Raw genomic sequence first — 57671 nt, 5'->3', positions numbered from 1 at the left:
TGAAAACTTCACACGGCTCATCCCATTGAGCATTGCGGGGCATTCCCGGAGCCGAATTCGTCCTTGACCAACCCCCGAAAAGGGGCGCCAAGGGCGACGGGATCAAAATAAAGGGGGGACGTATAGATGAACGTCACTGATTTGTTAACAAAGGAAACGATTATTCTTGAACTTCGGGCAAAGACAAAAGAGGAAGTGATTGAAGAGTTGGCCGCGAAACTCGCCGAGGCGGGAGCGGTCAGCGATGTTGAGGCGTTCAAACGGGCGATTTGGGCGCGTGAAAAACAAAGCACGACCGGCGTTGGAGATGGCATCGCCATTCCGCATGCGAAAACGGCGGCGGTCAAGCGCCCGGCGGTGGCGTTTGGCCGTTCGGCTGCCGGCATTGATTACGAGTCGCTGGATGGCAAGCCAAGCCATTTGTTTTTCATGATCGCGGCCCCGGAAGGCGGGGAACAGACGCATTTGCAGGCATTGGCGAAACTATCGTCGCTGTTGATGGATGCCTCGTTCCGCGCCCGGTTGGAAAATGCTTCGGACGAAGAGGAGATCCTCCGTTTGTTCAAAGAGAAAGAGGACAAAGAGGAAGCGCCGTCGCCGCAAGGCGCGTCATCCGGCGGCGGACGGAAAGTGCTGGCGGTGACCGCTTGTCCGACAGGAATCGCTCATACGTATATGGCCGCTGATGCGCTGAAAGCGAAAGCGGCGGAAATGGGCGTATCCATCAAAGTCGAGACAAACGGTTCCGATGGGGTGAAAAATGCCCTGACGGCGCAGGAGATTAAAGAAGCAACGGCGATTATTGTCGCGGCGGATAAGCAAGTTGAAATGGACCGTTTTGACGGCAAACATGTCATTCAAGTGCCGGTTGCTCAGGCGATCCGCCAGCCGGAAAAACTGATTGAGCAGGCGCTGCGCCAAGACGCGCCGATTTATCGGGCCAGTGGCGTTTCACAGGGCAGCGTTGGAGCGGCGAAACCGCGCATTGGTTTTTACAAGCATTTGATGAACGGTGTGTCGAATATGCTTCCGTTTGTCGTCGGCGGCGGGATTTTGATCGCGCTTTCCTTCACGTTTGGCATTAAGGCGTTTGATCCGAAAGATCCGTCGTACCATCCGTTTGCCAAACTGTTAATGGACATTGGCGGCGGCAATGCGTTCGCTTTAATGGTTCCCGTGCTGGCCGCATTTATCGCGATGAGCATTGCTGACCGGCCGGGGTTTGCGCCAGGGATGGTCGGCGGCTTTATGGCGGCGAACGGCGGAGCCGGCTTTTTGGGCGGGTTGATCGCCGGCTTTTTGGCTGGGTATTTGGTCGTCGGGCTGCGGAAACTATTCAGCCGCTTGCCGCAGTCGCTTGAAGGCATTAAACCCATGCTGTTGTATCCGTTGTTTGGCATTTTCCTTACCGGAGTCATTATGATGTACATTGTCATCGACCCAGTCAAAGCGTTGAACGAAGGGCTGAAACATTGGCTCGAAGGCATGGGAACCGCAAACTTAGTGCTGCTTGGCGCGGTGTTGGGCGGCATGATGGCAGTCGATATGGGCGGACCGATCAACAAAGCGGCGTATACGTTTGGGCTGGCAATGATTGAAGCCGGCAACTTTGCGCCGCATGCGGCGATTATGGCTGGCGGGATGGTGCCGCCGCTTGGATTGGCGCTGGCGACGACGTTCTTTAAAAAGAAATTCACGAAAGCCGAGCGGGAAGCGGGAAAAACGTGCTACATCATGGGCGCTTCGTTCATTACCGAGGGAGCGATTCCGTTTGCCGCGGCTGATCCTGTGCGGGTGATTCCGTCCATTATCGTCGGTTCGGCTGTCGCTGGCGCGTTGACGATGTTGTTCCATATCGGTTTGCCGGCGCCGCACGGTGGGATTTTTGTCATCCCGATCGTCAAAGGCAGCGCATGGCTTTACCTTCTTGCGATTTTGATCGGCTCGATCGTGACAGCGCTGATGGTCGGCCTATGGAAAAAAGAAGTGGAAGAATAGAAGAAAAGGCGTTTCGCCAAGGGCGGAGCGCCTTTTTTGATGGGTTCATCTATTTTTCTTACCAAATTTTCATGACAATGGACATTGCTCGTGGTACAATGAACGGTTGTAAATGAGAGGAGAACAGATGATGAACACGTTCTTGCAGCTGAATACGATTTTTATCAGTATATTGATTGAATCGTTGCCGTTCGTTGTGCTTGGGGTGTTTGTTTCCGGAGTCATTCAAATGTTTGTCAGTGAAGAGACAGTGCAACGATGGGTGCCGAAAAACCGCGGCTTGGCGATTGTTTATGCGGCGTTGATCGGGGTTTTGTTTCCTTCGTGCGAGTGCAGCATCGTGCCGATCACCCGCCGTCTCGCAGCCAAGGGAGTGCCGCTTTACGCGGCCGTGCCGTTTATGTTAACGGCGCCGGTCATCAATCCGGTCGTGCTGTTTTCAACGTATATTGCGTTCGGAAGCAGTTGGACGATGGTGCTGTACCGGGCGCTGTTCGCTTGCGCCGTCGCTGTTGCCGTCGGCGTCGTGATGGCCGTTCGGCATCAAGGCAGCGAGTTGCGTGATGAATTGCGCGTGATGCCGATGATGCCCCGCACTTGGAAAGAGAAAATCGCTGGCACATTGCGCCATACGATCGATGAATTTTTTGCCACGGGGAAGTATTTGATCATTGGGGCGTTCATTGCTTCGGCGATGCAAACGTATGTGAAAACGTCGGCGCTTGTGGCGCTCGGGCATGGAAAAGCGGCGTCCTCGCTTGTCATGATGGCGCTTGCGTTCGTCTTGTCTCTTTGTTCCGAGGCGGATGCGTTCATCGCCTCGTCGTTCCAAAGCACATTTCCGTTTCATGCGCTCACGGCGTTTCTCGTTTACGGGCCGATGCTTGATGTAAAAAATACGCTTATGTTGTTCCAGTCGTTTCGCGCTCGGTTTGTGTGGAAGCTGATTTTCTATATCACGCTGTTCGTGTTTGCCGGGTCGCTATTGATCTAGCAAGGAGGTGGCGGCATGGTTCGCATGTATATTTTGCTTGGGTTTGCGTTTCTGTTTTTTCACTTATATATTACGGGAGAGTTGAGCAAATACATTAATATGCGTTATTCGTATATCGCTTTTAGCGCGGTGTTTGTGTTTGCTTTCTTAACGATTGTGCAATTTGTGTTGGCGAGCCGCAATGAGGAACCGCACGATCATGGGGAAGCGTGCTGTGATCATCACCATCATGAACCAACGGCGCGCTGGAAGAGGGTGGCCAATTATCTGATCTTTGTTTTTCCGCTTGTTTCCGCCTTCTTGTTTCCCGTGGCGACGCTCGATTCTCACATCGTCAAGGCTAAAGGAATCCACATCCCCGGGATGGCGGCTGACAGCAGCGACCCGTTTGCCCAGCGCCAGTTTTTGCGTCCGGATACAAGCATGTATTACGGGCGGGACGACTATGAAAACGCTATGGAAAAAGAGTTGAAAAAATATAGTCGTCTTGCTCGTTTGCAACTTGATGACCATAACTATTTAGATGCCATGGAGACGATTTATCAGTTTCCTAGACAGTTTGATGGCCGACACATTGAATTTGCCGGGTTCGTTTACCGTGATGAAACAGGGCGGGACACTGAAGCGTTTCTCCTTCGCTTCGGAATCATTCATTGTGTTGCTGATTCAGGAGTGTATGGGTTGCTCCTCCAGTTTCCAAAGACAGTGCCGCTTCAAAATGATGAATGGGTTCGTGTGAAAGGCACGCTATCCACCATGTATTATCAGCCGTTTCATATGACGCTTCCGTATGTAAAGGTGACATCATGGGAGCGAGTGGCCAAACCGAAGGAGCCGTACGTATACCGCCAATTCAATGAGTAAGAGCGAGCCCGCTGACGAATGGGCTCGCTCTTTTTGAGGATGATATCATTCCTATTGCCGCGTTTGTTTCTCCGTGGCGGGTGCGCCTGTTTGGCTGGGCGTGTCAAACCGAGGGAGAGCGGCCAACGCTTGGGCGGCATCGATCACCTCGCCGAGCTTCAAGCAAAGCAAGCGGTCATCTTCCAATCCGCGCCGCCGCCATTCGGCCCATAGGCGATCAAGCGCCTCTTTTGGCGTATCGTCGGCCAGGCGGAAGGCGCCGTAATGCATCGGGATCAACAGACGAGCGCGGCAGTCCAAAAATGCCTGCACCGCTTCTTCCGGCGTGGTGTGCTGCGGCCCCATAAACCATTCTGGTTCGTATGCGCCGATCGGTAAGAGCGCATAATCGATGGAAAAGCGATCGCCGATGTCGCGAAAACCGCGGAAGTAGCCGCTGTCGCCGGCGAAGTAGATGGTGGGCGCACCGTTTGCCTCAATCACCCATCCGCCCCAATGCGACGTGTTCGTGTCCCACAGCGTCCGCCGCGTCCAATGTTGAGCGGGAACGAACGTTAGCGACACATCGCGGAAGGCGGCGGTTTCCCACCATGACAATTCAGTGACATGGCGGAAGCCGCGGCGGCGGAACAGGCGGCCGAGGCCGACCGGCACGAACACGTGCGGATCGCCAGGCAAACGGCGGAGGCTGCCAAAGTGCAGATGGTCGTAGTGGCCATGGGAGATAAGCACGGCGTCCACGGGCGGCATCTTGTCAAGCGGAACACCCGGAGCCGTCAAGCGTTTGGACATGCCCATCCAGTTCGCCCAGACGGGATCGGTGACGATCGTTGCGCCGCCAGTCTGCACGACAAACGTCGAATGGCCGATCCAGCAAAGCTGCGGCCGTCCATTCGGCTCATGGAGCCGTTCATATTGAGGCGGAGAAACATGCGGCACGACGTATGACAAATCTTTTTGCTTTTGTTTCCGTTCCCGCTGCCAGCGGCGGAAATCGGCCCACGTTTTGTGCGTCGAGACGCCGTCTAAGTTTTCGTAGCGTTTTGCCAACGGTTTCTCACTCCATTTTTTTGTGTTATATGATTTAGAGTAGCAAACCTTTCTTGCGAGTACAAAATGTTTGTCTAGGTGGTGAACCTATGCTTCGTTCCTTTACAATCCGCACGGCAAAGCGGGATGAGATGATCGACATTACTTCATTCGTCGAGGAGACGGTGCGCCAGGCTAACGTGACCGAAGGGGTCGCCGTTGTCTATTGTCCGCATACAACGGCTGGCATCACCATTAACGAAAACGCCGATCCCGATGTCAAGCGCGATATGATGCGCCGCTTTGATGAAACGTATCCGTGGGAGCATCCACTTGACCGCCATATGGAAGGAAACACGGCCGCCCATATGAAAGCGAGCACGGTTGGTGCCTCGCAGCACGTTATTATTCATGAAGGCCGCCTGCTCCTTGGACGGTGGCAAGGGGTCTATTTTTGCGAGTACGATGGGCCGCGCCAGCGTACGTTTTACGTGAAAGTGATCGAAGGGTAGGAACCATAATTATATTATGTAAACTAAAGAACGGAAGAAGATGATGGCAGAATAGCGGCCGCAACGGTCTGATGTAAATAGGGAGAAGAGAACGAAAAAACCCGGGCAAACGTTTACCCGGGTTTTTCAAATGTCGAAAAAATCCACCTGTTGAGAACAAGAAACATTCGCATCCTTACGCCGGCGTCGTTAAAATGAGCGGCCCGTTTTTCGTAATGGCGATCGTATGTTCATATTGCGCTGAATACGAGCCGTCGATCGTCCGCGCCGTCCAGCCGTTGGCGTCCATTTTGCTTTGCCACGCCCCCATGTTGACCATCGGCTCGATCGTAATGACCATTCCCTCTTTTAAACGCATCCCTTTTCCTTTTTCGCCGAAGTGAGGCACATACGGCTCTTCGTGGATCGTCGGGCCAATGCCGTGGCCGGTGAAATCGCGGACGACGGAAAAGCCGTGCGCTTCGACGTACGTTTGAATGGCGTGGCCGATGTCGCCGATCCGATTGCCGAGAACGGCTTGCTCGATTCCTTTATAGAGCGACTGCTCGGTGACTTCAAGCAGTTTTTTCACGTCTTTGCCGACATCGCCGATGGCGTATGTCCAGGCCGAATCGGCGAGCGCTCCGCGCAAATTGACGACAAAGTCGATCGTGACGATATCGCCTTCTTTCAGCGGCTCATTGCGCGGAAACCCGTGGCAAATTTCATCGTTAATGGAAGCGCATGTCGCATACGGGTAGCCGCGGTATCCTTTTTGTTCCGGTTTGGCGCCGTATTTGGCCAAAAACGTTTCAACGAACCGGTCGATTTCCATCGTTGTGACGCCCGGTCCGATGCGCTTGGCGATTTCTTGATGGCAGGCGGCGAGCAGTTTTCCCGCTTCCCGCATCAATTGAATTTCCCGTTCTGTTTTCACGTGAATCATGCAAGTGTCTCCTTTTCCCTCGATGTGTTTCGCTTCGATAGTATTGTAGCAGAAACCGCTGTGATGTTAAACCGCAGCGATCCGTTCGCAACTCTCGTCGGGGACTATTCCTGGATTTCGCCCAAAAATAGTATGCGAAGGGGGCGGCTAAAGAAAAAAGATGCCCGGAAAAAAGAAAGGGCACCTTTGATGGCTTGGCATACAGGACATCGATGTGTTGACCTTTGTTTGCAAGGGCTTTTGCGGCCGGTCTTCGCTATGTCATAATGCGGCAAACAGCTGTTTTTCTTTATCAGAAATCGCTGAGGAAGAAGGCGACGGTGCGAGCGGCAAATAAATCGACACCGTCGTTCCTTTATGTATTTCGCTCTCAATGCGTATCGTTCCGTTCATCGATTCAACGATGCGGTAGACGACCATCATCCCGAGCCCCGTGCCTTTGATGCCTTTCGTCGTAAAATACGGTTCGCCAAGCCGTTCGAGCTGTTCCTTCGTCATGCCGACGCCGGTATCGGCGATGCGGATGAGCACGCGTCCGTTGTCAATGGAGACGTATACTTGCAAGGTCCCGCCGTTAGGCATCGCTTCGATGGCGTTTTTCATCACGTTGAGCAAACATTGGCGGAATTTTTCGCGCTCACCGATGACGGAAAAAGGGGCAAGCGTCGCCTGAATATCGACGCAGCTCATATTGGCGAGCGGGCGGAGGATGTCCATGACCCGTTCAATCTCGAGCTTGACGTTCAGCTTTTCCGGCGTCTCGGGCGCCGGCTTGGCGAACGTTAAGTAATCGGTGATAATCGCTTCAGCTCGGTCAAGCTCCTCAATGGCGATGCGCGCATACTGGCGGCGCTTGTCGGCAGTGAGCGGCTGCTCTTCGATCAGTTGGATAAACCCACGAGCCGCGGTGAGAGGATTGCGAATTTCATGGGAGATGGAGGCAGCCAAATGGGTGACGGCTTCCATTTTCTCGGCGCGAATCACTCGTTTGCGCAGCGCGATATTATGGTGCACCATTTCCTGAAACGAACAAACGATGAGCATGCTGATGGGCTGCACAAACAAAAAGATGAGCACAACGGAAGGCGGCGGAGAAGCCGCGGCAGCCATCCACTCCGCCATGGCGACGGTCAATAGACCAGAGCCGAAGCTGAGCGATGTAGCGAACAGCGTGCGTTGTTTGGCCGGCAGCTCGACAAACTGTTTTGTCAATAAACTGCTCGTTGCAGCGATGGCGATGGAAACGACGACGGTGACGAAGACGCCAGCTCCGCCGAACAGCGAGCGGTAGGCGATCGCTGTCAACGCCAAAAACGCCGCCGCCCCCGCTCCGCCGTACAAACCGCCAAGCCATAGAGGAATTTGCCGCAAGTCGAAGATGAAATCGCTCTCTGTTCTGACCGGGAGGGTGATGCATAACATGATAACGACGGCGTAACAAAAGGTCGGCAAATAAAGGCGGAATCGTTTTGGCCCCTTCTCCTGCTCCGTACAGAGGGGAACGAGAAACACCGGCAGAAGGATGAAAAACAAGTTGAGCAAAAAGTCTTTGAAAATATTCAGCATCGCGGCACCTTCTTTCCCATCGTCAAGCTGCAGGGCAGAATTTCTACAAGAATAGCGAATATATTACATTGTAACCGGAAAATGCCCGGGATGTTAAGGCGCAATCCATAGCCTTTTTTTGATATAAATCTTGTTTTTTCGACAAAGGTAGGAAAAAAGGACTATTTCTTATATAGGTAAGAATTCTCTTTCATTTTTGTATTATTCTGTAATATTTTAATTTTATAAGTTTTCTATTAAAATAATTGAACATAGGAAAGGAGTGTTTTTTTTGAACAAACGGTCGATTGGCTCACTCGCTGCTGCGCTCTCGCTCGGAATCGGCTTGTGGGTGGCACCAGCGGCAGCCCCGCAGTCGGCGTCCACTCCGCTTTTCGCAGTCAAGCAAGGCGGACCGGTTGATTTCGCGATCGCCAATGAAGAGAAGCTGGCGGAGATGTTGAAAAAAAGCGGGAAGCTTCGCGCTGATGCGACTCCGGCAGAGGAGGAACAGGCGGTGCGAGATTATTTGCGGCAAAAGGCGGTCCATATACCGAGGGAAAAGGGAGAATTGTACGAGGAAGAGGCGAAGCGCGCTGAGGCGCTGCAAGATGGGCAGCGGACAAACAGCGTGCTGAACGGAAAAGGGAAAAAACTTGGACAATCGAAAACGACTTTTGTGCCGTCCGTCAAGCCGGAGCCGTGGAACGGCGGCAAGCGGGTTGACCGCGTGCTCGTTTTGCTGATTGAATATCCGGATTTTCCGCATAACAACATTCAACCAAATGAAACAGATATGTATTATAAAGATTATACACGCGAACATTATGAAGACATGATTTTTGGCGGCGATGACGGCTATTACGATGGACCAAATGGCGAGAGGCTCATTTCGGTGAAAAAATATTATGAAGAGCAATCGGGCGGCAGCTATTCGATTGAGGGGAAAGTTGCCGACTGGTATCAAGCGAAACATCCAGCCAAATACTACGGCGGCAATGTGCCGGCACCGGACGGCAATGATGCCAATCCGCGAGAGCTTGTGCGCGAAGCGTTGGCAGCAGCGGCCCAGGATCCGACCATTGATTTGCGCGAGTTTGACCAAGAAGACCGCTATGATTTGGACGGCGACGGCAATTATCGCGAGCCGGACGGCTTGATCGACCATTTGATGGTCATCCATTCGAGCGTCGGCGAGGAAGCGGGCGGCGGCTCGCTCGGCGGCGATGCCATTTGGTCGCACCGTTGGAATTTAGGATCGGTATACCGCATCCCCAATACGACGACCGATGTGCCGTATTGGCGCGGCCAGCTGGCGGCTTACGACTATACGATCGAGCCGGCCGACGGGGCGGCGGGGGTGTTCGCCCATGAATACGGCCACGATTTAGGGCTGCCGGATGAATACGATACGATTTACTCCGGCCTAGGCGAGCCGATCGCGTATTGGTCGATTATGTCAAGCGGCAGCTGGGCGGGGCGTATTCCAGGCACCGAGCCGACCGGCTTCAGCGCGTGGGCGAAACAGTTTTTGCAATCGGCGATGCCAGGAAGCAATTGGCTGACTGGAGCGACCGTTGAGTGGAACGAAATTGGCAAAGACGGCATTGAAGTGTTGCTCGACGAAGCGAGCACGAAGGGGACAAATCATGATGCCGTACGCATCAACTTGCCGAAGAAAGAGACGGTCGTCACGATCCCGCCAAGCGGTGCGTATGCCTATTTCTCCGGAAGCGGAAACAACTTAGACCATACGATGTCAACGACGATCGATTTGACGAGAGCGTCCAAGGCGGCGCTGGCATTTGATACATGGTACGCGATTGAGAAAGACTGGGATTATGGGGCGGTAGAAGTAAAACCGCATGGCAGCAACGAATGGACAACAATTCAAGGAAACATTACGACGACCGACAATCCGTACGGGCAAAACCCGGGCAACGGCATTACCGGTACGTCAAACGGCTGGGTGAAGGCGGAATTTGACTTGTCGGCCTATGCAGGACAAACGATTGACCTTCGCTTCCATTACATCACCGATGTGGCGGTGTCGGAAGCTGGCTGGTATATTGACAACATTCAAGTGACGGCCGATGGAGGAGTTGTTCTTGTTGACGATGCCGAAGAAGACGGTTCTTTTGCGATGGACGGCTTTGAAAAGAGCAATGGCAAGCGATACTCGGATCATTACTATTTGCTTGAATGGCGCAACCATCGCGGCGTTGACGAAGGGCTCGCCCACATCTTGCGCGGCGACCGGCTTCTTTCATACGATCCAGGGCTTGTCATCTGGTATGTAGATGAAGGCTATGACAACAACTGGACGGGCGTCCATCCGGGCGAAGGGTTTCTTGGCGTTGTGGATGCCGATCAGCATACGTTGAAATGGTCGGGCAACACGACAGCGTCGACTCGCTATCAAGTGCACGATGCGGCGTTCAGCCTGCAAAAAGGAGCCCCATTCCGCGTGGCGATCAATGGCTCACAGCTGATTGACAACGATACATCGCCGACGCCGGTGTTTGACGACAGCCGGTCGTATGACAATAAAGGGGTGGAGGATGCCGGACGGAATGTGCCGAACTACGGCTTGAACATCCGCGTCATCGGCGAAAGCGCCGACCGCACAGCGGCGCGCGTGCTCATTTACAGAAATCCCGCGCGAAAGCCCACTCCTTTAGGGGTGGGATGGTGTGAGTAAAATATTTGTGGGTGACATTTCGAGATGATTCCCCGACGAGGGTTACGAACTTTTGTTCGCGACGCTCGTCGGGGCCACCAAGCGAAGCGCGGTAGGAAAAAGCAAATGTCATGCAAAAAAGGACTCTCTCCCTGCTAGGATGGTGATGACCAACATCCATAAAACAGGAGGGAGAGAGTCCATGAAACATCTTACCACAGAATGGCCTTTATTGAAAGAGCTGGAGGAACAATTAGTACGAACTCTTCAAAAGGTGTTCGCTGTCTTGTTGGCGGCCCTTTTGGAGGAGATGGATCAACAACTGGCGGAAGCGCGGGACAAGCGCCGGCATCAGCTGAAAGACAAACGGCCGACCACGATCCAAACGCTGTTCGGGGAAGTGACATTCCGCCGGAACTATGACTATGACCGGCAAACGGGGGCGTATACCTTCTTGCTGGATGCCGAACTGGGCTTTGATGGAGCGCAGTCGATCAGCCCTTGCCTCGAGGAAACGGCGGTCGAGTTGGCCGTGGAGTGCTCTTCCTGCCGCAAAGCGGCTCGCACGCTCGAGTCGATCGTGGGGTATGCGGTCATGAGCCATGAGGCCATTCGCCAACTGGTGCTGGAGGCTCCTGTCTCGCTGCACTGCCCTGTTTCCAAACGGCATGGCCGGGTGCTGTTTGTGGAGGTAGAGGGACTGTTTGTTTCTCGCCAGGGGAAAGGGAAGCGGGCGAAAGAAGAGAACATCCTGGCGGTTCACGAGGGATGGAGACGAAACGGCTCGCAGCTCGAGCTCGTGAATCGGCGCCGCTGCCTCCATGAAGGGACGGGGGGGCGTGTGGGAACGGTTCGAAGAGTGGCTGATGAAGGAATATGCCTATGATCCATGCCGGGACCTGTTGGTCATCAACGGCGATGCGGCGTCGTGGATCACGGTCTGCCGAGAGTATTTCGGCAAACGGGCGTGCTTTCAGCTGGATCGGTTTCATGCGGCCCGGGAGCTGCGTTCGTGCCTGTCCGGCCACCCGCGTTGGCGGGACGTGCGGAAGAAGCTGGCGAAACAAGACGAAGAAGGGCTTCTTGTGGAGCTGAACAGCGCCATCGGTGCGCTGGAGGATGAAGCGAAAGAGCAGCAGCTGGCCGCCATGATCCGCCGGATCGAGTCGATGCCGGGATGCATCCGGGACTGCCGGGAGTGGCTGTCGGAGCAAGGGGTGGAGACAACCGGCATGCGTCCGATGGGCCACGCGGAGAGCGTGATGAGCCGGTTTGCGCACCGGGTGAAATCCCGCCGCAGCTGGAAAGACCAGGGCCTTCGGGCGTTTCTAAGGGCGATGGCGGCCCGAATTGACGGGATCGGGTGGAGAAAGGGACGGTTGGAGGAGGAAGAGCCCCGGCCGGCCGCCTTGGCCTCAACAACGTCCAAGCGGATCGAACAGGCCAAACGGAAAGCAGGACGGTTGTGGGTGGATGTGGTGCGACAAAACATCCCGTATCTTCAGCAGTCATCCGGGACGCCGATTTACCAAGCGTTGTCGGCACTCCGGGATGGCGGTGGGGTGTAAAAAATGGAATACAAGATCATCACCTCAAGATGAGGGATGAGAGTCCGAAAGCGCTTACGATACCAATTCCTGAAAATGGTTCAATAACTGTTGATTGACAACGCTCGTAGTGAACCGAAAAAAAGTTCTCCACAAAGTCTTGACTGACTCGGGTGGGATGAAGCGCGTTGCAGTTCATTCATCGAACTGATATAGTCATGAGTACAGCAGGAAATGTATCAAGCGAAACCATCAAACGTTATGTGGAATCTCAAAAGAAAAGGGGGTGAATCCATGCCCATGATCACACTAAGGCTGGAACTGCACAACCCAACGAAAGCCAAGCAGGAAATGTACGAGCGAATGACAGAATGGAACACAGAATTTGCGAATTGGCTATGGCATCATCCTGAATTAAACAAAGCGACCAGCAAGATATTCAAAGACTTTTCGTCACAAAAGTTTCCTTCTGCTATCGTGAATCAAACGATTCGAGAAGTGAAGTCCCAAAAGAAAAAACAAAAGGCAAAGAAGTTCCGAACATTTTGGTGTTGCTTTAACAATCAAAACATAAAGGTGGAAAAGAAAGGAGCGTTCTACACGGTTTCCTTCCCCACACTGGAGAAGCGAATTGGCGTGCCTGTCGTCACGCGCCCCTATCAAGAGGCATGGCTGAATCGGCTGATCCATGGAACCGCCAAACAAGGGGCGGCCAAGCTCTACAAAAAGCGAAAGAAATGGTGCTTGGCGATCGCGATCGCATTTGAAGTCAAGCCGCGGCACGAAACAAAGGTGATGGGGGTTGACGTTGGGCTTCGCTATATCGCCGTTGCCAGCGTAGGGACGAAATCGTTGTTTTTCAAAGGGAGCCAATGCGCCTTTGTGCGCCGACGATATGCGGCTTTGCGGCGAACGTTGGGCCAAGCGAAGAAGCTTCATATGATTCGCAAAATCGGCGATAAAGAGTCCCGCTGGATGAAGGATATGAACCATAAAATCAGCCGTCAAATCGTCCGTTTTGCCCTTGCCAACGGTGTTGGCGTGATTCGGATGGAAGATTTGGCGGGGATTCGGAAACGAGCCGCTTCGGCCAAAGAAGCAGGACGAAATCTTCATTCGTGGGCGTTCCATCAACTGCAAACGATGATTGCCTACAAAGCCGAAATGGCGGGCATTCGGGTGGAGTGGGTGAATCCGACCTACACCAGTCAAACATGCCGATGCGGGCATCGGGAGAAAGCGAACCGAAACGGCATCCACTTCCGATGCCAAAAGTGCGGATACACCATCCACGCCGACTTGAATGGCGCGATCAACATCGCCAAAGCGATTTCGGGCTTCGCCGCCTAACCTAGCGCACTGGTCACAGGTGCGCCGCCCATTGGGGTACATCTTAACCCGATGGGACGGGGTGATGACACACCCCTGAACTTGGGCGTTGTCTGAACCAGAAATGGATGAGGACGCGAACGACCCAAGAATCCCACGCCCTTTAGGCGTGTGGAGTGTCAAAACCGGCAAATGCGTCTAATGAACATTCCGTTGGACCGGATCATTGCTGTCGAGCCGACGCGCATCATCGGTTCGTTTGATCGTCGGGGGGAAGAGGCTGTAGTACATACTCGCTGAACGGGTGCACGCGCCTTTGGGCGCGTGTTTTTTGATGGCGGTCGAACCGTTTTTGTCTGCCGTCTGTGCTGTTGCATCGCGCATTCTCCCTAGATGAATGCGGCACTTGTGTTGCGACGCGCCAGGGAGCGGAATGGTTTTTGTTGCATAGGCGGAGGCCATCTTTTAGAATGGAAAGGACGAACGATTGATCGTAGGGGGGAAGAATACATGCGCGGCAAACGGATTGCTTTGTGCGCCTCGCGCAAACTGGACGAGATGACGACGCTCATTGAAAAGCAAGGAGGAACAGCCGTCATCCGCCCGGCGCAAGGGACAGTCTTTTTAAAAGGGAGCGAACTCGGAGAGGAAATGCGGGCCGTCATCGCCATGCAGCCGGACTGGATCGTATTTACGACGGGAATCGGCTTTGAGGCGCTGTTGGAAGCGGCGGAACGGGAGGGAATGGCCGCCGAATGGCAACGGATGATCAAAGAAGCGAACGTGGCCGCCCGCGGCTATAAAACGGTGGCGGCGTTGAAAAAAATCGGTGTCACCCCGGTGGCGGCGAGCGAGGATGGGACAACGAAAGGGTTGATTCGTGTCCTTGGCGCGCACGATTTTGCCGGAAAGAAGGTTGTTGTGCAGCTGTACGGCGACACTGCGCCGGCTTTGAAGCAGTTCTTTCTTGAGCGAGACGCTTCGTATACGGAATTGCTTCCATACCGGCATATCGCTCCAGATGAGGAGACGATGGCGACACTGTATAAAGAAATCGTCGGGCGCGAAGTCGATGCCGTCTGTTTTACATCGGCGATGCAAGTCCGCTTTTTCTTTTCGTTCGCCCGCGAGAAAAAAGAGATCGCACCGCTGCTTGACGTGTTTCGCACCGATGTTGTGGCCTGCGCCGTCGGCAAAGTAACGCAAGAAGCGCTTGAAGAAGAAGGAGTCAGTCGCGTCGTCGCCCCGGAACATGAGCGGATGGGAGCGATGATCGTGACGCTCGCACGCTGCTTTGATGCGTAAGGCCTTTTTGGGGTTGCTTTGTTTTAGACAAATGGCACATGAAGCGAAAGCGGCGCTCCACGAAACGCAGACGATCGTATTCAGCCGCATGTATTGTCCTAGGCGGCAAAGATGTTTACGGTGTTGTTTTGGCGTCCGGATATCAAAAACGCTTTTTGCGGTGTGATATCGCTCACAACGGCGAAGGCGTCGCCCACAGTATAATGGAAACAACGAACGGATGATAAAAAGGAGGAATGGATGATGCATTCGTTTTGCCATATGGGCGGCCCTGAAGGAGTGGAACTATGCGCTGGTTTGGCTCAATTAAAGCAGGAGCATGGCCCGCTGCGCGTCCAAATGGAGCAGCTGCTTGCCTTCGCTGAGACGATTGGACGAGGAACGGAGATCAGCAACTGGCGCGAGCCGCTCGCCGAGTTGAGAGAAAAAGTCGAATCGTTCGTCGCTGCGTTGGATCCGCATTCGGAGCGGGAGGAAGGCGTATTGTTCCCGATGATGGCCGAATACATTGGACGGACGACCGGGCCGATTGCTGTGATGGAATACGAACATGAGCAGGCGAAAGCGCGTCTTTCCATGTTTTTGGAGAAAACCACCCATTTGCCGGAAACGGTCGACAGTGAACAGGCGTTGACGCTCGCCGATGCGGTTATCGAGGCGCATCATATTTTGGATGAGCATTTCATGAAAGAAGAAAACGTGCTTTTCCCGATGGCGGAACGGCTGTTGTCGGATGAGGAGAAAGAGGAGCTGTTTGCACGCATTTACGAGTGACGATGGAATGGAAAACGGGATGCTTCCTTGTGTGGAGCATCCCGTTTTCTTCATGGCACGCCGATGGATCGGTTTGGCGCCGGTCCGTGATGGAGAGGGACGGGAGGCGGATGAACGGCATCCCGTTTTCCGTGATAACGGTCTCGTTTGCGGATTTTATGTTGCCTGCCATTCGCTTACTGGGCGCGGTCAAGCGAATCGACGGATTTCGGCAGCCGCTTCCGATAGACGACATAGCTGCGCTGCAAATAGCGGAGCGGGAAGCTGAACACGTGAACGAGACGGGTGAACGGCCAGACGGCGAATAAGCCGAACACGGCAAGAATATGGATTTTGAACCAAAGCGGCACCGTTTCCATATAAGCCGGGTCCGGGCGGAACGTGAGAAGGCCGCGGAACCACGGGCCGATCGTCGTCCGATAGTCAAACCCATGCGAATTGACGTTCAGCAGCGTCGATGACAACCCGCTCGCGATCACGACAAGCAAAAACCCGAGGGCGACCCAGTCGCCGGTGCTGCTAGTCGCCCGCACGCGCTTGACCGTCAGGCGGCGGCGGAATAAGATGGCCAAACCGACGAGCGCGGCCAAGCCGGCCGGAATGCCGCCTGCCAAGGCGATGGCGTGGTACATCTCTTCTGTCACGCCAAGCGCTTCATAAAACGACTCAGGAATGAGAATGCCCATCACATGGCCGACAAACACGAACAAAATGCCCCAGTGAAAGAGCAGGCTGCCAAGGCGCAGCTGTTTTTTCTCCAACAGCTCGCTTGATTTCGATGTCCAGCCGAGCTGGTCGCGCTGGTAACGCCAAATATGGCCGACGACGAACATAACAAGCGCTAAATACGGAACAATCACCCAGAGAAATTGGCTAACCATGCCGTTGCACTTCCTTTCGGGAGCGGCGTCACGCCGAGTTGAGTAAAGGTAACGTGGAGCGCTTCAAACAGCTTGGCATACGGGCTGCCCGCCGCTGCGAGCCGTTCGCCGATTTCGCGGATGTGGCCGGCATAGTCGGCAAGCAAGGCGATCGTATGCTCTTTATCTGCATAGGCCATCCATTCGAGCATCAGCGGCAAATAGTCAGGCAGCTCGTGATTGGAGACGGCGAATCCGGCCGCCTCGTAGCGCGCTTTTAAGGCGACGAGTTCGATTCCGCGCTCGCGCTGCTCGCCGTTTGTCATATACGTAAGGTACAAATTCGTTTTTTTGCCAAAATCGAATGTTTCGACATACTGCTCCATCCGCTGGCGGGCTGGGATGGAGGCGATTTGTTCGGCAAACGCCAAAATCGGCGTGCGGACGGCTTCATCGTCAAGCGAGCGGATGGCGTCCAAGCAGTCAGGAAGCGATTCGGCCCACTGTTCGTCCGGGTAAGACAACAAATAGGACACACACAAAAAGACCGTTTGTTGTTGTTCGCTGTTCATCATGAATCCTCCATTTCATTGTTTAAGGGGAAGGGGGGCAGGGCCCCGCCTTCTCCCTTACAGCGTGCCGCAGGCGCCCGGGCCGCCGGCGAACGCCAGTCCGCAGCTGCCTTGTTCCGCGTACAAGTCCGCAACTTCTTCGCGGTGCGATGCCGGAATGACGAAGCGGTCTTCGTATTTGGCGATTGCGAGCAGGCGGTACATCTCTTCGATGTCTTCGCGGCTTAGGCCGAGCGATTCGATAAGGCGGAGATCCGGCTGTTTGTTCGTTTGTTTCGCCCGCATGTACGAGCGCATGGCCGCCATTTTTTTCAGCGTCGTGCGGATGTGCGCCGTATCGCCCGCCGTCAGCAAATTCGCCAAATATTCGATCGGAATGCGCATTTCGTCAATGGCCGGGAAGATGTCATCCGCACTGGCGTTGCTTCCTTTTCCTTCGATCGTATTCATGATCGGGCTTAACGGCGGAATGTACCACACCATCGGCATCGTCCGATATTCCGGATGGAGCGGCAAGGCAATTTTCCAGTCGACGATCATTTTGTAAATCGGCGAGCGTTGCGCGGCGGCGATCCATTCGTCCGGAATGCCGGCTTCCTTCGCCTTGGCGATGACGGCCGGATCGTTCGGATCAAGGAACATATCAAGCTGGGCGTGGTACAGCTGTTTCTCATCCTCGATGCTTGCCGCTTCTTTCACTCTGTCGGCGTCATACAGCATCACGCCGATGTAGCGGATGCGGCCGACGCACGTTTCCGAACAAATCGTCGGCAAGCCGGCTTCGATGCGCGGGAAACAGAGCGTGCATTTTTCCGCTTTGTTCGTTTGCCAGTTGAAATACACTTTTTTGTACGGGCAGCTTGTGACGCAATACCGCCAGGCGCGGCAGGCGTTTTGGTCGACGAGGACGATGCCGTCCTCGTCGCGTTTGTACATGGCGCCTGACGGGCAGCTCGAGACGCATGACGGATTGAGGCAATGCTCGCAAATGCGCGGCAAGTACATCATAAAAACGTCCTCAAACTCCGCTCGGATCGACTGCTCCATTTTGACGACGTTTGGGTCGCGCAACCCTGTGATGTGAGCGCCGGCCAGGTCATCCTCCCAGTTCGGCCCCCACGACAGCTCCATCCACTCGCCGGTGATGCTTGATTTCGGCCGGGCGACCGGCTGGTATTGTTTTGGCGGGCTGTTCGTCAACGTTTCATAGTCGTAATTCCACGGTTCATAATAATCGTCAATTGTCGGCTGGTACGGGTTGTAGAACAAATGGACGAGCCGCATGGCCTTCGAGCCGGATTTGAGCCGCAATTCGCCGTTTTTCAATTCCCAGCCGCCTTTGTATTTGTCTTGGTCTTCCCACTGTTTCGGATAGCCGATCCCCGGCTTCGTTTCGACGTTGTTGAAGTACATGTATTCGGCGCCGGGGCGGTTCGTCCATGTGTTTTTGCACGTGACGCTGCACGTGTGGCAGCCGATGCATTTGTCCAAATTCATCACCATGCCGACTTGCGCTTTAATCTTCAAGCCAATCCACCTCCTCGAGTTTGCGGATGACGACGTACAAATCGCGTTGGTTGCCCGTCGGTCCGTAGTAGTTGAATCCGTAGCTTAATTGCGCGTATCCGCCGATCATGTGCGTCGGTTTCACATGGATGCGCGTCGGGCTGTTGTGCGTGCCGCCGCGGTTGTTTGTCAGCTTCGTCCCCGGAACGTTCATATGGCGGTCTTGCGCGTGGTGCATGAACGCCATGCCGCGCGGCAGCCGGTGGGAGACGACGGCGCGGGCGACGACGACGCCGTTTTCGTTGAAACATTCGATCCAGTCGTTGTCGTTGATGCCGGCTTCCGCCGCGTCATCTTTGTTCATCCAGACGGTCGGCCCGCCGCGGAACAGCGTCAACATCGGCAGAGAGTCGAAATACATGCTGTGGACCGACCATTTGTTATGCGGCGTCAAATAGTTCAAGACGACCTCTTTTCCATTTTCGTTCGGTCGTTTGTTTGAAAACGGCCGGTGCGGCAACACGGGTTTGAACGTCGCCATCGTTTCGCCGAACTCGTGCATCAGTTCATGGTCGATGTAAAACGACTGCCGGCCGGTCAACGTCCGCCACGGGATAAGCCGTTCGACGTTCGTCGTAAACGGCGAGTAGCGCCGTCCGCCTTTTTCTGAACCGCTGAACACAGGCGAGGTGATGACCGTTTTCGGCTGGGCGGTGATTTGTTCGAACGTGAAACATTCTTCTTCGCGCTCTTTCGCTAAATCGGCGAGCTCTAAATTCGTCTTTTTCTCGAGCGCCTCCCACGCTTTGACGGCCATTTTCCCGTTCGTTGTCGATGACAGCGTCAAAATCGCTTCAGCTGCTTGTTTCGCTTCGGTGATGTCCGGGCAGCCATCGGCGATCGAGGCGCGCTGGACGGTGCCGAGCCGGCGTTTCAACTGCTCGTATTCGTCTTTCGCCGACCAGGCGATCCCCTTTGCGCCGATCGGCTGGCGGGCCACATTCGGTCCTAAGGCGGTCATTTGATCGTAAATGAGCGTATAGTCGCGCTCGATGACGTGAATGTTCGGCATCGTTTTGCCCGGAATCGGTTCGGTTTCGCCTTTGCTCCAGTCTTTCACTTCGCCAAACGGCTGCGCCAGCTCTTGCGCTGTATCATGCAGCAGCGGGGTGGCGACGACTTCTTTCATCGGCTTTAAGCTGGATTGTTTTGCCACATCGGATACGGCTTTGGCGAGCGATTTGAAAATGTCCCAGTCCGAGCGTGCTTCCCAAAGCGGAGGCACGGCTGGATTGAACGGGTGGATGAATGGATGCATATCGGTGCTGCTTAAGTCGTGTTTTTCATACCAGGTGGCCGCCGGCAGAACGACATCGGAGTAGAGCGCTGTGCCGGCCATGCGGAAGTCCAAATTGACAAGCAAGTCAAGCTTGCCTTCCGGCGCTTCGTCGCGCCAGCGGATTTCTTCCGGGCGCAGGCTGTCCCGGTCGTCGTTTAACAAGCCGTTCGTCGTGCCAAGCAAATGTTTTAAGAAATATTCGTGCCCTTTGCCGGAGCTCGAGATCAAGTTGGCGCGCCAGACGATCAAATTGCGCGGGAAGTTCGCCTCGTTGTCCGGGTCTTCAATGGCGAACTGCAGCTTTTTCTCTTTCAGTTGTTTCGCGACATAGGCGCCGATTTCTTCCGGCGTGCGTGCTCCGTTGCGAACCGCTTCGTTATACAGCTCGATGCCATTTTTGTTAAACGTCGGGTACGACGGCAGCCAGCCGAGCCGGGCGGCTAAGACGTTGTAATCGCCAGGATGTGAATAGCGCGCTCGTTTCGCGAGCGGCGAGACGAGCTCATCGACCGGCCGCTTTTCGTAGCGCCATTGGTCGGTCGCAAAGTAAAAGAATGACGTGCCGTTTTGCAGTTTCGCCGGTCCGACCCAGTCGCGCGCCATGGCGATGGTCTGCCATCCTTCCGCTGGGCGCAGTTTTTCTTGCCCGACGTAATGAGCCCAGCCGCCGCCATTCACCCCTTGAGCGCCGACGAACAAGACAAGGTTTAAGACGGCGCGGTAAATCGTATCGGAGTTGAACCAATGGTTGATCCCGGCGCCGACGATGATCATGGACCGGCCGTTTGTGTCAATGGCGTTGTCGGCAAACTCGCGGGCGATTTTGACGACGAGATCGCGGTTGACGCCGGTGATCGCCTCTTGCCATGCTGGCGTGAACGGCACCTCGTCGTCGTACGAGCGGGCGACCGTGCCGCCGATGCCGCGGTCAATGCCGTAGTTGGCCAAAATCAAATCATAGACGGTCGTGACATACACGTCACCTGTTTCGGTGCGCACTTTTTTCACCGGCACGGCGCGCTCGATCGTTTTTCCGCCGTCATCAGTGAAATACGGCAGCTGAATCGGAATGACCTCATCCTCACTCCCTAAAAACGACAGGCGCGGTTCAATGGGCTGCTCTGTTTCCTCGTCAACGAGGCGCAAGTTCCATTTTCCTTTGTCTTCCCAGCGGGCGCCGATCGTTCCGTTCGGCACGGCAAATGAATGAGTGTTCTCATCGTAGACGACCGGCTTCCATTCGGCGTTTCCGGTTGGTTTGCCGAGGTCTTTCGCCAAGAGGAAGCGCCCGGCCGTCCATGCGCCGCCGTCTTGCTTCAGCATGACGACAAACGGAAAATCGGTGTACGTTTTCGCATATTGTTCAAAATACGGGACGGTCTGTTTGACGTAATATTCGTTTAAAATGACATGCCCCATCGCCATCGCCAAGGCGCCGTCCGTCCCTTGCTTCACCGACAGCCAGTCGTCGGCGAATTTCGTCGACTCGGCGTAATCTGGGCTGACGGAGACGACTTTCGCGCCGCGGTAGCGCACTTCGGCCAAAAAGTGGGCGTCCGGCGTCCGGGTGAGCGGGACGTTCGAGCCCCACGTGATGATGTAGCCGGCGTTGTACCAGTCGCTTGACTCCGGCACGTCGGTTTGGTCGCCCCAAATTTGCGGCGACGCTGGCGGCAAGTCGGCGTACCAATCGTAAAAGCTGAGTATCGGCCCGCCCATCAGCTGCATAAATCGAGCCCCGGCGGCATGGCTGACCATTGACATCGCTGGAATCGGCGAGAAGCCGATGTTGCGGTCCGGTCCGTACTTGACGACCGTATACAATAAGGAAGCGGCGACAAGCGTCAATGCTTCGTCCCAGCTGACGCGCACGAACCCGCCTTTTCCGCGCGCTTGTTTGTAGCGCTTCGCTTTGTCGGGGTTTTCGACGATGCTTTTCCACGCTTCAAGCGGGTTGTTCGGATGAGCCGCGAGCGCCTCGCGCCACATGTCGATCAACACGCCGCGCACGTACGGATATTTGACGCGCAGCGGGCTGTACATATACCATGAGAAGCTTGCGCCGCGCGGGCAGCCGCGCGGTTCAAAGTCCGGCATATCCGGCCCGGTCGACGGGTAATCGAGTTGCTGTCCTTCCCAGGTGACGATGCCGTTTTTCACGTAAATGTTCCAGCTGCACGATCCCGTGCAGTTGACGCCGTGGGTGGAGCGGACGACTTTGTCGTGCTGCCAGCGGCGGCGGTACGCGTCTTCCCAGGTGCGGTCGCCGTAGGTCGTTTCGCTATGACCGTCGGCTTGGCGCTCGATCGGCCGAATATATTTGAAACGGTTCGCAAGCGGAGATCGTTTTCGTTTCATTTTTGCTCACTCCTTTAAGCGTTCTGTACTTTTAACGATAGCCATGATGCCAATAACGCGATGTTAACTTTGTCACACTTGGCGGCATTGTCACAAATTCGTCAAACGAACGAACAAATATTCTTTCGTATGGTATAATGGGGAAAACGATAAAAGTTTGAGGGGATTTCGTTGCGGTACTCGAGTCATGTCATTGCCTCATTGTGTCTCGGAGCGGCGGCGTCCGCGCATACGGGGTTGCCGTTTACTGCCGCCTATACGGCGGGGCTTGTCATCGGCAGCCTTCTTCCTGACATTGATGAGCCGTCATCATACGTCGGCCGCCGTTCATTCGGCGTCGCTGGCAAAGTGAAAGAAGCGTTCGGCCATCGCGGCATGACGCATTCACTCATCGTCTGGGGCGCGCTCGCCGCGCTTGTTTGGCGCGATTCGGCGTCGCTGTTTTCGGCCGGATTGGCGCTTGGGTATTTGTTTCATATTCTCGAAGACTTTTTTTCTGTCCAAGGGGTGCCGTTGTTTTGGCCGTTTTCTTTCAAGCGGTGGAAAGTGCCGCTCTACCGGACGGGAAAGGGGATGGAAACAGTGCTTGTGTACGCCGCGTTGGCCGGTTTTATTTACCTCGGTGTTAACGGATTATTTCGCGAGTGGTGGCGGTCGCTGCCGTTTGGTTGGTGATGCCCGCCGATTTCGGCGCGGTGGCTCTTGAAAGGAAAAAGGGAAAAATGGGGACGGCGGCGAATACATATAAGAGAAGGGACAAAATCGACAAGGGGGAGAGGAAGATGAGCGAACAATATCCGGTGCTCCCTGGTGCGGAGCCGTTTTATGCCGAAAACGGGCCGGTTGGGGTGCTGCTCGTGCACGGGTTCACCGGCACGCCCCACAGCATGCGCCCGCTCGCCGAGGCATACGCGAAAGCCGGCTACACGGTCTGCCTGCCGCGCCTAAAAGGGCACGGAACGCATTATGAAGACATGGAGCGGACGACGTTTGACGACTGGATCGCCTCGGTTGAAGAAGGATACGAGTGGCTGAAGCAGCGGTGCAACACGATTTTTGTCACCGGGCTGTCGATGGGCGGGACGCTCACGCTGCATCTTGCGGAACATCATCCAGACATCCGGGGCATCGTGCTGGTGAATGCCGCCATCGATATTCCGGCCATCCGAGCTGGTCTGGCGGGCGGGGGCGAGCTGCCGAGATATCTCGATTCGATCGGTTCGGACTTGAAAAATCCGGATGTGAAAGAGCTGGCATATGAGAAAACGCCGACCGCTTCCCTTCTTCAGCTGGCCGCGCTGATGGAACAGACAAAAGCGAAACTCGATCGCATCGTCTGCCCGGCGTTGATTTTTGTTTCCGACGAAGACCACGTCGTGCCGCCCGCGAATGCCCAATTGATTTGGGACGGCATTCGTTCAGCCGAAAAAGAGATCATCCGGCTCTCGAACAGCTACCATGTGGCCACGCTCGACTACGACCAGCCAGTCATTATCGAGCGATCGCTCCAGTTTTTTGCCAAACATGCCGGATAGATGAATTCGTTGGCGCCCCATCCTGCCGAAAAATCAGGGTGGGTTGTTTCTGTTTTCACTTTATTTTTCTGAAAAAATGTATGGCTGTTTTACGCTGATTATTCTAAACTATTAACATAAAGAAAAACCATTGCTTCGATAAAGGAGCTCCTTTGATGAAGATCGAAAATGTCTCGTCACTTGTTCAAGAAAAACGAATCATTGAAGCGCTAAAGGAAGTCCGACCGCTTCTTGAAACGATGGGAATGTTCGAATGGCGCCGGGTGCTTTCCCGTTGGGAGACGCCGGAGCCGTTTCGCGCACTTGTCCGATTGTTTGATTATGCCTTGATGTATCGTCATAGCGGGCTTGTCGCGCGGTATGCCCACCGCAAGTTCAACACGCTGCAGACGCTCGCTTGGGTGTGCGACGAGTGGCTCGAGAACCGCCGGCCGCTCGATGTCGAAGAGGCGCTCACCCCGCGCCTTTTGGAAGCGCTCGAAGGCCGTGTGGAGGAGCCGAGGGAATCGATCGCCCGGGCGGCGTTTGCGTTGGTGCGCGCCTTGTTGGATATGCAGCGGGTGGATGAGGCGCGCCGGTGGATGGACGTTGTGGCCCGCTATGAGACGATGCCGATGCATGACAAATGGGGCTATTTTTACATCGAGACCGGCGACCGGAAGCAGGCGGAACCAATCATCCGCGCCGGGCTCGATGACCCGGAGCGCGGCGACATGTGCTATTTGTTGCTTGCGGATTTGTATGCTCTTGACGGCCGCCATCACGAGGCGCTCGCTGTGTTGGAGGAAGGCAGGCGGCGCTTTCCGCAAGTGCCGGCGTTTTACGCTGAGCGCGTGCGCCGCCTGCGCGATGTGCGCGCCTACCGCGAGGCGCTCGCGGCGATGGATGAACTCGACCGCCTGAATCCGCTTCATATGCATCGCCGTTATTTCGCCCATTTGCGCGCTGAACTGTATTACCAGCTTGACGAATGGGAGAAGCTTGAATCGCTTGTGAAAGCTGAGCCGCAGCTTGAAAAAACGCCGTACGCCCACGCACTTGGGCGGCAAAGTGAACGGGCGGTGGTGCTGCCGCTTGTGCCGGTCGTGCAAAAGCACAACTATTGCGTGCCGGCGAGCTTGGAAATGATGCTCCGCCTGCTTGGCTCTCCCCGCACGCAAGACGAAGTGGCCGAACATATTTTTGATGTGCGAGGGTCGAAGCTGTCGACGACCGTTCACTATTTGGAAGAGCTCGGCTTTGTTTGCCGCTTTTTCATTGGTTCGCCGCCGCGCTGGAAGCGGCTGATTGACGAGGGTGTTCCGGTGCTGTTGAGCGTTGATTACGAACAGTCATCACACGTGCAAGTGCTGTTTGGCTATGACGAACGGCTCGAGGCGTTTTATGTGCAAGACCCGAATCTATTCGATCCGTTTGTCGTTTCAGAGGACGAGCTCAAAAAATGGTATGCCGGGACGCATTATTTGTCGATTGTTGCGTTTCCTCGGGAAAAAGCGGCGCTCGCCGCTGAGCTTCCAGAAGAGGAAGACCGCTATTTCCGCGAGTTGCACGCGTTGGCCGAAAAGATGGATGAAGATGAACAGGCGCATTTCGCCGCGTTTGTCGCCTTTTTGCGCAGGCATGAACACATCCCGTACACATGGCTGTATGTCATGAAGCATTTTGGCAGCGATGAGGCGAAGCCGCTTGTGTTGGAGTATACTAAGCGCGTCTTGAGCGAGTATCCCGAGCATAACGACTTGTTGCTTATGGCGGCAAAAGCGTACGTCTACGCCCAAGAAATGGAGCGGGCTGAGGACGTGCTCAAGCGGGTGAAAGGAAAGGGGCAAAGCCCGATCTACCATTATTTGCGCGGCCGCATCGCCTTTTTTGCCAGCTGCTACGAAGAGGCGGCCCGCTATTTCCGCGCCTCGCTCCAGTTGGACACGGATCAGCCGGAAGTGTGGAGCTATTTTGGGCTCGCCTCGGCGTACGCCGGCCATATCGAAAAAGGGCTCGTCTCTTCGCGTGTGGCGATCAGCCTGTATCCGGGCGATTTGTTTATCGAAACGAACCATGGCGTGCTTTTGTTCCACGCGAAGCGGTTCGCCGAAGCGCGCGACTGGTTTGATCGTCTTGTGCGCCGCGAGCGGAGGGATGCCCAGCTTTGGTATGAGCGGGCCCGCTGCGACATGGAGCTCGGCCGCCGGCGCAAGGCGGAACGCGGCTTTTGCGTCGCGAAAGCGCTCGATCCACAGGAACCGTACCCGTATTTGATGCTTGCCGATTTGTATCATGACGACGGCGACTGGGAAAAGGCGAAGGCGGCGTTGGAAGAGGGGCTGGCCGCCGCTTGGCGGTTGGCGCCGCTTTACGTCCGCCTTGGCGATCTCTATATGGAGGAAGGAGAGGCGGAAAGAGCAGCGGCTTGCTACGAAGAAGCGATCCGCCATGACCGTGATGATGTGTTTGCCCACCTCGGCTTGGCGGCTGCCCTCGCGGAGCGCGGGGATGCGGAAGCGGCTCGCCGGTATGTAGTCAAGCAGCGCGTCCGTTTTGCCAACAACAGCGAATATTGGCTCAATGCGGGAAAATGGCTGATCGCCCACGGTTTCGCGGATGAGGAGGAAGGACGCGAAACGGCGCTGTCATGGTTGGAGAAAGGGCTGCGCCTTGCCGAGTTTGATGCCGAAGAAGCGTACGAGTTTTACATCGATCAGCTGACAACGCCAGCTCTTCTCGAGCGCGGCCGGGCGTTTTTAGAGCAGCTTGTCTCGGCTCGCCCGAAACTCGCTTCGGCCCATTCCGCTCTCGGCGTCCTTTATGAGCGGCAAGGACGGCCGTCCAAGGCCATGAGTGTTTACCGGGAAGCCGCCGCAATGAGCCATTCGCTTTCACTCTTCCGGTTGGCGGAGCTGTGCGCCTCGCTCGGACGCTACCAAGAGGCGAAACAACATTATGAGGCGTGTCTCAAAGCCGATCCGTCGTTTGCCCTCTGCCATTTTCGCTTGGCTGCTCTATATGAGGCGGAAGGAAACGAAGAGCGGCAGCACGTGCATTTGCTTCAGGCGGTCCGCCTTGCCCCGCTGCGTGTGGACATCGAACAGCTTGCCGAGATGGCAGAGCCTTCCGCGCTGCTTCGGGCCTTGGCCGATGCTCGTCCGCATGCGGGAGAGGTGTGGTATTACGACAGCCTCGGGTATGTATATGGAGCGCTCGGACGCCGCGATCAAGAAAAGGCGGCGGTCGAGAAGGCGCTTGCCCTTGCGCCGGACCATCATGAAGTGCTCCGCCATTGGGCGATGGTGCTCATCTGGGAAGGGCGCAAAAAAGAGGCGGCCAACCTGCTGGAACAGTTGGTGGTGCGCCATCCCGACGATGAATTGTTGTATCCCTTGTACGTCGCCCTTTTTCCAAAAACGATGCGCGGCTTAGGAAAGCTTCGTCACCGGTTGGAGCGGCTAAGGGCAAGCCGCGAGGAGAAAAGCGTTATTTATCGGAACGCGGCCGCTGCTCTCCTTCCGTATTTGGGAGAGGAACAGAACGAAAACGACGGGCCGGTGCGATGGTGGACAAAAGCGAAGGAATGGGTTGGAAGGTTTTCCTTGTTTTCTATCGTCATTGATTTGTATGAGGAGGCGATCCGTCTCGACCGCGGCAATGCGGAAGCCTATGGGCAGCTCGCTCGCCTTTATGCGGCGATCGAGCTGGAGGATGATGCCGTCAAAACGTGGCGCAAAGCGCTCGTCCGCGTTTGGGATCCTCCATTGGCGCGTGAATTCGTCGAACACTTGTTGACGGCCGACGATGTCCAAAAGCGTCAAGAAGCGCAAAGGTGGCTTGACCGGCTGCTGGCTGATGAACCGGACGATGTTGAATTGCGCATGTGGCAGGCGATCATTTGGCTTCGGGAGGGGCAACAGAAGAAAGCCGAGCGGCAGCTGCAGGCGATTGTTGCCGAAGAGCCGCTTGCGCGCGGGGCGCTCATGTTGCTTGGCGAACAGTATATGGAAACAGGGCGCTATCAGGAAGCGGCGGCGCTTTGGGAGCGCTACGCTGATTGGTATCCTGAGGATGAAGAGCTCAATATGCAGCTTGCGGCTGCCTACGAAGCGGCCGGGCACATCGAGCGGGCGCTGGCTGCAATTGAACGGTGCGCCCATGCGACCGAAGATGTTCGCCTTCGCTACGAACGAGCCCGCTACCTCGCGCTGCTTGGGCGCTTCGATGAGGCGAAACAAGAGCTTGAGGCGGCGTTAGCGGCCGATGAAAGCGGAGAGCTTGCCATGTTGGCGGCTGACGAGCCGGCGTTTCATCGCTTGGAGCGGATGTGATCAATTGTTGCTTTTCTTTTGATGGAAAGTTTGCTATCGTATGAGAAGAGAAGATGGACGGGGGCAAAAGGAGGTGGACGGGACGCATGGAAGCGCCTATCGATTTGCTTGTGTATATGTCGCTTGTCGGCGCGTTGTGGATCATCATGAAAGGGTATATGGGTGCACAGCGGACGGCGAGATCTTTGTTTTACGAGCCGGCATTGGCCTCAGTTCGCGAGCGGGAGGCGGGAGGAGGCGCCGAACGAGCGGCGCTTCCATGGCGCCCGCTGTTTTTGCCGCAGCGGCGGAAAATTCCGGTCCGGGAACGGGCAAGCCGGGCAGATGAGGATGGAAGGCCCTTTCATTTATATGGAACGGCATGATTTCGCTACATGATGAAGGAGGGCTTTTCATGAAAAAATGGTTATTTGTGCTGCTTAGTGCAGCCTTGCTTCTTTCCGGCTGCAACCGCAACGAACCGATCGATGAACATAGCCAAGGCATTTGGAACCATTATTTTGTCTACCCGATGTCAAAGCTCCTTTTGACGCTTGGCCATTGGTTTGGCGACAACTACGGCATCGCGATTATCGTGCTGACGCTCATCGTCCGGTTTTGCTTGCTGCCGCTCATTTTGAAGCAGTTCCGCGCTTCGATCGCCATGCAAAAACTGCGCCCGGAGCTTATGAAGCTGCAAGAAAAATATAAAAGCAAAGACCCGGAAACGCAGCGCAAGCTCCAGCAAGAAATGATGCAGCTGTATCAAAAACACGGCGTCAACCCGGCGAGCGGCTGCCTGCCGGTGCTCATTCAAATGCCGATTTTTATGGCGCTCTATTACGCGATTTCGCGGACGCAGGAAATTAAAACGCATTCATTCTTATGGGTCGAGCTCGGCCATCGCGATCCGTATTTCATTTTGCCGGTGTTGGCGGCGTTGACGACGTTCATTTCGCTCCGCCTGTCGCCGTCGATGACGGAGGAGCAACTGCCGCAAATGGCGATGATGTCGTACATCATGCCGGTGATGATTTTTATCGGCGCCAGCTCCGTTCCGTCGGCGCTGTCGCTCTATTGGGTCGTCGGCGGCTGCTTCTCGATCATCCAGTCGCTCATTTTGCGTGCCCAAATGAAGGCGGCCAAAGCGGCGGAAAACAGCTAAAACGCCATCAAAAATCCCCTGCCTGCTTTGCCAATGAAGAGCAGGCAGGGGACTGTTTTTGGTTCCGGCCTATTCCAGAGAACTTTACGGGATCTTGTTGACTTGATTGAGTTGAAAATCATTAAACGGCACCCAACGGAGCGGCTCGGTGTAACTGATCATGCGAATCCGGCATCGCTCTTTGTTCGCCTCGGTTTGAATGACGACATCATATTGCTCGTGGCCGGTTTTTTTCATCGATATGATGCGAAAGTGGACTGGATGGGGCAAAGACTCGATTTCAGCGACCGCCTTTCGGTCGGACTCGATGTTCACTTCATTCGTTTCAATATGGTTGAGCCTGCTTTGCAGCTGATATTTGAGCCACGTTGTGGAATGGCCGGTCGATACGATGAGCAGCATAACAAGGAACGCCCCTGCGTAAACAAGCATAAGTGTCTTTCGCGAAAATTTGTTCAGGAAGACGACGGACAAAATGACGGCAATAAGCACGAGCAAAAACAGGAGATTGAAAAAAAGGGGGATCATACATCATACCTTCTTTCTGTCTTTTGGCGAATCAACCATTCTATCGACTATTGGACCATAGAACCGGCATGTTTGTAAATGATTGTAATAACAAACCGGCGAAAAGATGAATCTGGGATACTTGATAGTTGAGCAGATACAAAACACAAAATCGATGCAAAAAGGGGTATTTTATGTATAATTTTTCTGTCAATGATAACAATAAAGGAAAAATTTTTACTTACAGTTCTTTAATATTATCTATAATCTTCTTTATTTATGCACTAGGTACATTAATAGTAGGGCCAAATGATCATGTTGCTTGGTTTAACACATTATATAGAGGCTTCTTAGGGGTTATTTTTGGTGCTATTTTTTTAATAACATTTAGAAGTAATTCAGAAAAGAAAATAAACATTTTTAGAAAAGTTGTGTGGTTAGGTATCGTCTTAGTTATTTTGTTTTTCTTATTTGTCGTTTTTATCTATCTAGTCTTCATATTTGGTTAATGAATACAATGAAGCAAATGGTGTGAAAGAATACTGGATGGTCGACCCAAGCAATCGGACGATTGAAGTGCTTGGTTTGGAAGACGGGCGTTTTCAAAAGCGGGCTGTATTCGGCCCAGAGGATGTGTTGACGTCTTTTTTGTATCCGGATTTGGAGATTCCGCTTGCCGAGATTTTGACGGTTGAGGTAGAGTAAAAGCAAACGATGGCGAAAGTTTCGTAGAAGAAGGGGAGACGTTGGATGAACAAAGCACTCATTAACATCGATTACACCTTTGATTTTATCGCTGACGACGGCGCGCTCACATGCGGGAAGCCCGGTCAGGCGATTGAAAAAGAGCTCGTGCGGGTGACGAAACAGTTTATTGACAACGGTGATTTTGTCGTCTTTGCCATTGACAAGCATGCGGCGGGAGATCCCTATCATCCGGAAGCAAAGCTGTTTCCCCCGCATAACATTGAAGGGACAGAGGGACGAAAGCTGTACGGGGAGCTCGAGGCGGTGTATCAGGCGAACAAGCATAAAGACAATGTGTATTGGATGGACAAAACGCGCTACAGCGCGTTCGCCGGGACTGATTTGGAGCTGAAATTGCGCGAGAGAGGCATCACTGAAGTGCATTTGGTCGGCTGCTGCACCGATATTTGCGTCCTTCATACGGCGGTCGATGCGTACAACAAAGGATTTCGCATCGTCGTCCACCGGCGGGCGGTGGCGAGCTTCGACGCGGTCGGGCACGAATGGGCGCTCCGCCATTTTCGCCATACGCTAGGCGCAGAAATAGTGGAATAATGGAGAAAACGTGATAGAATAGACGATGAACGTTCTTTTCGATTCGGCGGCGCAGTCATTCGTGTGTTGGAGGTTGCAAATTCATGAACGAAAAATATGCCGATGACAGTTTGATGCTTCATACGGACTTATATCAAATCAACATGGTCGAGACGTATTGGGAAGACGGCATGCATGAGCGCCGCGCCGTGTTTGAGGTGTTTTTCCGCAAGCTGCCGTTTGGCAACGGCTATGCGGTGTTCGCTGGGCTTGAGCGCGTCATTCAGTTTTTGCAACAGTTCCGTTTTTCCGACAGCGACATCGACTATTTGCGGCATGAGCTTGGCTACCGTGATGACTTTTTAGACTATTTGCGGACGCTTCGCTTCACCGGCACGGTCCGTTCGATGCGCGAAGGGGAAATCGTGTTCGCCAACGAGCCGATCATGCGCATTGAGGCGCCGCTTGCGGAGGCGCAGCTCATCGAAACCGCCATTTTAAACATCATCAATTTTCAGACGCTCATCGCCACGAAAGCGTCGCGCATTAAGCATATTCTCGGGGACGAGCCGGCCTTGGAGTTCGGCAGCCGGCGGGCGCAGGAGATGGATGCGGCGCTATGGGGCGCGCGCGCGGCGTATATCGGCGGGATTGAGGCGACATCAAACGTGCGCGCTGGGAAGCTGTTTGGCATTCCGGTCGCCGGGACGCACGCCCATTCGATGATTCAAGCGTATCAGGATGAATATGTCGCGTTTTTGAAATATGCACGCCGCCATAAAGACTGCGTATTTCTTGTCGATACGTACGATACATTGAAATCGGGAGTGCCAAACGCCATTCGCGTCGCTAAGGAGCTGGGCGACCAAATCAACTTTATCGGCATCCGCATCGACAGCGGCGACCTCGCCTATTTGTCAAAAGAAGCGCGGAAAATGCTCGATGAAGCTGGATTTCCGAACGCGAAAATTTTCGCCTCGAACGATCTGGACGAAGATACGATTTTAAACTTGAAATCGCAAGGGGCAAAAATTGATGTGTGGGGAATCGGCACGAAATTGATCACCGCATATGATCAGCCGGCGTTAGGCGCCGTTTATAAAATGGTGGCGATTGAAAATGAAAACGGCGAGATGATCGACACGATCAAAATCAGCGGCAATCCGGAAAAAGTGACGACCCCGGGGCTGAAGCGGGTGTATCGCATCGTCAATAAAATCAATCAAAAAGCGGAAGGCGACTACATCGCTTTGGAAAGCGAAAATCCGCAGCAAGAAGAGCGGCTGAAAATGTTCCATCCGGTTTATACCTTTATCAGCAAATTCGTCACCAATTTTGAAGCGCGCGACTTGCATGTGACGATCTTCGACAACGGCCGGCTCGTGTATACGCCGCCCCCGCTTCGGGACATTCAGGCGTATGCGAAAGAAAGTTTGCGCCTGTTTTGGGAGGAGTACAAACGGACGCTCAATCCAGAGCAATATCCCGTCGATTTGAGCCAAGCGTGTTGGGACAATAAGATGGAAAACATCCGCAAAGTGAAAGAAACGATCGCGCGCATGCCGACGAAAGAGTAAACATCCGCCACTCTGCGGACAAGCCCGGAAGGGGCGAAAAGGAAAGGCGAACGAATGGCGGGGTGCATATGGCGCTCCCGACAACTCTCAAGGCGGGAAATGGATGAAGCCGATGCGCTGTCAGGAGAAGGTGTCCCATGGCGAGATGGGACACCTTTCCGTTCATGGCTGTGTTTTTTTGCTTGGCAGCTGTTTGTCCAGTTCGTCAACGAGCATGGTGAAATGGCGCAAGACGCGCTTGATCGGTTCAGGGTTTGTCATATCAACCCCGGCTCGCTTTAGCAGGCGGATCGGGTCATCGGATGCGCCGGAGCGCAAAAACTGTTTGTACCGCTTCACTGCTTCGCCGCTTTTGTCGTTTTTGATGTCGCTCACGATGGCGTACGAGGCGGCGAGGGAGGTCGCGTATTTGTAGACGTAAAAGGCGTCATAAAAATGCGGGATGCGCAGCCAGCCGCGCGCGGCGCCGGGATCAGCGGCGTACTCGGGGCCGTAATACGTTTTCAGCAGGCGAAGCCATAGTTGGTTCAGTTCGTCCGCCGTCAAGCTGCCGCCTTGGCGCACTTTGTCATGAATCATCCGCTCAAATTCGGAATACATCACTTGTATGTACAATGTGCCGCGGATTTGTTCGATTTGTTCCATCAGCAGGCGGAGCTTTTCATCCTTTGTTTTCGCTTGCTTATACAAGTAATCGAGCATCAGCCATTCGTTCGCTGTCGAGGCGACTTCAGCGGTGAAAATCGAATGGCCGGAATAATGGTACGGCTGCGCGCGGTTCGTGTATACGGAATGCATGGCGTGTCCGAGCTCATGCGCCATCGTCAACACGCCATCAAGCGAACCGTTGTAATTGAGCAAAATGAACGGATGGGTGTCATACGCTCCCGTGTTGTAGCCGCCGGTATATTTTTTTGGGCGCGGGTAGACATCAAGCCATCGTTCTTGAAACGCTCGGTGCACCTGTTTGATATAGTCGGCGCCGAGCGGCTTGAGCCCTTCCAAAATCAACGTCTTCGCTGTTTCGACCGGAATCGGCTTCATTGTTTCACCGACAAGCGGTACGTACAAGTCATAGCTATGGACGCGGTCAAGCCCGAGCGCACGCCGCCGCAGTTCGACATAGCGGTGCAGCGCCGGCAAATGGCGGCGGACGGCGGTGATCAAGTTGTCGAACACTTCCTTCGGCACATCGTCGGCGGCAAGCGCGGCGGCGAGGCCGGATGGATAGCGGCGCACGCTCGCGTACAGCTCATCCGTTTTGACGGAGGCGTACAGCGTCGCCGCGGCGGTCTGCTCGAGCGCCTCATAGCTTTTCGCTTTCGCTTCAAACGCCGCCTTCCGGTAACGGCGGTCCGGATGTTGGAGTGCGGTAGCGTACCGGTCATCGGTCAGCGTCACTGTTTTTCCGTCCGGCGTGCGTATGGACGGCGGCTCGTAATCGCCGCGGGCGGCGTGGTCATAAATGTTTTCCGCTTCGCCGAGCGCCGGCGCGAGCTTAGCGAGCAGCTGTTCCTCACGTTTCGTTAGGGTATGCGGCTTTTGTTCGCGCAACTCATTAAAGTAATAGCGATACGCCTTCAGCGGTTTGCTTTTTTGGAGCTTCCTGAGCGTCCGCTCTGGGAGGGCGAGCAGCTCCGGTTCGATGAACGCTGTTTTCGCCGCGTATCGGGCGGCGAGCGTTTCCACCTTGGCGCCAAGGCGGGCCGCCGCTTCGTCTTCAATGTTGAGGTCGCGCTTTAGGCGGGCGTAAAGCGACAGTTTTTCCAGCTTGCGGGCCGTTTGTTCGTTTAGGGCGAACAGCTGGGCGATCGTCTTTGCATCGTCAAGCTTCCCTTCAAACGCCGCCAGTTTCGGCAAGGCGTTTTGCACCGCCTTATAGTCGCGCATCCATTCGTGTTCGGATGGGTAAATGTCGGCCACATTCCATTCATATGCGGTTTCGGCGGCGAATGTTTGCCATGGGGCAGCAAGGAGAAACACCGCCAAGAGACCAACGAGCCGGCGCTTCATGTCATCACGTCCTTTCCGTTTTTTCCTCTTGTTGGTAGTATGCGCAAACGGAACGCTTTTAGCCAAAAAAGAAAGGGAGACGATCAATGGAACGAATTCGTTTAGCGGACGGTTTGACTTTTTCCCGCCTTATTCACGGCTGTTGGCGGCTTGCGGACTGGGGCTATTCCCGCGAGCAGCTGCTGTCGCTCATTGAATTTTGTCTTGAGCGCGGTATTACGACGTTTGACCATGCTGATATTTACGGCAACTACACATGCGAATCGCGCTTTGGCGAAGCGTTGGCGTTAAAGCCGAGCTTGCGCGCCCGGATCGAGATCGTGACGAAATGCGGCATCAAGCTGCCATCGAAGTACGGGATGAAATTATACGATACAAGCAAAAATCATATCATCGCTTCGGTTGAGCAATCCCTTCGACACTTCCATACCGATTATATTGATGTATTGCTTATCCACCGCCCGGATCCGTTTATGAACCCGGAAGAGGTGGCCGAGGCGTTTCTCCAACTCAAGCAGGATGGAAAAGTGCGCTATTTTGGCGTTTCCAACTTTAAACGTTCGCACTGGGACATGTTGCAATCGTATTTGCCCTTTCCGCTTGTCACCAACCAAATCGAAGTATCGGCGTACCGGCTTGAAAACTTCGAAGACGGCACGCTTGACCTTTGCCTCGAGAAGCGGGTGCCGCCGATGGTGTGGTCGCCGCTCGCCGGCGGGGCGGTGTTTTCCGCGAATGACGAGCGGGCCGTGCGGCTGCGCGGCGCGCTTGAACAGGTGCGAGAAGAACTCGGCGCCGAGACGATCGATGAGGTGCTGTACGCATGGCTTCTTGTTCATCCGGCGCGGATGATGCCGATTGTCGGCTCGGGAAAACGAGAGCGCATTGAGCGGGCGGTGCGGGCGTTGTCGCTTCCGCTTTCCCGCGAGCAATGGTTCGCCATTTTGCAAAGCTCCATGGGGCATGATGTGCCGTAAGGGGAGAGGACGATGAAAGTCATTATCGCGGAAAAGCCGGACCAAGCGGCGACGCTCGCCTCTATTTTTCCGCATCAAAAGCGGCAAGGATATATCGAAATTAAGCCGAACGACTTGTTTCCCGACGGGGCGTATATGACATGGGCGATCGGACATTTGTTCCAACTCGCCCCGCCCGAGCGATACCGCCCCGAGTGGAAGCGGTGGACGCTTAACACGCTGCCGATCATCCCGGAACGGTTCGAGTATGAGATCGAAAAAGCGAAGGCGAAACAGTTCAAGGTTGTGAAAGAATTGCTGCGAAAGCCGGAAGTGACGGAAATTATCCACGCCGGCGATGCGGGGCGCGAAGGGGAGCTGATCGTGCGCAACCTCATCCGCATGAGCGGCGTGAACAAGCCGATGAAGCGGCTTTGGCTGTCGTCCTTGACCCCGAAGGCGATCGAGGAAGGGTTCCGCCGCCTGCTTGATGAGCGGACGACGCGCCCGCTCTATGAGGAAGCGTACGCCCGCGCTTGCGCCGACTGGCTTGTCGGTATGAACGCTTCGCGTGTGTACAGCCTCTTGCTGAAGGAGCGCGGGATGAACGACGTCTTTTCTGTCGGGCGCGTGCAGACGCCGACATTGGCGCTGATCGTTCGACGTGAACGGGAAATCGAACAGTTCCGCCCCGAGCCGTTTTGGGAAGTCGTCGCTTCGTTTGTCATCGGCGACAAGCGCTATGAAGGAAAATGGACGGATGAAGACGGGCAGACGCGCCTCAAAGATGAGGCGATGGCGAAAAACATCGCCGCCTTTTGCCAAGGAAAACGAGCGGAAGTCGCCGACATCCGCACGGAGCGGAAAACGTATCAGCCGCCGCTGTTGTTCAACTTGTCGACGCTGCAGGCGACAGCAAACAAGTTGTACCGCTTCTCTCCGAAAAAGACGCTTGACGTGCTGCAATCGCTCTACCAAAAAGGAATTGTTTCGTATCCACGTTCCGATTCGATGCATGTGACGAGAGGGGAAGCGGAAACGTTTCCGGTTATTTTGCAAAAACTGTCATCGTTTCCGGTGTACGCGTCGTATTTTCCTCTGCCGAACTCATCGATTTTACAAAATAAACGTTATGTAAACGAGAAAAAAGTGACCGACCATTACGCGATCATTCCGACCGAGCAAGTCGTTGACCCGGAGAAGCTGTCGGCCGATGAGCGGAAAGTGTACGATTTAGTCGTCCGCCGTTTGCTTGCCGCCCACCACCGCCCAGCGGTCATCGATTATACGACCGTCACGACGCACGTTGATGGCCGGGCCCGCTTCGTTTCGAAAGGAAGACAGGTCATCGAGGAAGGATGGCGCGCGGTCATCCGCCCGCATGAGGAGGAGAAAGACGCTGTGCTCCCGTCGCTTGAGCGAGGTGAGGCAGGTGAAGTGGCCGCTGTAAGGGTGAAAGAAGGAAAAACCGAGCCGCCGAAACGGTATACGGAAGGCGAACTCATCACCTTGATGAAAACAGCGGGAAAATTTTTGGACGATGAAGAACTGGAGAAAGTGCTCGCCAAAACGGAGGGGCTCGGCACGGAGGCGACAAGGGCGGCGATCATTACGATGTTAAAAGAGCGGAAGTATATTGAGGTGAAAAACAATCTTGTGTATGCGACTGACAAGGCGAAAGTGTTGATCGAGGCGCTTGGCGGCACGATTCTCTCCTCGCCGGAAATGACAGCGAAATGGGAGCAGCGCCTAAGCGAAATCGGCGAAGGGAACGCCTCGCCAGCCGCGTTTATGGAACAGGTGAAAAAGTTGGCGCAAAAAGTCGTCGTTGACGCCATCGCCGCCGCGCCAAATTGGAATTTCAATGGGCTGGACACCGCCTCGATCCAGCGGGCGAAAGCGAAAAAAACAATAGGAGAGAAGCTCGGTCCGTGCCCGCTTTGCGGCGGTACGGTCGTCGACAAAGGAGTGTTGTACGGCTGCGACCAGTACGGGAAAACGAACTGTTCGTTTACGATTTCCAAACGCATTCTCGGCAAAACGATTTCGGCGGCGAATGTGAAAAAGCTGCTCTCGCAAGGGAAAACGAACGTCATCAAAGGATTCAAAAAAGGCGAGAAAACGTTTGATGCCGCGCTTGTTTGGGACGGGGACGAGAAGAAGCTGTCGTTTCAGTTTCCAAAACGGTGAGTCCTTTATCAATCAGGAGCGCCATTGGCTAAACGAAGGTGTCCCCGAAGGCAATGGGACACCTTTTCGTATGGCCATGCACAGTCGACCGCCCAACGAGAAAACGATGTTCGGAAGCTGTTTTTTGCTGTTTGCCAAGCTAGGTTTGCGATTCGTGAAAGAGCGGGCCGGGGAGGGTCTTCGGGCCGTTTTCGTAATTGGTGATTGTCCACATGATCGTATCCCCTTTCGCTCATTCATACTAAAATTATACACGAAATGGAAACAAAGCGGAAACATCAATAAACTATAATTTTATTATGTAAACAAATGAGCGATCGCCCCAACATTAGGTTACGGATGGGGCGGACGCCGGCACACGCCGATGCGGGCAGGGCGGTCTGGATAATCGGTGAACAGGCCGTCAATGCCGATTGCGCATAGGCGCGCGAGATCGCGCGGTTCGTTGACGGTGTAGATGTGGACGATAAGCCCTAGGCTATGGGCGGTACGCACCCACTCTTTAGTCGCGAGTGAAATCGGCAAGCCGATGCCATCGGCATAGACCGCGATTCGCTGCAATAGCTTGACCGGATCGCTATGGCACGCTTCATTTTCCCCGACGAGTTGAATGAGCGCAATGCCGCGTGGGATCATCACCTTTAGCGCTTGCAAGCTTTCCGGGTGAAACGATTGAAACATGGCGCGGCCTGGCTGCAAATAGCCTTTCTTTTGCAATAGGCGGACGACGGCTGCTTCGATGCCGGGCTGCTTTGTTTCAATGTATAAAGGGGTTTGGATATGTTCCGTTTTTAACATGTTGACCACTTCGTCAAGTGTCGGAATCCGTTCAGCGGCAAAACGCCCATCAAACCAAGATCCGGCGTCAAGCCCCTTCAGCTCGTTGAGCGAAAAGTCGCTGACCCGCCATGGAGCGCGGTTCGGGTAGATGCTTTCGGCGTTCGTCGTTCGGGCAAGGGTGGTGTCATGGATAGCGATCATCTTTTGGTCTTTTGTCATTTGCACATCGATTTCTATATAGCCCGCGTGCATGCGGGCAGCGAGGCGATAGGATGACAGTGTATGCTCGGGCGCATGCCCGGAAGCGCCGCGATGGGCGATGATGATCGGTTCAGAGGTGACGGACGGCTGTGAAGCAGTTGAAGCAGCGAGGCCGAGCGGCAGCCATAACAAAAACAACACATAAAGCCATCGATGGAGGGCGGCGGTTCGGCGCAACGTTGTTCCCCTTTCTGTTTTGGATCATACCATGTGCAGATGAAGAGGGTGTAAAAAGTAGAGAAAGACACGGCAAAATGTATTTGTATTGTGCCGCGTGCGGCAAAATGATATTCGTTTTTGCGCATAAAGAGCCGATTCATGCCGCATACTGTAAATGGCAACAAAACGTTGGGCTATAGCCAAGCGGTAAGGCAACGGACTTTGACTCCGTGATGCGCTGGTTCGAATCCAGCTAGCCCAGCTGAACGGTCGGCCAATCCGGAGGGCTTTGGAACGGCGAAAACGGCCTCCGTCTTTTCGGACGCGAGGCCGTTTTTTTATGGATTCGGTGCGAGCGGCGAGATCAATCGAAGCGATTTACGGCCACACAACGGTTTGGTTAACATCGACGCGTTCGTGTCAGCCGCCCGAATGAAAGATCGTCGACAAAAAAACTGCTGAGGCAGAAGGATTTTGGTCAATGGCGGCGAATGCAAAAAGTGAAAGGGGAGAGCGACAATGAAAACAGCCGATTTATGCGACCAATTTTTAGAAAAGTTGCAAGTATGCGAATTGCCGTTCCAATCATACGGCGGAAAGCGGGCGTTTTCCGGGCCGATTGCCACGGTCGATGTGTTTGAGGACAACGTTCTTGTCCGCGAAGCGCTGGAGACGGTGCCGCCGGGGACGGTGTTGGTTGTCGACGGAAAAGGATCGCGCCGCGTCGCGCTATTAGGCGACCGGCTGGCGCAAATCGCTTGCGAGAGGGGGCTTGCCGGCGTTATTATTCACGGCTGCATCCGCGATTCGGCGGAAATCGGCGCCATGCCGCTTGGAGTGATGGCGATCGGCACATGCCCGGTAAAAAGCAAAAAAGAGGGAAAAGGATCGCGCGACGTGACGCTTGAGTTCGGCGGCGTCCGCTGGGAGCCGGGGGCGTACGTGTACGCGGATGCGGACGGCGTTGTCGTCGCCCGCGAAGATTTGTCGGCAAAAAACGGTTGACGGCCGCTATCGAGTTGTACTACGATGAAAAAGGATGCTTGTTCCATGACAGCGCATATATGGCGGTAAGACAAACAAGGTGCCTGGCCCGCTTAGGGCTTGGGTGAAAAGGGAAGCCCGGTGAAAATCCGGCACGGTACCCGCCACTGTGATGGGGAGCTTTGCGGCAATAAGTCACTGAAGGCTGCTTCGGGAAGACGCCGCCAAGCGATGATCCTAAGTCAGGAGACCTGCCTTGTTTGGAGCGGACGGATGCCTACGGGACTATAGGCAGACGTGCGGAAGAATGATGGCCGAATAGGCTCTTTTGGCATATTTATGCCTACATGGGTATTTTTCTGCACCTCTGCTGTAGAGGTGCTTTTTCTTTTGCCTGAAAAAGGCGGAACCGTTTTTGCTCTCTATCACTCTAGCAAAAGGGGGATTCGATGGCGACGTGGGATTTGCGAGGAATGAGGCGTCATGTATTCATTTGCAACGGCGGGACGTGCCTGCGCCATGGCGGCGATGACGTGACGATGGCAGTGCGTGAGGAAATCGCCCGTCTCGGGCTTGATGATGCGGTTCATACGACAAGAACGCGCTGCAACGGCCGCTGCCAAGACGCGTGCGTGATGATCGTCTACCCGGACGGCGTCTGGTACCGGCTGATGACGCCGGAGAAGGCAAAAGAGGTCGTCCATCGCCATTTGCAAAACGGCGAGCCGCTTCGCGCGTGGGCGGCGTATGAATATCGTGAAGACGGGTTGACCCGTCTTGGTGGGACGGAGTCGGTTATTGGCGTTCGAAAGAGGGGGACGTAATGATGGAATGGGCCAGTTATGTAATGTTAGCGATATTTCTCGGTATGCGTCATGGGATGGACAGCGACCATGTCGCGGCCATTGCGGATATGGTCGGAAGCGAGTCGCGGCGAAGACAGCAGTTGGCGCTCGGAATCATGTACGCTATTGGACACGGAGCGATCGTGTTTGTCATGGGGGTGGCGGCGCTCGTGGTCGGCGCCCGGCTTCCCGAGTCGTCAGCCGCCGCCATTGAGCTCTTAGTTGGCGGTACGCTTGTGCTTCTTGGCGGGATGATGCTTTTTTCTCTTTTTCGGCGGGGTGAGGTGAAAAGCCGGTTTCAGCTCCTTTATGAGTTCGGCCATACGGTTACTCGATGGCTGCGGGGAAGGCGGGAAATGGACAGTTTCCGTTCTTTTTCGCATGTTGGTTGGGTTGGCGCCTTGATCATCGGCATCATTCATGGCATTGGCGTCGAAAGCCCGACCCAGCTAGCCATTATCACCCACGCGGCCGGAAAAGTGCATGTGAGCGCCGCTGTCCTTCAGCTTGTGCTGTTTGTCGCCGGCTTGCTCATTGCGACGATTGCCACAGCGGCTGGATTATCGTGGGGATTTTGGAAAGCAAAGCAGCGGGAACGGCTGTTTTATGTCCTTGGTGCGGTCACAGGGATCTACAGCATATGGTTAGGGATGTCGATGATAATCGAGATATGGAGAGGGGGGCTGTAAAGTGGGCGGCAAATTGCTCATCGTCGGCTTTGGCCCGGGAAGCGTCGACCATATGACGAAACGGGCTCGGGAAGCGATTGAAGAAAGCGACGTCATCATCGGTTACAAAACGTACATTGAACTCGTGCGCGACCTCATTGCCGGAAAGGAGATCATCAGCACCGGCATGACCGAAGAAGTGAGCCGCGCCCAAGCGGCGGTGAAATGGGCCGAGCGCGGCAAAACGGTTGCCGTCATCTCAAGCGGCGACGCCGGGTTGTACGGCATGGCCGGGCTCGTGTATGAAGTGCTGATCGAAAAAGGGTGGACGAAAGATAGTTCGATCGAAGTCGAAGTCATTCCCGGCATTTCCGCCATCCATTCGTGCGCCGCTTTGCTTGGAGCGCCGATTATGCACGATGCGTGCACGATCAGCTTAAGCGACCATTTGACGCCGTGGGAGCTGATTGAAAAGCGGCTCGAAGCCGCGGCGGCCGCTGACTTTGTCATCGCCTTGTACAACCCGAAAAGCGGGCGGCGCACCCGGCAAATTATCGAAGCGCAGCGCATCCTGCTCCGCCACCGGTCTCCGGAAACCCCGGTCGGTCTGGTGAAAAGCGCGTACCGTGAACGCCAGCACATCGTGCTCACTGATTTGGCGCATATGCTTGACCATGAGATCGGCATGTTGACGACGGTCATTATCGGCAACTCAACGACATTCGTCCATGACGGCGTGATGATCACGCCGCGCGGCTACCAGCGCAAGTATCAACTAGCAGCCGCCGTCCAGCCGCTCAAACCGCATGAACGGCTGCGCAAAGAAGCGGAGCCGTGGGCGCTTGACCAGACGAAACCGCTGAAAGATGAGGACGAAGGAAGCACGGGGGCACCGGGGGCATCAGGGCCGTCCGAAGCGGCTGTCCTCGCTGGCGGCAACCAGAAGGATCGTGCTTTCACCGCCTTGGCCACCGCGGTTCGACCGTCGTCTGTTGCCACGGTCACTAAGGAGGCCGAGCCAACGCCGCCGGCTGCCGTTTTGCCGACGCTTGCCGCGCCGCTGGCAAAAACAGCGGAACGGCAGCCGACCGCCGCGCCAAAACGGGTGAAAGAAACAGCCGAAGACGCGCTCGCCGCTTTAGAGAGACGGAAAACAAGAAAGACGGCGGCCGTGTTGTTGGAAGCGGCGGTGAGCCCGGGCGTGGCCAATAAACAGTTCACTCCGGAACAGCTCCTCGTGCTCGCGGAAATCGTCGGGCCCGATGGGAAAATGACGTACACGCCAGACCATTATATGAAAATCGAACGGATGACGGAGGATCCAGACGGGCTTGTGGCTCGTCTCGTTGCCGCAGGGCTGACGGTCATGCCGGTCGGTGATGTGCTGACGGTGAAGGCATGTGATTTTTGCGATGGAGAGAAAAAAGACGCCATTCCATACGCGGAGGAATTGGCTCGCCGATTTGGCGGCATGGCGCTGCCGAAAGAGTTGAAGCTTGGCATCAACGGCTGCGGGATGGCGTGCTACGGCGCGGTGCGCGAAGACATCGGGCTTGTGTATCGGAAAGGGAAATTTGATTTGTTTTTGGGCGGGAAAACGGTCGGCCGCAACGCCCATCCCGGCCAGCTTGTCGCTGAAGGCATTCCGCCGGAAGAGATTGTGGCGGTTATGGCAGAAATCATCGAACAGTATCAAGAACAAGCACATCCAAATGAACGGTTTCATAAGTTTTTCCGCCGCGTGAAGCAAGTCGGACGTTTTTCACACGAAGAGGCAAAACCGGCCGCGTCCATCGAAACGCCGGCTTGCGGTGAGTGACGGAAGCATGCGTTATATAAGTGCAGCTTGAACGTCTGCAGATGTCGTTGGTGTCGAAGCGACGCATCTTTTTCCGACAGTCGATCGAATAACCGGCTGGCTCCATAAAAGAGCATAGATGGGCGCCTCGTATTTGGATGAAACGCCCATTGGGTCATTGCGCTTATAGGGAACGGCGGAAGACGTCCGCTATACAAAAGGGGGAAAACAAGGATGAGAGCCATTTTATTTGTCGGCCATGGGAGCCGCGACCCGGAAGGAAATGAGCAAGTGCAGCAGTTTGTTGAGCGGCTGGGGCCGCGGCTGGACGCATCGTTTCATGTAGAAACGTGTTTCCTTGAATTCGGGCGTCCGTCGATCAGTGAAGGAATCGAACGATGCGCCGAAGCAGGGGCAACGGAAGTGGCGGTCGTTCCGCTCATTTTATTGCCGGCTGGGCACTCAAAGCTTCATATCCCGGCGGAAATTGATGAGGCAAAGAAGCGCTATCCGCACATCTCATTCCGGTACGGACGGCCGATTGGCGTGCATGAACAGACGTTTGCGATTTTGCGCGAGCGATTGCAAGAAATCGGCGAGCGGCCAGAGCGGCCAGATCACGGAACGGCGGTCATTTTGCTCGGCCGCGGCGGGAGCGATCCGGATGCGAACAGCGATTTGTATAAAATCGCCCGCTTGTTTTGGGAACAGACGGGTTATGCGCTCATCGAGCCGGCGTTTATGGGCGTGACGACGCCGTCGCTTGATGACGCTGTCCGCCGCTGTCTCATGCTCGGAGCTAGGCGGATCGTTGTTCTTCCGTATTTTTTATTCACCGGCATCCTTATTAAGCGGCTTGAGCGGCAAGTGGCGCAATACCGCCTCGACCATCCGCACGTCTCGTTTGCGCTTGCGGATTATTTCGGTTTTCATCCGAAACTGATGGATATCGTGCTTGACCGCCTCCAAGAAGTGCTCGCTCAAACGGTGGCGATGAACTGCGACGTATGCCAATACCGGCTGCACGCCGCCCATCATCACCATCACCATCATCATCACCACCATCATTGAAGGAGGAAGCGTCGATGATTTTATTGTTAGCCGGAACAAGCGATGCCCGCGAATTGGCGGTGATGATCCAACAAGCCGGCTATAACGTGGCTGCGACGGTCGTCACCGATCACGCGGCCGAACAGCTCGAAGCTGCCGGCATCCGCACTTATGTCGGCCGTTTAGACGCATCCCAGCTTGCCAAGCTGGCCAAAGCCGAAGGGGCGAAAGCGATCGTCGATGCAAGCCATCCATTTGCCGAAGAAGCGTCGAAAAACGCCATGCAGGCGGCGGCTGAGGCCCAATTGCCATATATCCGCTACGAGCGGCAGGCTTCTTCGATTGCGTCCGATAAGGTGACCTTTGTCGACAGCTATGAAGAAGCGGCCGAATTGGCGGCGGAAAAAGGCGGCGTCGTCATGCTCACAACCGGCAGCAAAACGCTCGACATTTTTGCCGCGAGGCTCATCGGCCGCCCAAACGTCAAGGTGATCGCGCGGATGCTGCCGCGAAAAGACAATCTCGACAAATGCGAGCAGCTCGGGTTTTCCCAAGAGCAGATCGTCATGATGCAAGGGCCGTTTACGAAAGAGCTCGATCGGGCGCTATACCGCCATTTCGGCGTCACGGTCGTCGTCACGAAAGAAAGCGGCAAAGTCGGGTTTGTCGATGAGAAAATCGCCGCCGCTGAAGAGCTTGGCATTGAGGTGATCGTCATCCGCCGCCCGCGGTTGTCGTACGGCATCGTGCATCACGATTTTGCCGGCGTGCTTAATGTGTTGAAGCAACACGCGCCGCTTCCAACCGCATAAGGAGGCAAAAAAAGAGGCAAGTTGGTGAGACAAGGTGCAAAAAAAAAAAGCCAGTTTAAGTGAACCGTGGATTTCAGCGATGCCATGATCTTGAGAAAGGAGCGAATACGAATGGATTTTCATACAACGTTCCGACCGGTGACGGTGCAGCCGGAACAAATCGAAGCGCGCAGCTTTCAACTCATTGATGAGGAAATCGGGGAGCATTCATTTACGGAAGAACAATATCGAATCGTTCAGCGCGTCATCCACGCATCGGCTGATTTTGAGCTGGGCAAAAGCCTCATTTTCCACCCAGATGCGATCCGTTCAGGCATTGAAGCCATTCGGAACGGCAAGCTCGTCGTCGCCGATGTGCAAATGGTGCAAGCCGGCGTCAATCAAGCGCGGCTCAAGAAATTCGGCAGCGCGGTGCGCGTTTATATTTCGGATGAAGATGTGATCGCCGAAGCGAAGCGGTTGAACACGACAAGGGCGATTGTCGCTATGCGCAAAGCGGTGAAAGAGGCGGAAGGCGGCATTTTTGCCATCGGCAACGCCCCGACGGCGCTATTGGAGCTCATTCGCCTCATCAAAGAAGGAGAGGCGCGGCCGGGGCTTGTGATCGGCTTGCCGGTCGGATTCGTTTCGGCGGCGGAATCGAAAGAAGAATTGGCGAAGCTCGATGTGCCGTTCATCACCAACTGCGGGCGAAAAGGAGGAAGCACGGTGACCGTCGCCGCCTTGAACGCCTTATCGCTGCTCGCTGAGCGAGAGTGACGGCGATGGAAACGAAAAAAACGCTGCGTGAAGGGTATACGACCGGATCGTGCGCGACAGCGGCGACCAAAGCGGCGCTCACAGCGCTCATTACCGGCAAGGAGCAGGCGAAAGCGACGATCCGCCTGCCGATCGGACGAATGGTGACCTTTTCGCTCGCCTCCTGTTCGCTTGATGGCGAAACGGCGACGGCTGCGGTCGTGAAAGACGGCGGGGATGACCCGGATGCGACGCATGGCGCGCTCATCGTTTCCACCGTCTCGTGGGCTTCTTCGTCTGGCGTTCATATTGACGGCGGCGAAGGGGTCGGGCGGGTGACGAAGCCGGGTTTGCCGGTGCCGGTTGGGGAGGCGGCGATCAATCCAGTGCCGCGGCAAATGATCCGCGAAGCGGTCGGCGAGGTGCTTGAGCAATACGGCCTAAATCGCGGGGTGAATGTCGTCATTTCCGTTCCCGGCGGCGAAGAGATCGCCAAAAAAACGTTGAATCCGAGACTTGGCATCATGGGCGGCATTTCGATTTTAGGGACGCGCGGCATTGTCGTCCCGTTCTCCACCGCCGCCTATCGGGCGAGCATCGTGCAGGCGCTTCAAGTGGCGAAGGCGAACGGCTGCTGTCATGTCGTCATCACGACTGGGGGACGGAGCGAGAAATACGCCATGCAAGAATATCCCCATTTGCCGGAAGAAGCATTTATCGAAATGGGCGATTTTGTCGGGTTTACGCTGAAGCAATGCAAACGGCTTGGCATCAAGACGGTGTCGATGGTCGGGATGATGGGAAAATTTTCGAAAGTCGCCCAAGGTGTGATGATGGTGCACTCGAAAAGCGCTCCGGTTGACTTCGGTTTTTTGGCGGCGCTCGCTGAGCAAGCCGGCGCCCCTTCCGAGCTGGTGGCCGCGGTGCGTGAAGCGAACACGGCGGCGCAAGTCGGCGACATGATGCAAGAAGCCGGTTGCACGAAGTTTTTCGAGCTATTGTGCGCAGCGTGCTGCCGGGCGGCGCTCAACGAAGTCGGAGGAGGCCTGACGGTGGCCACGTCCATTTATACGATGAACGGGCAACGATTAGGAAAGGCGGTGCAGATCGATGGGGACGATGAAGTTGATCGGCGTGGGGGCTGACGGGCAAGCGAGCCTCCCCGATTTGTATAAGCGATGGATCATAGAAAGCGAGCTGCTTGTCGGCGGCGAACGGCAACTTGCGATGTTTCCGGAATACAAGGGAGAAACGATCGTCATCCGCCGCGGGCTGGCGGAGCTTGTGGAGCGGCTCCGCCATGAGACGCGCAATACAGTTGTGCTCGCGTCCGGCGATCCGCTCTTTTATGGGATTGGCAGCTATTTGGCCGGCAAATTGCCGATTGAAGTGTATCCGGCCGTCAGCTCGGTGCAATGGGCGTTTGCCAAAATGGGCGAGTCTTGGCAAGACGCGGCGTTCATCAGCGTCCATGGCCGTCCGCTCACCGGCTTGGCGCAGCGCATTGATGGGCGGCGAAAAGTGGCGATTTTAACAGATGAGACGAATTCACCGGCCGCCATCGCCCGCTATTTGCTCGAGTACGGCATGACGGAATATGAAGCGTTTGTCGGCGAGGAGCTCGGCGGTCCGAATGAGCGCTGCCGCTTTTTTAAGCTGGAAGAAATGGCGGAAGCCGAGTTTCTTCCATTAAATATAGTTATTTTGCGGCAAACCGCTCCCGGTCCGGTTTGGCCGCTCGGTATTGACGATGACGAATTTTTCCAACGCAAACCAGATAAAGGGCTAATTACAAAGAAAGAAATTCGCGTCTTAAGCGTAAGCGCCTTGCGCTTGCGCCCGGACAGCGTCGTCTGGGACATTGGGACGTGCACGGGTTCGGTCGCGATTGAAGCGGCAAAGATCGCCCGCGACGGGGCGGTGTTTGCCATTGAAAAAAATGAATACGACCTTGAGATTTGCCGGCAAAACTTGCGAAAATTCCGCGTTGACATCACGCTTGTGCACGGTAGGGCGCCCGATCGGCTCGATGAATTTGCCGACCCGGACGCCATCTTTATCGGCGGCACGTCCGGCGCGATGGCTCCGCTGTTGGACGTGTGCTGCCGCCGCTTGAAACGGAACGGACGCATCGTCATCAATGCAGCAACGATCGAGACGCTTTCCGAAGCGGGCCGCGAGCTCGGCGAACGCGGGTTTCATGTCGACATCACCCTCGCGCAAGTGTCGCGAAGCAAGCCGATTTTAGACTTGACGCGCTTTGAGGCGCTCAATCCGGTGTACATCATTGCTGCGAAGCGGGAGGGAGACGAATGATCGGAACGTTGTACGGCATCGGTGTTGGTCCGGGCGACCCGGAGCTCATGACGGTGAAAGCGTACCGCCGCTTAAAAGAGGCGGATGTCATCGCCTATCCAAAAAAAGGCCGGCAAAGCAAAAGCTATGCCGAACAAATCATTGATGCGTATTTTGCTCCAGAGGAAAAACGGCGGCTCGGCCTCCATTTTCCGATGACAAAAGACCCAGCTGTGCTTGAGCCGAAGTGGAACGAGGCGGCGGATGCCATTTGGGCGGAGCTGTCGGCCGGACGCGATGTCGCGTTTGTCACCGAAGGCGACCCGCTTTTGTACAGCACGTTCATCCATTTGATGCACGTGATGGAACGGCGCTACCCGGAAGCGCCGATCGAAGTCGTTCCCGGCGTCAGTTCGGCAAACGCCGCTGCCGCCCGGCTGCGTCTGCCGCTTGCCGACGGCGACGAGCAAGTGGCGATCGTGCCAGCCCGCGACGATTATGAAGCGATGAAAGCGGTGCTTCTTCAGCATGATTGCGTCGTCTTTTTTAAAGTGGCGAAAGTGATCGATTTGATGATTCGCCTCTTGCGTGAGCTCGATTTGCTTCATCGCGCCGCGGTGGTGACGAAAGTGACGTCCGGCGAGGAAGTGGTGTGGAAGATCGAGGAGCTCGACGGAGCAGAGCTCGAATATTTGACATTGATGGTGGTGAGAAAGTGAAGCTGTATATCGTAGGAGCGGGGCCGGGCGCGCCGGATTTGATCACTGTCCGCGGGGCGGAGCTGTTGGCCGCGGCGGACGCCATTTTTTACACGGATTCGCTTGTCAGCGCGGAATTGATCGAGCGCTATCGGAAGCCGGGCGCTGATGTTTTCCATACCGCCGGCATGCATTTAGAAGAAATGGTCGCGGCGATGGCGGAGCAAGTGAAACAAGGACGACTTGTCGTCCGCGTCCATACGGGGGATCCGTCGATTTACGGAGCGACGCTTGAGCAAATTGCCTTGTTGAAAGAAGACGGAATTGAAGTGGAAATCGTCCCCGGCGTCAGTTCGGCGTTTGCCGCCGCGGCCGCCGTGCAGGCCGAACTCACCATCCCGGAGTTGACGCAAACGGTCGTTTTCACGCGCGCTGAGGGGCGAACGCCGATGCCGCCGCTCGAGAAATTGCAGGAGCTCGCAAAACATCATTGCACCATTGTCCTTTTTTTAAGCGCGACGCTGGCCAAAAAAGTGTCGTCCGCGCTCCTTGAAGCGGGCTGGAGCCCAGAGACGCCGGTGGCGGTCGTTTATAAAGCGACATGGCCGGATGAAGTCGTGATTCGCTCCACCGTTGCCGCATTGGCGGACGATATGCGCCGGCACGGGGTGACGAAGCATGCCATCATATTGGCCGGTTGGGCGCTCGATCCGCACATTCATGAACGCGGCTACCGTTCGAAACTGTATGACCGTACGTTTACGCACGGATACCGAAAGGGGGAGAAGTAAGGTGGGGGTTGCTGACACGAACAACGAAAGACACGGCGTCTATGCGGTCGTAGCCATTACGAAGCACGGCGTGGAGATTGCCCGTCGGCTCGGACGCACCCTTGCGGGGGCAGATGTCTATTATACAGATAAATTTGCCCGCGGCGATGAAACCGAGAACGGGATCCGCCTGTTTTCCGGCAACGTCAAGACGTTGCTGCCGGAGTTGTTCGCCCGCTATGACGGCCTCATTTGCATCATTTCACTCGGCGCCGTCGTGCGGATGATCGCTCCGCTGTTAAAAGATAAAAAGACCGATCCTGCGGTCGTGGTGATCGATGATAAGGCGGAACATGCGATCAGCGTTCTTTCCGGCCACCTCGGCGGGGCGAATGAGTTGACGCGGCGCGTTGCCGCCATTTTAGGCGCCCGCCCGGTCATTACGACCGCTTCCGACGTGCAGCAGACGATCGCTGTCGATCTGTTCGGCCGCCAGTTCGGCTGGGAATGGGAATCGGCTGACAAGCTGACGCCGGTGAGCGCGGCCGTCGTCAATGAAGAACCGGTCGCCATTGTGCAAGAGTCGGGGGAGACGGGTTGGTGGCCGGAGGGGCGGCCGTTGCCGAAAAACATCACCGTGTACGACTCGATCAATGCCGCGCTTGCCGCCCGCCCGGCGGCCGCGCTTGTCGTCACCCATCGGCTTCTTGATCCGGAAGAAGAAGCGATTTTGCAAAACGGCGTCCTGTATCGTCCAAAAGTCATCGCTCTTGGCATCGGCTGCAACCGCGGCACATCGGCGGACGAAATTGAAGCGGTCATCCATGAGACGCTTGCGGAGCTTCGTTTTTCGATAAAAAGCATCAAGGCAGTGTGCACAATTGACTTGAAAAAGGATGAGCAAGGACTTTTAGAGGTAGTAAACAAATATGGATGGGAATTTGTTGCGTATACGCCAGAGGAGCTGAACGAGGTGCCGATCGAAGCGCCATCCGAGACCGTCTACCGCTACACCGGCGCGTATGGGGTGAGCGAGCCGGCGGCGAAATTGTACAGCGGGGCCGATCAGATGGCGCTCGTGAAAAAGAAGTCCGGCAATGTGACGATTTCGGTGGCATTGATAGACCACAGACGCAGAAAGGGGAGCGAGCCATGCGACGACTCGTCATCGCCGCACCGGGAAGCGGCGCCGGCAAAACGACCGTAACGCTCGGTTTGATGGCGGCACTGAAGCAGCAAGGATATACGGTGCAAGGGTTTAAATGCGGACCGGATTACATCGATCCGACCTACCATACGGCCGTCACCGGGCGTCCGGCGCGCAACGTGGACAGTTGGATGATGGGAAAGGAAGCGGTCAAAACAGTGCTCGCCAATGGCTGCGTCGGGGCGGATCTCGCCATCATCGAAGGAGTGATGGGGCTGTTTGACGGAAAACAGCCGCTCTCCGATGAAGGATCGACGGCTGACATCGCCGCGTTGACCGAAAGCCCGGTGCTGCTTGTCGTCGATTGCGCTGGCATGGCCCGCAGCGCCGCGGCCATCGTCCGTGGGTTTCAAATGTTTCGCCCCGATGTGCGCATCGCTGGCGTATTTGCCAACCGCGTCGGCAGCGAGGGGCATTTTCGGCTTGTCAAAGCGGCGGTCGAGCAAACGTGCGGGGTGCCGGTCATCGGGTTTCTTACACAAGACGACGCGTTGGCGCTGCCGGAGCGCCATTTAGGACTTGTGCCGTCGGTGGAGCGCGGCGAGCTGGATTCGTTTTTTGCCGAACTTGGGCAAAAGGTGGCGCAAACCGTCGATTGGGAGACGCTCCTAGCCATCGCGGAAGCGCCCGCGCTGGATCCACCGCACCCGCTCATTCGGCCTTTGCGGCGCTACCGGGCGCGCGTGGCGGTTGCCAAAGATGCGGCTTTCCATTTTTACTATCCGGAAAATCTCGAGATGCTGGCCGCCTGCGGCGCAGAGCTTGTCTATTTTTCCCCGCTCGCCGGCGAGCCGCTTCCAAAAGGGGTCAACGGATTGTATATCGGCGGGGGGTTCCCCGAGGAGTTTGCCGCTAGGCTTGCCGCGCAAACGGCGGTCAAGCAGTCGATCCGCGCCGCCATTGAACAAGGGATGCCGACATTGGCCGAGTGCGGCGGATTTATGTTTCTTACCGAGCAGCTTGTCACGACGGACGGCACGGCCTATGAGATGGCAGGCGTCATCCCGGGGAGAGTGGTGATGAAGACGAAGCTCGCGGCGCTTGGGTACCGCGAAGTGCGCGGGCGGAGAGGAAACTTCCTGTTGCCGGAAGGAGAACGGGCGCGCGGGCATGAGTTTCATTACTCTGTATATGAACCGAGGGGCGAGGCACCATTTGCCTATGAAACGAGCGGGCGGTTTGGCTCAAAGCCGGATGGTTATCTAGCGCATCGGCTTGTCGCCGGCTACGTCCATTTCCATTTTGCTTCTGCTCCGGCAATGGTTGAGCGATGGCTCGCTGAATGTGAGAAGGTGGCAACCAATGGCTAAGGCGCTGCCGATCATGTTTCAAGGCACTCATTCCGATGCCGGCAAAAGCGTGATCGCCACGGCATTTTGCCGCATTTTCGCCCAAGACGGCTGGAAAACGGCACCGTTTAAGTCGCAAAACATGTCGCTCAATTCGTACGTGACGCCGGACGGGAAAGAAATCGGCCGGGCGCAAGGCATCCAAGCCGAAGCGGCTGGCGTGCCAGCCCGCGCCGAGATGAACCCGATTTTACTGAAGCCAAGCCGCGCCAATGAATCACAAATTGTCGTGCTTGGACGGCCGTATGGCAATATGCCGGCGTTCGCCTACCGGAACGAGTTTTTTCATCAGGGGCTGGCCGTGATCAAGCAGTCGCTTGACACGTTAATGAACGAATACGATCGGCTGGTGATCGAAGGGGCGGGGAGCCCGGCCGAAGTGAACTTAAATGACCGCGAACTCGTCAACATGCGCATCGCTCGCCTCGCCAACGCCCCGGTCGTGTTGATTGGCGATATTGAACGAGGCGGGGTGTTCGCCAGCCTCGTCGGGACGCTGGCGCTGCTTGCGCCTGAGGACCGAAAGCGGGTGATTGGCGTCATCATCAACAAGTTTCATGGCGATGTGTCACTGCTTGAGCCGGGGCTTGACTGGTTTGAACGATACACCGGCGTGCCGGTGCTTGGCGTCGTCCCATATTTGCCTGACTTGGCGATCGATGCCGAAGATTCGCTGGCGCTTCAGCGTTTTGCTTTATCCGCTGACAGAGAGCGGGCGATTGATGTCGCCGTCATCCGCTATCCGAAAATCGCTAATTTCACCGACATCGACCCGTTGTTAGCCGAATCAGACTGCCGCGTCCGGTTGGTGACACATGTAGATGAACTCGGGGAGCCAGATGTGATTGTGCTTCCGGGAAGCAAAAATACGATCGAAGACTTGATTTATATGAAAAAACGGGGGCTCGCCTCCCGCATCGTATCGCTTGTCCATGAGGGAAAAACGAGAGTTGTCGGCTTATGCGGCGGCTATCAAATGCTCGGCGCCGCCATCCGCGATCCGTACGGCGTCGAGACGCCGCTTCCGGAAGTCAAAGGGCTTGGTTTGCTGCCGATTGAAACGACGTTGGAGCGGACGAAAATCACTATCCGCGCGGAAGGGATGCTTACGTGGGCGGGCGAGCGGTTTTCGGTGCAAGGATATGAGATTCATATGGGGCGCTCGACGCCGCTTCCCGGCTATGCGCCGCTTGTTGAAGCGGACGGCCGCCAGGAAGGGGCAAAGAGCATGGATGAGCATGTGTTCGGCACGTACATGCATGATTTGTTTCATAACGACGCCTTTCGCACCGCGTTTTTCAATGCCATTCGCCGCCAAAAAGGGCTTTCCCCATCCGGCTCGGTACGCTTTCGTTCCTTGAAGGCGGAGGCGTTTGACCGGCTCGCCGCCCACGTTCGGCAGCACGTCGCAATCGAACGGATTGAACAAATGATGCATGAATTTCAGAAACGATCATCGGTGCTGTGAACGATATATTGCTAGAAGGGGAAAGGAGGAAGGCGCATGTTTCCCGCTCGATGCGGGGATGTTGCGCGAACATGATGAATATTTCGATTCCACCGATCCGCCGTGAAATAGTTGAACAGGCGCGCACCTATATTGATGAATTGACCAAACCGCCCGGCAGCCTCGGACGGCTTGAAGAAGTGGCGGCTGAGCTCGCTGGAATGACCGGAGAGCTGCTCCCGCGCGTGGCTCCGCCCGGAGTGCTCGTGTTTGCGGCCGATCATGGCGTCACGGAAGAAGGGGTGTCTGCCTATCCGGCCGAAGTGACAGCGCAAATGGTGCATAACTTTGCCAACGGTGGAGCAGCGATCAACGTCTTCAGCCGGCAAATCGGCGCGTTGCTTCGGGTTGTGGACGTGGGTGTCGCCGCGCCGATCGCTGATGGACGGATCATTGCGAAAAAAGTGCGCCCCGGAACGAACAATTTCGCCAAAACAGAAGCGATGACGCCGGCTGAAGCGGAACAGGCGCTTCGCATCGGCTGCGAACAGGCGGGGTCCATCATTGCGCAAGGCGCCCGCACGCTCATTGTCGGCGAGATGGGAATCGGCAATACGACCGCCGCGAGCGCCTTATTGGCTACGTTGACTGATGAACCGCTCGAGCGCATCGTCGGCAAAGGAAGCGGCATTGACGAAGAACGGCTGCAACATAAGCGGGATGTCATCCGCCGGGCGCTTACGCTTCACCGTCCGGATCCGGCGAAGCCGCTCGAATGGCTCGCAAAAATAGGAGGGCTCGAGATCGCCGCCATGGCCGGCGCTATGTTGGCGGCTGCCGAGCGACGCATCCCGATTTTGCTTGACGGATTTATTTGCACGGTGGCTGCCCTTGTTGCCCGCCAGTTTGCCCCGAGCGTCGTCGATTATATGATCGCCGGCCATCGTTCGCAAGAGCCGGGCCATAGCATTGCCCTTGGCTTACTGGGGAAAGAGCCGCTTTTAGATTTGCATATGCGCCTTGGCGAAGGAAGCGGCGCGGCCGTGGCGTTTCCGCTCTTGGTGTCCGCAGCGGCGATGGTGAATGAAATGGCGACATTCGCTTCGGCAGGCGTTTCTACCACGGGCGTGAAAGGGGAGAAGGAATGATGGCGGTTGGCAAAGTGTATTTAGTCGGCGCCGGGCCCGGCGATGAAAAGCTGATCACCGTCTATGGACGCGATTGTTTGGAACAGGCGGATGTCATTATTTACGACCGGCTCATCAACCGGAAGTTGCTGCGCTATGCGAAGCCGGGCGCTGAGCTTCTTTATTGCGGCAAAGAGCCGGGAAAACATGACACGGTTCAAGAACAAATCCATGACTTGCTCATTCAGCGTGCACAGGAAGGAAAAACGGTCGTCCGCTTAAAAGGCGGCGATCCGTGCGTCTTTGGCCGCGCCGGCGAAGAGGCGGAAGTATTGGCGAAAGCCGGCATTCCGTTTGAAATCGTTCCCGGGGTGACTTCCGGCATCGCCGTTCCGGCGTACGCCGGCATTCCCGTCACCCACCGCGATTACGCCGCTTCCGTAGCGATTGTCACCGGGCATCGGAGTCAATCGGTCGACTGGGAAGCGTTGGCCCGCGGGTGCGATACGATCGTCGTCTACATGGGGGCGGCGAGCTTGCTGGACATTTGCCGCCGGCTCATTGCCGCCGGAAAAGCAGCGGAGACACCTGCGGCGATCATCGAATGGGGAACGACCGAGCGGCAGCGCACAGTGGCGTCGGCGCTCTCCACATTGCCGTTAGAAGCGGAAAAGGCGGGCATTTCCCATCCGGCCATTATCATCATTGGCGATGTCGTCCGCCTGCGTGAGATGCTGCGATGGTTTCCGGAACGGCAAGGAGGCGAGGCGGTTGCCGGTACAACGTCATAATGGGCGGGTGATTGTCTATACTGGCGATGGCAAAGGAAAAACGACCGCCGCATTTGGTCTCGCGCTGCGCGCGGTTGGCCGCGGAATGAATGTCGTCATTTTGCAGTTTTTGAAATCGCCGGAACGCACATACGGCGAGCAGTTGGCCCTGCAGCGCCTTGGCGTTGAAGTGCGCCAGCTTGGCGCCGGCTTCACATGGACGAAAACGCCGGACGTTCACCGTGAAGCGTTGAAGCGCGCCTGGGCAGTGGCGAAGGAATGCGTCCATTCTGGCCGGTATGACGTCATCGTTTTAGATGAACTGAACAATGCCTTGGCGATCGACCGGTTTCGGGTGGATGACATCGTCTCGGTTGAAGATGTGCTTGAATTGATCCGTACGCGTCCGCCGTCGCTTCATCTTGTCATCACTGGGCGCGCTGCGCACCCGGAACTCATTGCCGCCGCAGATATCGCCACGGAGATGACGCTCATCAAACATGACCATGAACAAGGAACGACGGCGATGAAAGGGATTGAGTTTTGAAGGGGAAACAGTGAACATTTGGTCGAAGATTCTGCCTCAAGGAGAATGCATCGTGTGCATTCTGATGGAAGTGCGAGTCTATCCGATCCAAAAAAGCGGCCGAATGGGGCCGCTTTTTGGATGGGATAGGGGCTGCTAGACAGAAATGCTCGCTCATAACGATTTTGCCTATGCATCCGTGTCCGTTTTGTCATTTTGTTCTTTCTTTTGCCGCCGTCCTTTGCTGTTGTCTCCGGACATCGGGCCGTCAAGCAACGCCATCGGGTCTTGCGTTGGCGCGTTTTGGTTGCGGCTTCCGCTGTTGGGCCGTTTCGTCATGAGCTCCACCTCCTTTGGCTGCCGTCGTCATACGTTTAGCATGGACGATGCCTTCATTCCTATGCATGGCTGTCTACATTCTGGCATAAAAAAAGCGGGAAGCGTTCGTGTTCCCGCTTTCCCGCTGCAAGCCGGCTGGATGCTGGCAAACATGGCGGCCGGATGGCGGCGGCAATCAGTGATTAATAAACGAACGCCGCACCGACGATGATCAACAAAATGAACAGGACGACAATCAAGGCAAAGCCATTGCCATGCCAAGCGCCCATGAGAGTCACCTCCCCGCAAAATCTACTATAGAGTATGCCGCCAGCTGCGCGAAGGAACGGGACAATTGTCGAAATAAGCCAAAATGAGAAAAACGCCCTGCCAAAAGGCAGCGCGTTTTTTGTCGAGCTTTTATTCCCAAACGTACGGCGTTTCCTGATAGACGTAGTAGTTGAGCCAGTTGATAAACAGCAAATTCGCATGCGACCGCCACGTATTGAGCGGCGGCTGGCTCGGGTCGTCGTTTGGAAAATACGATTCCGGCAGGCGGATGGGCAATCCTTTTGCCAAGTCGCGTTCGTATTCTTCTTTCAGCGTTGTCGCGTCATATTCCGGATGGCCGGTCAAGAAAATGCGGCGCCCGTCGTTGGAGGCGACGAGGCAAACGCCGGCTTTGTCCGCGACTGATAAAATCGTCAGCTCAGGCACCTTTTCGATGTCCTCGCGTCTGACGTCCGTGTGGCGGGAGTGCGGCATGCGGAACACGTCGTCAAAGCCGCGCAACAGCTTAACGTTTTTTACTTCCACTGTATGGTTGAACACGCCGAAGCATTTTTCTGGCAACGGGTATTTCGGGATGCCGTAATGGTAGTACAAGCCGGCTTGCGCTCCCCAACAAATATGTAAGGTCGATGTGACGTTTTCTTTCGTCCATTCCATAATGTCGGTCAGCTCATCCCAATACGTAACTTCTTCAAACGGCAATTGCTCGACCGGCGCTCCGGTGATGATCATCCCGTCGAACTTACGATGGCGGATGTGCGGGAAAATCGTGTAAAATTGTTCTAAATGATGTTTGCTTGTCGTTTTCGGCTCGTGAGTCGCCGGGCGCAAAAAGGTGACGTTCACTTGCAGCGGCGAGTTGCCCAGCAAGCGCAACAACTGTGTTTCCGCTTTTTCTTTTTTGGGCATTAAGTTTAAAATCACGATATTCAGCGGACGGATGTCTTGCGAATACGCCCGTTCTTCATCCATGACGAAAATGTTTTCTTGTTCGAGAATTTCTTTGGCAGGCAAGTCTTTTGGAATGTTGATTGGCAACGATGTCCCCTCCGTTTCGTTCTCATTTTTTAAATAATTTCATTATAAAAAGTTTATCGATTTTCTTCAATTCATTTTTTTCTGTCG

47 protein-coding genes, 1 tRNA gene, 3 pseudogenes and 1 riboswitch are annotated in these 57671 nt (G+C 55.4%); of the genes and pseudogenes, 38 read left to right on the top strand and 13 right to left on the bottom strand.

Annotated elements, in window-relative coordinates:
- Positions 1-126: 126 nt before the first annotated feature.
- From GJ1_RS03415 to GJ1_RS03405, 3 genes are all read left to right on the top strand, one after another.
- Positions 127-1998, top strand: coding sequence for a PTS fructose transporter subunit IIABC (locus GJ1_RS03415; RefSeq protein WP_066228495.1), 1872 nt, complete (start codon positions 127-129; stop codon positions 1996-1998).
- A gap of 127 nt (positions 1999-2125) precedes the next feature.
- Positions 2126-2992, top strand: coding sequence for a permease (locus tag GJ1_RS03410; protein ID WP_066228492.1), 867 nt, complete (start codon positions 2126-2128; stop codon positions 2990-2992).
- A 15-nt stretch (positions 2993-3007) separates the two neighbouring features.
- A complete protein-coding gene (locus GJ1_RS03405) occupies positions 3008-3856 on the top strand; it encodes a TIGR03943 family putative permease subunit (RefSeq protein ID WP_066228489.1) in 849 nt (282 codons plus the stop codon).
- Positions 3857-3907: 51 nt separating this feature from the next.
- Here GJ1_RS03405 and GJ1_RS03400 read toward each other — a convergent pair whose 3' ends face one another.
- Complete coding sequence (locus GJ1_RS03400; RefSeq protein WP_066228486.1) at positions 3908-4906, bottom strand: MBL fold metallo-hydrolase; 999 nt, start codon at positions 4904-4906, stop codon at positions 3908-3910.
- 89 nt (positions 4907-4995) lie between these two features.
- Here GJ1_RS03400 and GJ1_RS03395 point away from each other — a divergent pair, with 89 nt between their 5' ends.
- Positions 4996-5397 (top strand): secondary thiamine-phosphate synthase enzyme YjbQ, encoded by a 402-nt coding sequence (locus GJ1_RS03395; protein ID WP_066228484.1) that lies wholly within the window; start codon positions 4996-4998, stop codon positions 5395-5397.
- 175 nt (positions 5398-5572) lie between these two features.
- On the opposite strand, the gene map is transcribed toward GJ1_RS03395, so the two are convergent.
- Positions 5573-6322 carry a type I methionyl aminopeptidase gene (map, locus tag GJ1_RS03390; RefSeq protein ID WP_066228479.1) on the bottom strand — a complete coding sequence of 250 codons (750 nt, stop codon included), beginning with the start codon at positions 6320-6322 and terminating at the stop codon, positions 5573-5575.
- A 261-nt stretch (positions 6323-6583) separates the two neighbouring features.
- Entirely contained in the window at positions 6584-7888 is a 1305-nt protein-coding gene (locus GJ1_RS03385; protein ID WP_066228477.1) for a sensor histidine kinase, read from the bottom strand.
- Between the two features lie 271 nt (positions 7889-8159).
- Here GJ1_RS03385 and GJ1_RS03380 point away from each other — a divergent pair, with 271 nt between their 5' ends.
- The 6 genes and pseudogenes from GJ1_RS03380 to GJ1_RS03360 all read left to right on the top strand — a co-directional run bounded on the left by GJ1_RS03380 (position 8160) and on the right by GJ1_RS03360 (position 15502).
- Complete coding sequence (locus GJ1_RS03380; protein ID WP_066228475.1) at positions 8160-10568, top strand: immune inhibitor A domain-containing protein; 2409 nt, start codon at positions 8160-8162, stop codon at positions 10566-10568.
- A 181-nt stretch (positions 10569-10749) separates the two neighbouring features.
- Positions 10750-12115, top strand: a pseudogene (locus GJ1_RS03375) (ISLre2 family transposase).
- 197 nt (positions 12116-12312) lie between these two features.
- A pseudogene (locus GJ1_RS19465) lies at positions 12313-12384 on the top strand (IS200/IS605 family transposase); the annotation flags it as partial.
- A gap of 4 nt (positions 12385-12388) precedes the next feature.
- Positions 12389-13444 (top strand): RNA-guided endonuclease TnpB family protein, encoded by a 1056-nt coding sequence (locus GJ1_RS03370; RefSeq protein ID WP_066228472.1) that lies wholly within the window; start codon positions 12389-12391, stop codon positions 13442-13444.
- 489 nt (positions 13445-13933) lie between these two features.
- The gene (locus GJ1_RS03365; RefSeq protein ID WP_066228469.1) at positions 13934-14728 is read left to right on the top strand and encodes a uroporphyrinogen-III synthase; all 795 of its coding nucleotides are present in this window, start codon (positions 13934-13936) and stop codon (positions 14726-14728) included.
- A gap of 243 nt (positions 14729-14971) precedes the next feature.
- Positions 14972-15502: a hemerythrin domain-containing protein gene (locus tag GJ1_RS03360; RefSeq protein ID WP_044731400.1), complete on the top strand. Its 531-nt coding sequence runs from the start codon at positions 14972-14974 to the stop codon at positions 15500-15502.
- A gap of 176 nt (positions 15503-15678) precedes the next feature.
- On the opposite strand, the gene narI is transcribed toward GJ1_RS03360, so the two are convergent.
- Genes narI through GJ1_RS03340 form a run of 4 tightly spaced genes read right to left on the bottom strand, consistent with a single transcriptional unit; the run spans position 15679 to position 22137 of the window.
- Complete coding sequence (narI, locus tag GJ1_RS03355; protein ID WP_066228467.1) at positions 15679-16383, bottom strand: respiratory nitrate reductase subunit gamma; 705 nt, start codon at positions 16381-16383, stop codon at positions 15679-15681.
- Positions 16359-16934 (bottom strand): nitrate reductase molybdenum cofactor assembly chaperone, encoded by a 576-nt coding sequence (gene narJ, locus GJ1_RS03350; protein WP_066228464.1) that lies wholly within the window; start codon positions 16932-16934, stop codon positions 16359-16361. Before narJ ends, narI begins: the two co-directional genes overlap by 25 nt.
- 57 nt (positions 16935-16991) lie before the next feature.
- A complete protein-coding gene (gene narH / locus GJ1_RS03345) occupies positions 16992-18461 on the bottom strand; it encodes a nitrate reductase subunit beta (protein ID WP_066228461.1) in 1470 nt (489 codons plus the stop codon).
- A complete protein-coding gene (locus GJ1_RS03340; protein ID WP_066228458.1) occupies positions 18451-22137 on the bottom strand; it encodes a nitrate reductase subunit alpha in 3687 nt (1228 codons plus the stop codon). The genes narH and GJ1_RS03340 overlap by 11 nt, the downstream gene beginning before the upstream one ends.
- 171 nt (positions 22138-22308) lie before the next feature.
- Between GJ1_RS03340 and GJ1_RS03335 the strand changes: the two genes are divergently transcribed.
- From GJ1_RS03335 to yidC, 5 genes are all read left to right on the top strand, one after another.
- Positions 22309-22812, top strand: coding sequence for a metal-dependent hydrolase (locus GJ1_RS03335; RefSeq protein WP_066228455.1), 504 nt, complete (start codon positions 22309-22311; stop codon positions 22810-22812).
- A gap of 107 nt (positions 22813-22919) precedes the next feature.
- Positions 22920-23672 carry an alpha/beta hydrolase gene (locus GJ1_RS03330; protein WP_066228454.1) on the top strand — a complete coding sequence of 251 codons (753 nt, stop codon included), beginning with the start codon at positions 22920-22922 and terminating at the stop codon, positions 23670-23672.
- A gap of 155 nt (positions 23673-23827) precedes the next feature.
- Positions 23828-27985 carry a bacteriocin-processing peptidase family protein gene (locus tag GJ1_RS03325; RefSeq protein ID WP_066228452.1) on the top strand — a complete coding sequence of 1386 codons (4158 nt, stop codon included), beginning with the start codon at positions 23828-23830 and terminating at the stop codon, positions 27983-27985.
- Between the two features lie 86 nt (positions 27986-28071).
- Positions 28072-28350: a hypothetical protein gene (locus GJ1_RS03320; protein WP_066228450.1), complete on the top strand. Its 279-nt coding sequence runs from the start codon at positions 28072-28074 to the stop codon at positions 28348-28350.
- A 29-nt stretch (positions 28351-28379) separates the two neighbouring features.
- Positions 28380-29129, top strand: coding sequence for a membrane protein insertase YidC (gene yidC / locus GJ1_RS03315; protein ID WP_066228447.1), 750 nt, complete (start codon positions 28380-28382; stop codon positions 29127-29129).
- 84 nt (positions 29130-29213) lie between these two features.
- On the opposite strand, the gene GJ1_RS03310 is transcribed toward yidC, so the two are convergent.
- Positions 29214-29657, bottom strand: a complete 444-nt coding sequence (locus GJ1_RS03310; RefSeq protein ID WP_066228444.1) for a hypothetical protein — start codon at positions 29655-29657, stop codon at positions 29214-29216.
- Positions 29658-30134: 477 nt separating this feature from the next.
- Between GJ1_RS03310 and GJ1_RS17555 the strand changes: the two are divergent.
- From GJ1_RS17555 to GJ1_RS03295, 3 genes and pseudogenes are all read left to right on the top strand, one after another.
- A pseudogene (locus GJ1_RS17555) lies at positions 30135-30341 on the top strand (Uma2 family endonuclease); the annotation flags it as partial.
- A 45-nt stretch (positions 30342-30386) separates the two neighbouring features.
- Complete coding sequence (locus GJ1_RS03300) at positions 30387-30938, top strand: cysteine hydrolase family protein (protein WP_066228439.1); 552 nt, start codon at positions 30387-30389, stop codon at positions 30936-30938.
- A gap of 83 nt (positions 30939-31021) precedes the next feature.
- Complete coding sequence (locus GJ1_RS03295; protein WP_066228436.1) at positions 31022-32494, top strand: nicotinate phosphoribosyltransferase; 1473 nt, start codon at positions 31022-31024, stop codon at positions 32492-32494.
- Between the two features lie 162 nt (positions 32495-32656).
- Here the strand turns inward: GJ1_RS03295 and pepF are convergent, their stop codons facing one another.
- The gene (pepF, locus tag GJ1_RS03290; RefSeq protein WP_066228432.1) at positions 32657-34507 is read right to left on the bottom strand and encodes an oligoendopeptidase F; all 1851 of its coding nucleotides are present in this window, start codon (positions 34505-34507) and stop codon (positions 32657-32659) included.
- A gap of 86 nt (positions 34508-34593) precedes the next feature.
- Between pepF and GJ1_RS03285 the strand changes: the two genes are divergently transcribed.
- Positions 34594-35484 carry an aldo/keto reductase gene (locus GJ1_RS03285; RefSeq protein WP_066228429.1) on the top strand — a complete coding sequence of 297 codons (891 nt, stop codon included), beginning with the start codon at positions 34594-34596 and terminating at the stop codon, positions 35482-35484.
- A 12-nt stretch (positions 35485-35496) separates the two neighbouring features.
- On the top strand, positions 35497-37653 hold the full coding sequence (locus tag GJ1_RS03280) for a DNA topoisomerase III (RefSeq protein ID WP_066228426.1): 2157 nt from the start codon (positions 35497-35499) through the stop codon (positions 37651-37653).
- Between the two features lie 333 nt (positions 37654-37986).
- Here GJ1_RS03280 and GJ1_RS03270 read toward each other — a convergent pair whose 3' ends face one another.
- Positions 37987-38871, bottom strand: coding sequence for a glycerophosphodiester phosphodiesterase family protein (locus tag GJ1_RS03270; protein WP_066228420.1), 885 nt, complete (start codon positions 38869-38871; stop codon positions 37987-37989).
- 172 nt (positions 38872-39043) lie between these two features.
- Here GJ1_RS03270 and GJ1_RS03265 point away from each other — a divergent pair.
- The 18 genes from GJ1_RS03265 (at position 39044) to cobO (ending at position 55958) form a co-directional block, all read left to right on the top strand.
- Positions 39044-39115, top strand: a tRNA-Gln gene (locus GJ1_RS03265).
- A gap of 257 nt (positions 39116-39372) precedes the next feature.
- Complete coding sequence (gene rraA, locus GJ1_RS03260; RefSeq protein ID WP_066228418.1) at positions 39373-39858, top strand: ribonuclease E activity regulator RraA; 486 nt, start codon at positions 39373-39375, stop codon at positions 39856-39858.
- Between the two features lie 60 nt (positions 39859-39918).
- A riboswitch (cobalamin riboswitch) is annotated at positions 39919-40110 on the top strand.
- 176 nt (positions 40111-40286) lie between these two features.
- Positions 40287-40661 carry a (2Fe-2S) ferredoxin domain-containing protein gene (locus GJ1_RS03255; protein ID WP_066228414.1) on the top strand — a complete coding sequence of 125 codons (375 nt, stop codon included), beginning with the start codon at positions 40287-40289 and terminating at the stop codon, positions 40659-40661.
- A 2-nt stretch (positions 40662-40663) separates the two neighbouring features.
- Positions 40664-41371 carry a HoxN/HupN/NixA family nickel/cobalt transporter gene (locus GJ1_RS03250; protein ID WP_245629331.1) on the top strand — a complete coding sequence of 236 codons (708 nt, stop codon included), beginning with the start codon at positions 40664-40666 and terminating at the stop codon, positions 41369-41371.
- Position 41372: 1 nt separating this feature from the next.
- On the top strand, positions 41373-43169 hold the full coding sequence (cobJ, locus tag GJ1_RS03245; protein ID WP_066228407.1) for a precorrin-3B C(17)-methyltransferase: 1797 nt from the start codon (positions 41373-41375) through the stop codon (positions 43167-43169).
- Positions 43170-43382: 213 nt separating this feature from the next.
- Positions 43383-44219 (top strand): sirohydrochlorin chelatase, encoded by an 837-nt coding sequence (locus GJ1_RS03240; RefSeq protein ID WP_066228403.1) that lies wholly within the window; start codon positions 43383-43385, stop codon positions 44217-44219.
- Between the two features lie 14 nt (positions 44220-44233).
- Positions 44234-45010 (top strand): precorrin-6A reductase, encoded by a 777-nt coding sequence (cobK, locus tag GJ1_RS03235; RefSeq protein ID WP_066228399.1) that lies wholly within the window; start codon positions 44234-44236, stop codon positions 45008-45010.
- 111 nt (positions 45011-45121) lie between these two features.
- Positions 45122-45769 (top strand): precorrin-8X methylmutase, encoded by a 648-nt coding sequence (locus tag GJ1_RS03230; protein WP_066228397.1) that lies wholly within the window; start codon positions 45122-45124, stop codon positions 45767-45769.
- Between the two features lie 5 nt (positions 45770-45774).
- Positions 45775-46893, top strand: coding sequence for a cobalt-precorrin-5B (C(1))-methyltransferase (locus GJ1_RS03225; protein WP_066228395.1), 1119 nt, complete (start codon positions 45775-45777; stop codon positions 46891-46893).
- Positions 46859-48064, top strand: a complete 1206-nt coding sequence (locus GJ1_RS03220; protein WP_066228392.1) for a bifunctional cobalt-precorrin-7 (C(5))-methyltransferase/cobalt-precorrin-6B (C(15))-methyltransferase — start codon at positions 46859-46861, stop codon at positions 48062-48064. The genes GJ1_RS03225 and GJ1_RS03220 overlap by 35 nt, the downstream gene beginning before the upstream one ends.
- Positions 48061-48762, top strand: coding sequence for a precorrin-2 C(20)-methyltransferase (gene cobI, locus GJ1_RS03215; protein WP_066228389.1), 702 nt, complete (start codon positions 48061-48063; stop codon positions 48760-48762). Before GJ1_RS03220 ends, cobI begins: the two co-directional genes overlap by 4 nt.
- Positions 48759-49532 carry a precorrin-4 C(11)-methyltransferase gene (gene cobM / locus GJ1_RS03210; protein ID WP_066228386.1) on the top strand — a complete coding sequence of 258 codons (774 nt, stop codon included), beginning with the start codon at positions 48759-48761 and terminating at the stop codon, positions 49530-49532. Before cobI ends, cobM begins: the two co-directional genes overlap by 4 nt.
- Before the next feature lies 1 nt (position 49533).
- Positions 49534-50718: a cobalt-precorrin 5A hydrolase gene (locus GJ1_RS03205; protein WP_066228384.1), complete on the top strand. Its 1185-nt coding sequence runs from the start codon at positions 49534-49536 to the stop codon at positions 50716-50718.
- Complete coding sequence (locus GJ1_RS03200) at positions 50664-52028, top strand: cobyrinic acid a,c-diamide synthase CobB (RefSeq protein ID WP_066228381.1); 1365 nt, start codon at positions 50664-50666, stop codon at positions 52026-52028. Before GJ1_RS03205 ends, GJ1_RS03200 begins: the two co-directional genes overlap by 55 nt.
- Positions 52021-53535, top strand: a complete 1515-nt coding sequence (locus GJ1_RS03195) for a cobyric acid synthase (protein ID WP_066228379.1) — start codon at positions 52021-52023, stop codon at positions 53533-53535. Before GJ1_RS03200 ends, GJ1_RS03195 begins: the two co-directional genes overlap by 8 nt.
- Before the next feature lie 71 nt (positions 53536-53606).
- Complete coding sequence (gene cobT / locus GJ1_RS03190) at positions 53607-54662, top strand: nicotinate-nucleotide--dimethylbenzimidazole phosphoribosyltransferase (protein ID WP_174520096.1); 1056 nt, start codon at positions 53607-53609, stop codon at positions 54660-54662.
- Positions 54662-55432, top strand: a complete 771-nt coding sequence (cobA, locus tag GJ1_RS03185; RefSeq protein ID WP_066228537.1) for a uroporphyrinogen-III C-methyltransferase — start codon at positions 54662-54664, stop codon at positions 55430-55432. Before cobT ends, cobA begins: the two co-directional genes overlap by 1 nt.
- Positions 55413-55958: a cob(I)yrinic acid a,c-diamide adenosyltransferase gene (gene cobO / locus GJ1_RS03180; protein ID WP_066228376.1), complete on the top strand. Its 546-nt coding sequence runs from the start codon at positions 55413-55415 to the stop codon at positions 55956-55958. Before cobA ends, cobO begins: the two co-directional genes overlap by 20 nt.
- Positions 55959-56126: 168 nt before the next feature.
- Here the strand turns inward: cobO and GJ1_RS18545 are convergent, their stop codons facing one another.
- The 3 genes from GJ1_RS18545 to metA form a co-directional block, all read right to left on the bottom strand.
- Positions 56127-56276, bottom strand: coding sequence for a hypothetical protein (locus tag GJ1_RS18545; RefSeq protein WP_167346080.1), 150 nt, complete (start codon positions 56274-56276; stop codon positions 56127-56129).
- A 182-nt stretch (positions 56277-56458) separates the two neighbouring features.
- Positions 56459-56545 (bottom strand): YjcZ family sporulation protein, encoded by an 87-nt coding sequence (locus GJ1_RS17550; RefSeq protein WP_083509927.1) that lies wholly within the window; start codon positions 56543-56545, stop codon positions 56459-56461.
- Between the two features lie 130 nt (positions 56546-56675).
- On the bottom strand, positions 56676-57584 hold the full coding sequence (gene metA / locus GJ1_RS03175) for a homoserine O-acetyltransferase MetA (RefSeq protein ID WP_066228373.1): 909 nt from the start codon (positions 57582-57584) through the stop codon (positions 56676-56678).
- Positions 57585-57671 lie beyond the last annotated feature (87 nt).

The sequence above is a fragment of the Geobacillus jurassicus NBRC 107829 genome (genome assembly GCF_001544315.1).
GTDB classification, from domain to species: Bacteria; Bacillota; Bacilli; order Bacillales; family Anoxybacillaceae; genus Geobacillus; species Geobacillus jurassicus.
Note: the sequence above shows the minus strand (reverse complement) of the source record. Positions and strands in the feature narration are given on the sequence as shown.

What these genes read in the sequence shown, in the direction of transcription:
- GJ1_RS03285 (WP_066228429.1), top strand. Translation starts at nt 34,594, where the DNA reads ATGGAACGAATTCGTTTAGCGGACGGTTTGACTTTTTCCCGCCTTATT.
- GJ1_RS03230 (WP_066228397.1), top strand. Translation starts at nt 45,122, where the DNA reads ATGGATTTTCATACAACGTTCCGACCGGTGACGGTGCAGCCGGAACAA.
- GJ1_RS03310 (WP_066228444.1), bottom strand. Translation starts at nt 29,657, where the DNA reads ATGATCCCCCTTTTTTTCAATCTCCTGTTTTTGCTCGTGCTTATTGCC.
- GJ1_RS03405 (WP_066228489.1), top strand. Translation starts at nt 3,008, where the DNA reads ATGGTTCGCATGTATATTTTGCTTGGGTTTGCGTTTCTGTTTTTTCAC.
- narI (WP_066228467.1), bottom strand. Translation starts at nt 16,383, where the DNA reads ATGGTTAGCCAATTTCTCTGGGTGATTGTTCCGTATTTAGCGCTTGTT.
- GJ1_RS03325 (WP_066228452.1), top strand. Translation starts at nt 23,828, where the DNA reads ATGAAGATCGAAAATGTCTCGTCACTTGTTCAAGAAAAACGAATCATT.
- cobA (WP_066228537.1), top strand. Translation starts at nt 54,662, where the DNA reads ATGGCGGTTGGCAAAGTGTATTTAGTCGGCGCCGGGCCCGGCGATGAA.
- GJ1_RS03195 (WP_066228379.1), top strand. Translation starts at nt 52,021, where the DNA reads ATGGCTAAGGCGCTGCCGATCATGTTTCAAGGCACTCATTCCGATGCC.
- GJ1_RS03340 (WP_066228458.1), bottom strand. Translation starts at nt 22,137, where the DNA reads ATGAAACGAAAACGATCTCCGCTTGCGAACCGTTTCAAATATATTCGG.
- GJ1_RS17550 (WP_083509927.1), bottom strand. Translation starts at nt 56,545, where the DNA reads ATGGGCGCTTGGCATGGCAATGGCTTTGCCTTGATTGTCGTCCTGTTC.
- GJ1_RS03370 (WP_066228472.1), top strand. Translation starts at nt 12,389, where the DNA reads ATGCCCATGATCACACTAAGGCTGGAACTGCACAACCCAACGAAAGCC.
- GJ1_RS03415 (WP_066228495.1), top strand. Translation starts at nt 127, where the DNA reads ATGAACGTCACTGATTTGTTAACAAAGGAAACGATTATTCTTGAACTT.
- GJ1_RS03225 (WP_066228395.1), top strand. Translation starts at nt 45,775, where the DNA reads ATGGAAACGAAAAAAACGCTGCGTGAAGGGTATACGACCGGATCGTGC.
- cobT (WP_174520096.1), top strand. Translation starts at nt 53,607, where the DNA reads ATGATGAATATTTCGATTCCACCGATCCGCCGTGAAATAGTTGAACAG.
- pepF (WP_066228432.1), bottom strand. Translation starts at nt 34,507, where the DNA reads ATGAAGCGCCGGCTCGTTGGTCTCTTGGCGGTGTTTCTCCTTGCTGCC.
- cobI (WP_066228389.1), top strand. Translation starts at nt 48,061, where the DNA reads ATGATCGGAACGTTGTACGGCATCGGTGTTGGTCCGGGCGACCCGGAG.
- GJ1_RS03295 (WP_066228436.1), top strand. Translation starts at nt 31,022, where the DNA reads ATGAACGAAAAATATGCCGATGACAGTTTGATGCTTCATACGGACTTA.
- GJ1_RS18545 (WP_167346080.1), bottom strand. Translation starts at nt 56,276, where the DNA reads ATGACGAAACGGCCCAACAGCGGAAGCCGCAACCAAAACGCGCCAACG.
- GJ1_RS03320 (WP_066228450.1), top strand. Translation starts at nt 28,072, where the DNA reads ATGGAAGCGCCTATCGATTTGCTTGTGTATATGTCGCTTGTCGGCGCG.
- map (WP_066228479.1), bottom strand. Translation starts at nt 6,322, where the DNA reads ATGATTCACGTGAAAACAGAACGGGAAATTCAATTGATGCGGGAAGCG.
- GJ1_RS03220 (WP_066228392.1), top strand. Translation starts at nt 46,859, where the DNA reads ATGGGGACGATGAAGTTGATCGGCGTGGGGGCTGACGGGCAAGCGAGC.
- GJ1_RS03360 (WP_044731400.1), top strand. Translation starts at nt 14,972, where the DNA reads ATGCATTCGTTTTGCCATATGGGCGGCCCTGAAGGAGTGGAACTATGC.
- GJ1_RS03330 (WP_066228454.1), top strand. Translation starts at nt 22,920, where the DNA reads ATGAGCGAACAATATCCGGTGCTCCCTGGTGCGGAGCCGTTTTATGCC.
- GJ1_RS03385 (WP_066228477.1), bottom strand. Translation starts at nt 7,888, where the DNA reads ATGCTGAATATTTTCAAAGACTTTTTGCTCAACTTGTTTTTCATCCTT.
- GJ1_RS03410 (WP_066228492.1), top strand. Translation starts at nt 2,126, where the DNA reads ATGATGAACACGTTCTTGCAGCTGAATACGATTTTTATCAGTATATTG.
- GJ1_RS03395 (WP_066228484.1), top strand. Translation starts at nt 4,996, where the DNA reads ATGCTTCGTTCCTTTACAATCCGCACGGCAAAGCGGGATGAGATGATC.
- yidC (WP_066228447.1), top strand. Translation starts at nt 28,380, where the DNA reads ATGAAAAAATGGTTATTTGTGCTGCTTAGTGCAGCCTTGCTTCTTTCC.
- GJ1_RS03365 (WP_066228469.1), top strand. Translation starts at nt 13,934, where the DNA reads ATGCGCGGCAAACGGATTGCTTTGTGCGCCTCGCGCAAACTGGACGAG.
- cobK (WP_066228399.1), top strand. Translation starts at nt 44,234, where the DNA reads ATGATTTTATTGTTAGCCGGAACAAGCGATGCCCGCGAATTGGCGGTG.
- narJ (WP_066228464.1), bottom strand. Translation starts at nt 16,934, where the DNA reads ATGAACAGCGAACAACAACAAACGGTCTTTTTGTGTGTGTCCTATTTG.
- GJ1_RS03200 (WP_066228381.1), top strand. Translation starts at nt 50,664, where the DNA reads ATGCGACGACTCGTCATCGCCGCACCGGGAAGCGGCGCCGGCAAAACG.
- GJ1_RS03240 (WP_066228403.1), top strand. Translation starts at nt 43,383, where the DNA reads ATGAGAGCCATTTTATTTGTCGGCCATGGGAGCCGCGACCCGGAAGGA.
- GJ1_RS03280 (WP_066228426.1), top strand. Translation starts at nt 35,497, where the DNA reads ATGAAAGTCATTATCGCGGAAAAGCCGGACCAAGCGGCGACGCTCGCC.
- GJ1_RS03255 (WP_066228414.1), top strand. Translation starts at nt 40,287, where the DNA reads ATGGCGACGTGGGATTTGCGAGGAATGAGGCGTCATGTATTCATTTGC.
- rraA (WP_066228418.1), top strand. Translation starts at nt 39,373, where the DNA reads ATGAAAACAGCCGATTTATGCGACCAATTTTTAGAAAAGTTGCAAGTA.
- GJ1_RS03250 (WP_245629331.1), top strand. Translation starts at nt 40,664, where the DNA reads ATGGAATGGGCCAGTTATGTAATGTTAGCGATATTTCTCGGTATGCGT.
- GJ1_RS03300 (WP_066228439.1), top strand. Translation starts at nt 30,387, where the DNA reads ATGAACAAAGCACTCATTAACATCGATTACACCTTTGATTTTATCGCT.